Origin of the sequence: Mitsuokella apri (genome assembly GCF_047974105.1) — a bacterium.
In the GTDB taxonomy this organism is placed as follows: domain Bacteria; phylum Bacillota; class Negativicutes; order Selenomonadales; family Selenomonadaceae; genus Mitsuokella.
The window spans coordinates 1-57,257 of the sequence record NZ_JBHYRS010000011.1; the positions used below are offsets into that span (position 1 = coordinate 1).

Sequence of the window (57,257 nt, forward strand, 5' to 3'; positions counted from 1 at the left end):
GGATGGATTCGAACCATCGTAATCCGAAGATGACAGATTTACAGTCTGTTCCCTTTAACCACTCGGGCACCTACCCATGTCTTAACAAGTGCGTTAAGAACAGTATTTATTATATAGGCTATTTACGCACTTGTCAATACTTTATTTGATTTTTATTTTCTGCGCATCCAGACAGGGATATCGATAAAGCTGTCCGTGCCGACAGTGGTGCCAATCGAAGCAGAATTATCCTGCTGGGCAGCCGGCTGTGCCGCATTCTGCTGCGTCTGAGCGGCCTGTGGCTGCGCCGGAGCCTGTGCCTTGGCATCTGGTACCCCTACAGTCTCTTCCGGTGCGTCAAAGCCCGTAGCGATGACCGTTACGCGTACTGTATCCCCCATGGAATCATCAATGGATGCACCCCAGATGATATTCGCCTGCGAATCTGCTGCTTTCTCGATGGCCTCAGAAGCTTCCGTGACTTCAAACATGCTGAGATTCTCCTCAGCACCCGTAACATTGAGCAAAACACCGCGTGCACCGTCAATGCTCGTTTCAAGAAGCGGCGAAGCAATGGCTGCCTTGGCAGCTTCGACGGCTGCATTTTCACCGGAAGCTTCACCAATGCCCATGAGAGCTGAACCAGCGTTGCTCATGATACTCTTGACATCAGCAAAGTCGAGGTTGATGAGGCCTGGCAGGGCAATGAGGTCCGAAATACCCTTGACACCCTGACGCAGGACATCATCGGCGATGCTGAAGGCCTGCGTAATCGGCGTCTTCTTGTCAACCACCTGCATGAGACGGTCATTCGGAATCGTGATAATGGTATCCACGTGTTTTTTGAGATTTTCAATTCCCAGTTCTGCATTGCGGCGGCGCTTCATGCCCTCAAAAGAGAACGGACGCGTCACGACGCCTACCGTCAGCGCGCCAATCTCACGTGCACATTCCGCTACAACAGGAGCAGCACCAGTGCCAGTGCCGCCGCCCATGCCAGCCGTGACAAAGACCATGTCAGCCCCGCGCAGCGTGTCGAGGATGTCATCGCGGCTCTCTTCTGCAGCCTTCTGGCCGATTTCCGGCTGTGCACCGGCACCGAGGCCGCGCGTCAGCTTCTCGCCGATCTGCATGCGCTTCGGAGCCAGGGATTTCAAAAGCGCCTGTGCATCCGTATTGACAGCAATGAACTCCACGCCCTGCAGTCCAAGATTGATCATGCGGTTAACAGCATTGCTGCCGCCGCCGCCTACACCGATTACTTTTATTTTGGCCAATTGATCGAGCCCATTATCATCAAGTTCAAACACTGCCTTAACCCCCATCACGAGAATATATAGTTCGACATCCGAAAAGTCCAATGTCCATTTCTTATACTAAAGATATCTTTGCACAAGATACCTCTATCAGTTTACCATCATTTTATACCGAATACCATAGGTAAAGTGAAAATTTCTTTATCTTGATTTTACAACACTTCGTGCTGCCTGACAATCTTACGCCTCTCATGATTTCGCCGCCTCTTTATCGTCAGCATTCGGATCAAATCCCTTTAATTTGATGAATGGCGCTTCATAGCTGAAATCAACATAATCAATGGCATGCTTGCTCGTCTTCAAAGATTTGACAAAATCAGCCGTGAGCTGTGCTTTTTCATCCAGACGATCAAGTTTTCCCAGACGGATTTGCACAGAGCTGTTCGCATAGGCAGTGACCGCATCCGGATTGGCTATATTGACTTCAGAAATCTGATTCAAGGCCTCCAGGTCAATCTGACTCAGGAAATAAAGAACTTTTTTAATGTTTTCGTCATCCACATCATCACCAAGATAAAGTCCTGAGACCTGTGTGCCTGTAATCAGGGGAATGGGAACGCTGTGCAGTGCACGGTAAGCGGCAAGTACCTTTCCTGTATGATCAAGGTCAAGATAGCCATAATCACAGGCCACAGTGGCTACAGGCTTCCGTTCCGTCACCTCAATTTCCAGTCTGTCCGGCAGCTGCCGTCTTACGACAGCGGATTCAATACGCAGATCATGCATGAGGTTCTGGGCCACAGCATCTGTCTGCAGCTGAAACAATGGCTCTCCTGTATGAATTCGACCGATTTCACAAATCTGGTCCTGTGTCAGATATGTCGTGCCGCTGACATCGACATGCTTGAGTGTAAAAATTGGCGTATAGACGACTACGGCCATGATGAGTCCGCAGGCAGCCAGGAACAGGAACCCCTTGAAAAGCCGCCTGCCGCTGCGATGTTTTTTTTGCTCTTGTTCCTTCAAAGTGCATCCCCCTGTATGGAAAAGCGCCGGACACAGAAAAGTCCGGCGCAAAAAATGAAAATGCTTCTCTCAGCTTGTTCTTACTTCTTGAAACCTGCCATCTCGAGAATGCGTTCGCATAGCTCGGGGAATTCTACCCCCATAGCACGTCCGGCATCCGGTACCAGCGAGAGCTCTGTCATGCCCGGTACAGAATTGACTTCTATGACGTACGGCGTGCCATTCTCGCTGAGCATCATGTCAACGCGTGCGACACCGCGGCAGCCGCAGGCCGTAAATGTCTTGATGGCAAGGTCCTGAATTTCCTTCGTCTTTTCATCCGAAACACGGGCCGGAATGATATGAGTGGAAGCACCTTTTGTGTATTTGCTCTCATAGTCGTAACGGCCGGAAGTCGTCGTGATTTCGATAATAGGAAAAGCTTCCTTCTTTTCTTCATTGCCCCATACTGCAACAGTCAGTTCTTTGCCGCGGATAAATTCTTCCACGAGGACCTCATCATTGTACGAGAAAGCCTCTTTCAAGGCATCCTGAAGGGCATCCTTCGTTTCCACGATGTAAACACCAATGCTCGAGCCCTGTGAAGCAGCTTTGACGACGACTGGCAGCGAAAATCCTTTTTCGATTTCAGCGGCGAGGTCACGTTTCATTTCAAAACGATGATATGTATGGGAACGCGGCGTCGAGATGCCTTCTGCGACAAAGACGCGCTTTGAAGCGGCTTTATCCATCGTGACAGCTGCAGCAAGAACGCCAGAACCCGTATAAGGGATGCCGAGCATATCGAGAGTACCCTGCAGGACACCATCCTCACCAAACTTGCCATGAAGGGCATTGAAGACGATGGCACAGCCGCTCTTCTTAATATCTTCGGCAAAGGTCGGTGGATTGAGCTCCATGCCTTCCGCATTATAGCCTTTCGACTGCAGCGCCTTCAAAATGGCATTGCCCGTCTGACGGGAGATTGCGGCTTCTGTGGAAGGGCCACCCATGACTACGACGATCTTATCCTGATTCATTCTGAAAATTCTCCTTTATGATAGCGAATGAGACTCTGCGATTCTATTTTACTGATTCTGCAGCAGGCTGACAAGTTCTTCACCCGTCTTGTAGATATCTCCTGCCCCCATCGTGATGACGAGGTCCCCTGGCTGTACAAAATCCTTGAGGTACGCTGCCAGTTTTTCACGCTTTGGCTCATAAACGACGTGCTGGCCGGACTGGCGCGTGACTTCATCGACAATCGTCTGGCCGCTGATGCCTGGGATTGGAGCCTCGCCAGCAGCATAAACGTCCGTGAGTACGAGGACATCGGCCGAGACAAATGCCTTGCCAAATTCCTCATGCAGAAGCTGCGTGCGCGAATAGCGGTGCGGCTGGAACACACAGATCAGACGCTTTGGCTTCGTCTCCTTGGCAGCCTTGAGCGTTGCCGCAATTTCTGTCGGATGATGCGCGTAATCATCAACAATCCAGACACCGTTTTCGCGCCCTTTTGTCTGGAAGCGGCGCTTTGCACCGTGGAAGGCTGCAAGGCCCGCAGCCATCTTCTCGAAGCTTACGCCGAGAGAAAGTCCTGTAACAATGCAGGCCATGGCATCGAGCACATTGTGGCGCCCCGGAATGTTGAGGTCGACATGACCGAGTTCAGCGTCTCCATGGAAGACATCAAAGGAAATGCCCGTACCGCTGTGCGTGACATTTTTCGCGCGGTAATCCGCCTCATGGTCGATGGCGTAGGTGATGTATTTGCGGTCAAGATTTTTAGCCATATTGCGCAGGTTCTCATTATCGAAGCAGATGACAGCATACCCTGTCTCCTTATCGACATTCTGGATAAACTGCGTGAAGGCCTTGATGATGTTTTCCATCGTACCGTAATGATCCATATGGTCGTCTTCGACATTGGTCACGACGGCAATATGCGGGTGCAGTTTGAGGAAAGAACCGTCGCTTTCATCGGCTTCCGAAACAAGGTAATCGCTCTTGCCGAGCACGGCATTCGTGCCGAGGTCCGGCACTTCACCGCCGACAACGACGGACGGGGAAACACCGGCATGCGTCAAAGCTACGCCGAGCATCGAAGTCGTCGTCGTCTTGCCATGTGCACCTGCTACCGCGATGCCCTTGTATTCATTGACAAGGGCTGCATTGATATCCGAACGGTGCAGTTTCGTGATGCCGAGATCTTTAGCTGCCAGGACTTCCGGATTGTCAAACGGAATGGCCGTAGAAACGACGATGGCGTCAACGCCGCGCACATTTTCCGCTTTTTGTCCGCCGAGCGTGATTTTTGCGCCCATCTGACGCAGTTTCTCAATGATACCGGAATCCCCGCGGTCCGAGCCGGATACCTCATAGCCGAGCTCGACCATCATCTTGGCCAGCGGGCTCATGCCAGCGCCGCCAATGCCTACGAAATGAATTTTCTTGATGCCTTTCAGCTCTTTGAGCTCTTTATGCACTCCAATCACCTTTCCTATTTTTCCATTTTCATTTTATATTTGTGCCACTCTGTTACCCTTTGGCAATCTCGAGAACAATATCTGCAATGTCGCTGGCAGCCTGCGGCCTTCCCATTTTCCTGCTGGCCTTGGCCATGGCCTGCAGTTTATCCGGTTCGCTCAAAAGCTCTGCCAAAACCGCATTCAAAGATTCTGCTGTCAAATCCCGGTCGAGAATCATGCGGGCTGCACCGGCGTCCTGCAGGGCTTTTGCATTGTGTTCCTGATGATTCTCCGCCGCATATGGATAGGGAATCAGGATAGAAGGAATCCCTCGTGCCGTGAGCTCTGCCAGCCCCGTCGCGCCGGCGCGGAAAATCGCCAAATCGGCCATTGCCATGGCCTGAGGCATATTATAAAGGTACGGTTTTACCAGGATATGCGGACATTTCGAAAGTTCCACGCCCTCTTTTGCTAAGGCTTCCAGGACATTTTGGTAGCCGCGCTTGCCTGTCACGTGCAAAAACTGGACCTCCGGATAGTCCGCTGCGTGCTTCAATACACCGATCATGGCCTGATTGATGGCACGCGCACCGCGGCTGCCGCCCGAAACCAGCACGGTCTTTTTCTTCGGGTCAAAGCCAAAAGCCGCCGCGCCGTCCTCACGCTGCGCCGAAAGCACCTCGCTGCGAATCGGATTGCCCGTGAAGACAACCTTGTCCGCTGGAAAATGCTTCATGGCTTCTTCCGTGCCTGCTGCAATCTTCGTGACAAATTTGGAAAGAATCTTATTCGTGATGCCCGGCACAACATTCTGCTCCTGAATGAGCGTCGGGATGTGCATGAGGCTGGCAGCCAAAAGAATTGGACCGCAGACGTAGCCGCCCGTACCAATGACAACGTCCGGCTGGAATTTATGGACAATGCGCGTCGCCTTCGCTACGCCAACCATCGCGCGTCCCGCACGCAGGATATTATCCGGTGTCAGGTGACGCTCAAATCCCTGAATGTCCACTGTTGTAAAAGGCAGACCTTCCTTCGGGATAATATCGGCTTCCAAGCCGCGTTTCGTACCGACATAAAGGAACTTTGCGTCTGGTACTTTCTGCTGAATGGTCCTTATGATGGTGATGGCCGGATAGATATGCCCGCCCGTGCCACCGCCGGAAACGATGATATTCAAGACTTGACTCCTCCTATCCTTCGTCACTTCTGTTTTTCAAATTCACGCACGAGACGCTTGAAATCGCGGCCGCGCTCTGCCATATTGTGGTACATATCAAAACTTGCGCAGGCCGGAGAAAGCAGCACGACGTCCGGCGCCTGCGCCAAAGCATGTGCCATTTCAACGGCACGCGGCATAGAATACCCTGCAGCGTAAATGTGCTCCTCAGGGAAACCGTTCTGGACCGCCGCTTCATAAAAGCGCTCTGCTGCCCGGCCGATGAGAATAAGCTCCGACACGCGCTCTTTGACCAGCTTCATGAAATCCGTCAAATCCGTCATCTTATCATCGCCGCCCGCCAGCAGGATGATGTGACCATCGAATGTCTCAAGGGCCTTGATGGCAGAATCCGTATTTGTCGCCTTGGAATCGTTGTAATACGGCACGCCGTTGATGGTCGTCACATACTCAATGCGGTGTTCAACACCGCGGAATTCTTTGAGCACCGGTACCATTTTTTCCGGTTCACAGCCAGCGAAAAACGCCGAAGCAATGGCTGCCAGAGCATTTTCAACATTGTGCGGCCCCTTAATGCCGAGTTCATTCGTGCGGCAGACCTCATATTCCTGTCCGGCCCAGCGAATCACGATCATGCCGTCTTTGACGCTGCCGCGGACAAAGACACCTTCTGGGAGTTCTTCGCGGCGGCTGAAATAGCAGACTGTAGAATGCGCACGCTCTTTCATGGAACGCGTGCGTTCATCGTCGTAATTGAGCACGAGATAATCTTCTTTCGTCTGCTCGCGAAAAAGGCGCTCCTTCATGGCCTGATAGACATCCATCGAGCCGTGGCGCACGATATGGTCCGGCGTCACATTGAGTACAGCCGCAACGTGCGGATGAAAATGTTCCGTCGCTTCCATCTGATAACTTGAGATTTCCGCTGCGATGCAGCCGCCTTTGCCAATGCGCAGGGCTTCCTCAGAAAGAGGTACGCCGATATTGCCGCCCACGCCGACTTTTTCGTAATGCGTCTTGAGCAGCAGTCCGAGAAGCGTCGTCGTCGTCGTTTTGCCATTTGTGCCAGTCACTGCGCAAAATGGCGATTCTGCAATATCGTAAGCCAGCTCCACCTCGCTCATGACACGAATTCCCTTTTTATAAGCGGCCTGAATGAGCGGAATGCGCACAGGCACGGCCGGTGAAACAATCACCGTGTCAATGCCATCCAGCATGCTTTCCTGCTGCGGACCGAAGACGAGCGTTACGCCTGCCGCGCGCAGTTTGGAAAAATCATCGCCGAGTTTCTCAAGTTCTTCTTCCGTCTTGGCATCACTCAAGGTGACATCAGCGCCAAAACGTCTTGCCAGTCTCGCAGCTGCAAAACCGCTGATTCCCGCACCTATGACCAAAACGTGTTTCTGTTTCCAATCCAACTCCATGACGAATCCCCCCGGATATAACAAATGACATTATGGCATCATCAAAAGGCCGATAATGGCAGCCAACAGCCCCACCATCCAGAAGACAAAGACAACCTTGGTCTCCTTCCAGCCGCCGAGCTCAAAATGGTGATGAATCGGGCTCATGCGGAAGACGCGTTTGCCCGTCGTCTTGAACGAAATAACCTGAATAATGACAGACAAGGCCTCACAGACAAAGACAAAACCGATGACGGCCAAAAGAATCTCCGTATGCGTCAGAATGCCGACCGCAGCAATGGCGCCGCCGAGTGCCAGGGAACCCGTATCCCCCATGAACACTTTAGCCGGGTGGGCATTGAAGCGCAGAAAAGCCACACAGGCCATCATCATGGCCACGCAGAAAAGCGCGAGGTCAAAATGACCGGTCATATAGCAGACAAGGGCATACGCGCCTGAGGCAATGGCGACCGTGCCCGAAGCAAGACCGTCCAGTCCATCTGTCAGGTTGACCGCATTGCTCGTGCCGACGAGCACAAAAAGCACCAGGAAATAATAGCCAATGCCAATATCGATATTGACATCCGCAATCGGGATCCAGATGCTCGTATCGATGCCGAGCACGCGGGTTCCGACAATCATCGTGACAATCGCGATGATGATCTGACCGAGCATCTTCTGTTTGGCCTTAAGGCCGAGATTGCGCTTTTTGACAACCTTGATGTAATCGTCCAGGAAGCCAAGGACAAAATGACCGAGCGTAATGAACAGAGCCAGCAGGATGGCCGGTGTCAGCGGAGCAGCTGCCACAGTTGCAAGTACAATGGCCAGAATGATCATGATACCGCCCATCGTCGGCGTACCGCTCTTGGCCTGATGGCTTTTCGGCCCTTCTTCACGGATGCTCTGTCCAAATTTGAGCTTGTGCAGCTCCGGAATGAGTATTGGCCCTATGCTGAGCACAAGACCAGCGGCGATGATGGCCGCAAGCAATATTTTATCCAACTTTTAACGTCTCCACTCTCTCTTGATTCAATCGTTTAAAAACGACTGATGCTTAAAGCAGATCGATGATTTTTTCCATCTGCATGCCGCGTGACCCCTTAAACAGGATGGTGTCCCCCGGTTCCAGGATTTTATGCAGGTAAGCGGCTGCTTCTTCATGCGAATCCGCGCGAAAAACATCATGGATGCCGCCTTCTTCGGCACCGTCCGCGATGAACGCTCCCATCTGACCGCGCGTGACTACAGCTGCAAAATTATGCTCCGCAAGTTCGCGTCCGACTTCGCGGTGGGCTTCTTCCGAAACGCTGCCAAGCTCGAGCATATCGCCCATAACTGCGATCTTACGTCCTTTCGTGAGTTCCGAAAGTGTCTCAATGGCCGCTTTCATCGACATTGGGCTGGCATTATAAGCATCGTTGATTACATGGTAATGTTTGACGTCCTGTACTTCAAAGCGCATTTTCGTCGCTTTGAGATTGCGCAGGCCGGAAGCTGCTTCAGCCGGCGTCAGGCCAAGGGCAAAGCCAGCGGCAATGGCAGCCAGTGCATTGTAGACATTATGACGGCCAACCATGGCAAACGTGAATGTCTGCTGGCGTCCCTTCCAGTCCAGCACGAACTTTGTCTCGTGCCCATCAACGGTCTCAATGGCTGAAGCCATGACATCTGCCTCATTTTCGATGCCAAACGTCAGGACGCGCACGCCCTCTTTGGCTTTTTTGCGCATGGCCGCCACATAGGGATTGTCCGCATTGAGGATGACTGCGCCGCCGGCATGAATGGCTTCGACCATTTCCGACTTGGCACGTGCGATATTCTCAATGGATCCCAAAAGCTCCATGTGCGTTTCACCGACATTCGTGACAATGCCGACGGACGGTGCGGCAATGGGCGCCATGGCCTCAATCTGATGCAGGCCGCGCATGCCAATCTCGACGACAGCTGCCGTATGCTCTTTGCGCATGCCCAGGAGCGTCAGCGGCAGGCCGATCTCGTTATTGTAATTGGCCTGTGTCTTGAGTACAGGACCGCGGGCCGAAAGCACCGCCGCCGTAAGATCTTTGGTCGTGGTTTTGCCATTCGAGCCCGTGATGGCAACCACGGGGATATCGAAGCGCATGCGCCACGCATGGGCAAGTTCCTGATAAGCCTTGAGCGTATCCGGAACAATCAGCACCGTGGCCTTGAGGCCGGCGAGCTGCGCCTTTGGGCAGGCTTCGCTGACCATGACTCCGTTCGCGCCCTTTTCGACGGCCTCGCGCACAAAATCCTCACCATTGAAACGTTCGCCTTTAAACGCCAGAAACAGCACCCCCGGCGTGATCTTGCGCGTATCCGTTACGATATCCGTGAATTCCTCATGTTCGATCCGGTAGAGCTGTGCTCCCGTTGCTTCGCGGACCTCATCAAGCGTAAATGCTGGCATCAGTTTGCTCCCTTCTCCAACTCTGCTTGCCTCTGCAAGATTTCCCGTAAATCCCGTCTTATTTCTTGGCGAGCTTGGCAGCCACAGCTGCACGGGCTTCTTCTTTATCATCAAAATGAATGGTCTTATCCTTAAGGATCTGGTAGTTCTCATGGCCTTTGCCGAGAATGACGACGATATCGTCTTTTTCAGCCAGCTCAATGGCGCGGTAAATGGCCTCGCGGCGGTCTGTGATCTTCTCGTGGTGTTTTTTGCCGCCCGACTCTTTGAGTCCTTCCTTGACGCCTTCCTCTACCTGCGAAAGGATGAATTCCGGATCCTCCGTACGCGGATTGTCCGAGGTCGCGATGACGACATCTGCGAGCTCCGCTGCGAGTCTGCCCATAATCGGACGCTTTGTGCGGTCGCGATCGCCGCCGCAGCCAAAGACCGCGATGATGCGCTTCTTGGCAATTTTGCGCGCCGTTTTGAGGACATTCTCGACGCCATCCGGCGTATGAGCGTAATCCACAATGATGGAGAAATCCTGACCGGCCTTGACGAGCTCAAAACGGCCCGGCACAGCCGTGAAATGTTCAAGAGCTTCCTTAATGAACTTGGCATCGATGTGCTCAGCAAGAGCAGCACCGACGGCGCTCATGACATTATAGACATTGAAAATGCCCGTGATATGGAGCTTCAGCGGCATCCTGCCGAAGCTCTTATGATTGAGCACAAACTCTGCACCATTGGCATGAACGAGGATATCCGTGGCGCGCAGATCGGCTTCTTTTTCAATGGCATACGTCAGATGCTGGCATTTCGCATGCTCGAGCATCGTCGTGCTGGCCGCATCGTCGATATTGATGACGGCTGTCTTGCCTTCCTTGACGCCGGCTTCCGAAACATGGTCAAAGAGTTTGGCCTTTGCCAGCTTGTAATTTTCGAGGGTCTTATGATAATCGAGATGGTCCTGCGTGAGATTCGTGAAGACCGCTGTATCGAATTCAATGCCCGCCACGCGGTTCTGGTCGAGTGCGTGGGAAGAAACTTCCATGACCACATAATCCATGCCGGCATCGCGCATCATCGCGAGCGTATGCTGCAGCTCGACGACATCCGGCGTCGTATTATGGATGGGCAGCACCTCATCCTCAATCATGATCTGGATGGTGCCGATAAGGCCGACCTTAAAGCCAGCGCGGCGCAGGATGGCGCGCGTGATATAGCTCGTCGTCGTCTTGCCGTTTGTCCCCGTGATGCCGATCACGCGCATCCTGCGGGCCGGATAATCGTGAAAAAACGGGACAATTGTGTCAAGGGCCGGCTGCAGGTCTTTCACGCGCAGGATGGCAATTCCCTCCGGCACTTCGACATCTTCGCGCGTCGTCACGATAGCGCTGGCACCAGCCTTGACGGCCTGTGGAATGAATTTATGACCATCGACATGAACACCGGGTATGCAGACAAAAAGGGTACCCTGCTGAACCTTGCGGGAATCGTGTTCAATCCCCGTGATGACCGTGTTTTTATCACCGATTACGACAGCATCTTCTAAAAGAGCTGCCAGCTGACCGATTGTTTTCATCTTATTTCCTCCTCAGAGTCCCGCATTTTCTTATTCTAATGACTGCGGGCCGTAATTTATTATAAACCGTATCCATGCGCCGCGCAAACACAAAAGAAGCTGCGCACTTTTCTTTGTGTTTGCAGCCTCTTTCCAAAAGGCCTCACGGCCTGTTTCCTTCATAAATTTATAAACATATCCGCATTATTTGCTTTCATGAGCAAAATACGTTTTCTTCGGCACCTGCATGTTGAGCTGGCTTTCCGCAATGGACTTGATGCGTTCCGGATTCTTGAGTTTGGCAATATCGACGTTGAGACGTTCGTTCTCCTGCTCAATCTGCTGTGCCTCGTTCTGCGTTTCGACCAACGTATAGCCGCGGCTCGCACTGATGCCGCTGCCAATGGTCACAAGCATGGCCAAAAAAGCCGTGACAATAAACAAAATCTGGAAATGGGAACGCAGAGACGTATTGAGCACACGGCGGACGAGCGGCTCTTCTGAGACGGTATGCCTTGTTTTCAGGCCATCGCGTTCCTCTGCAGCATGATATGTTTCTTCCTGTCTTTCCTGTCTGGCCAGCATCAGCGCTCCTCCTTTCCATCTCTAAAATCTCCGCTGTCTGCATCGTCAGTCTGTGCAGCCGGCAGTTTCTCCGCGATGCGCAGCTTCGCGCTCTTGGAACGTGAATTATGTGCAAGCTCAGCGGCTGTCGCCTGTTTTGGTTTGCCGAGCAGCCGGATTTCCGGCTTATGATGGCAGACACAGACAGGCAGTTCCGGCGGGCAGATGCAGCCGCGTGCCATTTCCTTGAGCGTTTTCTTGGCGATGCGGTCCTCAAGCGAATGGAAGGTGATGATTGCAATGCGCCCGCCCGGCTTTAAATGATGTACTGCCGTTTTGAAAGCATTTTCAAGGATGCCTAGCTCATCGTTGACCTCAATGCGGATAGCCTGAAAAATGCGCTTGGCAGGGTGGCCATTGGCCGCCTGACGTACAGCCTTCGGCACAGCCTTGCAGATAATATCGACCAGTTCCCCCGTCGTCTCGATCGGCCCGTTTTCCCGCGCCTTGACAATGAACTGCGCAATGCGTCTGCCCCAGCGTTCCTCTCCATAATCGTGAAAAATCCGGTCAAGCTCTTTTTCGCTGTACGTATTGACGACATCATAAGCCGAAAACCTGGCCTCAGGGTCCATGCGCATATCAAGCGGGGCATCGTGCATGTACGAAAAACCGCGCTCCGCCGTATCAATCTGATGAGACGAGACACCGAGGTCAAAGACTACACCATCCACGAGCGGCGCATGCTCCGCTTTCAGGATCTCTTCGAGATGGGAGAAGTTGCTGTGCACAATATCAACATGGCATTTGACGTCCTTTAGACGCTCCTTGGCAGCCTCGATGGCCTCTTCATCCTGGTCAATGCCGATGATGCGTCCTTCCGGCGATAAAAGTTCTGCAATGCGATGGGAATGGCCAGCGCCGCCTAAGGTGCAGTCAACATAGATCCCTTCTTTATTTGTCACGAGACCCTTGACTGTCTCCTCCAGCATGACGCTGATATGATGAAACTCCACGTTTCCTGCCCCCATCTTACTATCTCAATAATTCATATACTCTCTATGCCTGCTCATGTGTACGTACTTATATGCCAAGCTGGGAAAGCGACGCCGCAATCGCTGCCACGTCAGGTTCCACTTCATTCGTATACGCAAGCCATTGTTCCTTGCTCCAGACCTCGATGCGATTGTCCGCACCGGCTAAGATGACATTCTGCCGCAAGGCGATGTCCGCATAATTCCGGAGATTTGCCGGCACAAGGAACCGCCCCTGCTTATCGCATTCCAGCGTCCGTGCACCTGAGAAGAAAAAGCGCACAAGAGCCCTTGCCTCCGGCCTGGCAAGCGGCAGGGCGCGAAGCTTGGCCGCCAATTCTTCCCATGCCTGCTGTCCATAAAGGAACAAGCATTTATCAAGGCCTTTTGTGATGACGAAAGAGACACCGAGCTCCTGACGAAAATCAGCCGGCAGGATGATGCGCCCTTTCGCATCAATCGCATGGGAATACTCTCCCATAAACATCCTGCTGCACCGCCTTTCCCTAAGAGCCACTTTTCCCCATAATTCACCACTCTATCTATTCTTTTTTATAGCAGATATTTCCTGCTTTGGCAAGCGGAAATTCATTATTCTATAGAAAAAAGCCTTTTCCTGCGTTTTTTTGACAGGAAAAGGCCCTTTTGACGGATATTGCTCAATGTTTTGTCCAGCCAAAATTGGCAAAGACCGGCGTATAATGGATGCGTTCGACAAAATCCTTATTCGTCTGCTCCGTGTGGAAAATCGGCACGCGCTCCAGCGCGTAGATATTGCTCTTGCGGCTGACACCTCCGTACTTGATCGTGAACGCTGCTTTGTAGCCGGCTTCGCGCACGAGCTGGGCAATGTGCAGATTATAGGTACCCGTGGGGTAAGCCATGTACTTGACTTCGTGACCGAGCTCGGCCTCCGCTTTCTTCTTAGATTCCACGAGTTCTGCACGCAGCTGATCGTTCGTAAGGTCTGTCATGGACTTATGGTCAACCGTATGCGAAGCCACGGTCATGCCATTTTTCTCCATTTCGCGGCATTCGTCCCAGGTCAGATAGCCCTTGCGCGTGCCGACAAAACTCGTGACAACAAAGACCGTGCCTTTAAGCCCATATTTCCTGAGAATGGGATACGCATTGTCATAGTTGTCCTGATAGCCATCGTCAAATGTTATGAGCACAGGATTTTCAGGCAGCGTGCCGTTTCCCTCCAGCGCAGAATAAAGCTCATCCGGCGTGATGGCATGATAATTGTGTTCCTTCAAATAGCGCATCTGCCAGTCAAAGTCTGCCGGTGCCACAGCAAGTGACAAAAATTCATCACTGACTTTATGATAATTGAGCACGAGGATCTGCGGACCTGACTCCGTACTGTCTGCGGCAGTGCTGCCTGCCGCCATTTCTGCCTGATGCAGATGAGCAGGCAGAAGGCACAAACCTGTTAAAAACAGTACGATTGTCAAAAAAGCCAGTCCGACGATATGACGTGATCGCTTCATTTCAAAAAAACTCCTTAATATATGGTAGAAATTCACACGACGCTGACTCGATTATAGCACAGAATCCATACCTTGCGAAAATTTTTCTCAGATATTCTCAGCCGGATCTGTGAGCTGACGTATTGTCTTTTTGACTGGAAGTGTGTTATAATTCCTGTGATGGTTCGAAATATACCCCATCCACGTATCTGTGATGCATATCACAGACGTAACAAGCAAATGATTCTTTACTTTTAATTTCCTATAGGAGGATTTTTATCATGGCAATCACGAAAGATATGAGTATTCTCGAAGTTGTTCAGCAGTATCCGGATACGGTTGATGTATTCATCAATGCCGGCATGGGATGCCTCGGCTGTGCTGCCGCTCATTTCGAGAACATCGAGCAGGGCGCTATGGCCCATGGCATCGACGTTGACCAGCTCGTCAAAGACCTCAATACGGTCATCGGTGCTTAATCACATCCCTGAAATAGAAAAACCACGCCTCTTTTGGCGTGGTTTTTTTGTTGACAATTTTGCCCGGATACAGTATGATATTCTTATAAAATAAAACATACTAAACATATATACTTTTAATTAGTATTATAGAATACGATCAGGCTGCTGCAAGCTGGCACTGCCCCTTGTGGCAGCCTCTTTTCTTATTTTAAAATATAGTATTTCACTATGTATACTAATATTATTTTATCCTATTTCAAGAGGTGGTTTGATGAAGCCCGACAAGAAAAAATACCTATTTCTGTGCATGAGCATCCTGATATTTGCCATGCTGCTGACTGCCGGCTGCGGCAAAGACAGCACCGCACCCCGCGCGGCCGATCAAGACGGTATCCGCACCGTCCGCGTCGCCTATCTGCCCATTACGCATGCACTGCCTCTTTTTGAAGCAACCGAGCAGGAACTCGCGGATGGCAGCAAAGTCCGCATTGAACTCGTCAAATACAGTTCGTGGCCGGAACTCATGGATGCCTTGAACACGGGCAAAGTCGATGCCGCTTCTGTGCTCGTCGAACTTGCTATCAAAGCGCGCGAACAGGGCATCAATGTCAAGGCAGCAGCACTTTCCCACCGCGAAGGCAATATCATCGTCGCGGGCAATGACATCCATTCTGTGGAAGATCTGCGCGGCAAGATTTTTGCCATTCCGCATAAGCAGTCCTCCCAGAAGCTCCTGCTCGACCAGATGCTCAAGAATCACGGCATGACCGAAGACGATCTCACGGTCGTTGAGATGACACCGCCGGAAATGCCTTCCGGCCTTGCACAGGGACAGATCTCGGCTTACAGCGTTGCCGAACCCTTTGGCGCAAAATCCGTCGTACTCGGCACCGGCCACATCCTTGAGGACACTCACGAACTCTGGCCTGACAACGTCTGCTGTGCACTCGTCTTCAATGGCGATTTTCTCACCAATAATCACGACCTCGCCAAGAGCGTCGTCGCCGATTACGTCAAAGCCGGCGCTTACCTCGATGCCCATCCGGATGAAGAAAAACCTCTCTCCCTGCGTTATCTTAAGGCCACGGGCAAAGTATTGGACCAGTCCCTGCAGTTCATCTCGTATTCAAATCTCGCCATTACGAAAGACTCCTACGAAGATCTGCTCCAGCGCATGAATGAAGCCAAGCTCATCAAAAAGGCACCTTCTTATGAAGACTTCGTCGATACGACGCTGCTGCCGTAATATTCTATCCATCACAAGCACAAGGGAAAGGTTCTATCGCAATGAAATTGAACTCATTAAACGCATTGAAACAAGGCCAGCACATCATCGGCGCCCTGATTGTCGTACTCATCGTCTGGCAGGGCATGGTCCTCTTTGGCGGCTGGAATCAGGCCTTATTTCCTTCGCCATGGCAGACCATCAAGGGTTTTGAAGAACTTCTCGCCGACGGCACACTGCAGCGCGATATCTTCGACAGCCTGCGCCGTTTCTTCATCGGCTATATCAGCTCCGTCATCATTGCCATGGCGCTTGGCCTCGTACTTGGCTGGTATCAAAAGGTCTGGGCTTACCTGAATCCCATTGCCCAGGTCTTAAGGCCGGTTTCGCCGACAGCCTGGCTGCCGTTTATCGTCCTGTTCTTCGGCATCGGTGAAATGCCGGCTCTCGTCATTATCTTCATTGCCGCTTTTTTTCCTGTGCTCCTGTCCACGGTTTCTGCTGTTGCCACAATTGAGCCGGTTTACTTAAAGGTCGCGCAGAATTTCGGCATTCGGCAGCCGCAGCTTTTGACTAAGATCATCCTGCCCGCTATTTTCCCGCGCATTGCCAACGGCATCCACCTCGCCCTTGGCACGGCCTGGGTCTTCCTTGTCGCCGGTGAGATGGTCGGCGCCCAGTCGGGCCTTGGCTTCCTGATCATGGACGCGCGCAACAATCTGCGCGCCGATATGCTGATGGCTGCCATCATTACAATTGGCGTACTCGGCCTGATTCTTGACACAATCGTAAAGATGCTTGAAAGCCGTATTTATAAAATCTGGGGCATTCACGAAAGGAAGGACTAAAGATGAGCTATATATCGATCCGCGACGTATCTCGCGAATATCCGGACGCCAATGGCACAGGTGTTTTCACTGCCCTGAACCGCGTCAGCCTCGACATTGAAAAAGGGGAATTTATCTGTCTCTTAGGCCCCTCCGGCTGCGGCAAAAGCACGCTTTTATCGATGCTCGCAGGCTTCGATAAGCCAAGCTTCGGCGACATTCTCATCGATGGCAAAAAAGTCAGGGAACCCAGCATCAAGAACATCACGATTTTCCAGAATTACGGTCTGCTGCCCTGGCGTACCGTCGAGAAAAATGTGGAACTTGGCCTCGAGACACTGAAAGTGCCGGAAGCGCAGCGTCAGGAAATCGCCATGAAGTATTTAAAGATCGTCGGCCTCGAAGATTTTGCTGAGCGCCATCCTGCGCAGCTTTCCGGCGGCCAGCAGCAGCGCGTCGCCATCGCCCGCGCACTCGCCGTGGACCCCGATATCATCTTTATGGACGAGCCCTTTGCGGCCCTCGACGCCCTGACGCGCATCAGCCTGCAGGACGAGATCTCTTCCATCTGCCGCGATCAGCATAAGACCATCATCTTCGTCACCCATGATATTGACGAGGCTGTTGTGCTCGCAGACCGCATCGTCGTCATGACGCCGAATCCGGGCAAAATCAAGACCATCATCCCCGTACACCTCTCCATGAATCTGCGCAAAGACCGCACAAGCGATGATTTCCTGCTCGTACGCGACAAAGTCTTCGCTGCCTTCTCACTGAAGCCGGAAGACCATACCGAGTATTATCTTTAATCGCTTTTCCTGCAACTCTATAAGATTACAAAAAAGTCCGCTCCGGCAGCAAACCGAAGCGGACTTTTTATATTTCCTTATGACATCTTAGAGAGACGCAAGCAGCTCTTTGACTTTTTCAAGGTAGTCCGCACGCGTGAAGTTATAGACTTCACCCGTCTTGCGGACCTTGACCTCGATGACGTCTTCGTCAACGGCCTTCGGGCCGATTGTCACGCGGACCGGATAACCGATGAGGTCGCAGTCCTTAAACTTGACGCCGGCGCGTTCTTTGCGGTCGTCGAGCAGAACATCGAGACCTGCTTTGCGGCATTCTTCATAAATGCCCTCAGCATAGGCGAGCTGTTCTTCCTTCTTGGCATTGACCGCAACGATGACGACTTCAAACGGAGCAATGGCACGCGGCCAGACGATGCCCTGTTCGTCATTGTTCTGTTCGATGGCAGCGGCCATCGTGCGGCCGACGCCAATGCCATAGCTGCCCATCATAAGAGGCTGCTCCTTGCCATTTTCATCAAGGAATGTCGCCCCCATGGCCTTGCTGTACTTCGTGCCGAGTGTAAAGACCTGGCCGGCCTCAATGCCGCGCGTCATCTTCATCGGTGCGCCGCAGTGCGGGCACGGGTCGCCCTCTTTGACCATGCGCAGATCCGTGACAACGATGCTTTCCTTATCAAAGTCGCGCTGCGGATTGACATTTTTGTAGTGAACGTCGGTCTCATTGGCACCCGTGACAGCATTGTGCATGTTCATGACCGAAGCATCGACGAGCACATGCGTGCCCTTCTTGATGCCGATGGGGCCCATGAAGCCCGGGCAGCCGCCCGCGGCTCTGATAGCTTCTTCGTCGGCCATGCGCAGGTCAAGAGCATCCTCTATATGATTGATAACCTTGATCTCATTGACATCGTGATCGCCGCGGATGAAGACAAGTACGAGCTCGTCCTTGTCTGTCTGGTAAGCGACGGCCTTGATGGTCTTGTCAGCCGGAACCTTAAGGAAATCGCAAAGGCTTTCAATCGTGCTCGTGCCGGGCGTAGCGATTTTTTCAAGCGGCAGCTCCTCTTCCGGTACCTCGGCAATCGGCTTGAGCTCTGCCTTTTCGTCGCTGGCTGCATAGTCGCATTTCGTGCAGACGGCAATATTCGACTCACCGGCATCGGCAAGCACCGTGAATTCGTGGGAATGGCCGCCGCCGATGGCGCCGTTGTCGGCCTCGACCGGACGGAACTCGAGTCCCATGCGCGTGAAGATTTTCGTATAAGCATCGTACATCTTCTTGTAGGATTCGTTCATGCCCTCGACATCCTTATCAAAGGAGTAAAGATCCTTCATGATGAATTCGCGGCTGCGCATCAGGCCGAAACGCGGACGGCGCTCATCGCGGAATTTATCCTGAATCTGATAGAGCATCAACGGCAGCTGCTTGTAGGAACGGACTTCATCGCGTACGAGAGCCGTCATCATTTCCTCATGCGTCGGACCAAGGCAGAACTCGCGGCCATGACGGTCCTTGATACGCATCATTTCGTCGCCATAGACACTCCAGCGGCCGCTCTCCTGCCAAAATTCTGCCGGCTGCAGAATTGGCATCATGATTTCCTGACCGCCAGCAGCGTCCATTTCCTCACGGATAATCTGCTCGATTTTGCGGATGGTGCGCCAGGCGAGCGGCAGGAACGTATACATGCCGCCGGCCGATTTGCGGATCATGCCGGCACGGTACATGAGCTGGTGGCTGACGATTTCAGCTTCAGCCGGCGTATTTCTAAGGGTTGGTGCATAAAGATTACTTGCTCTCATGAGATTTGCGTTCCTCCAATATTTGATCGATTTCCTTGAATAATTCCTCGACGAGGTCTGCTTCCGGAACCTTGCGGACGATTTCGCCCTTGCGGAAAATCAGCCCCTCGCCATTGCCGCCCGCGATACCGACATCGGCGCCGCGCGCTTCGCCCGGACCATTGACGACGCAGCCCATGACGGCAACTTCGATGGGCTCTGTCAGTCCCGCGAGCTTTTTCTCGACTTTTTCAGCGATGGCCGGCAGGTCGATGCTCGTGCGGCCGCAGGTTGGGCAGGCCACGAGCGTCGGACCGTATTCCTTGAGGCCTAAAGACTTCAAAATCTCGTTGGCCACGCGGACCTCGACGACGGGGTCGCCCGTCAGCGAGATGCGGAATGTATCGCCGATGCCCTCGGCGAGCAATGCCCCGATGCCTACTGCCGACTTGATGATGCCCGTGTTGACCGTGCCGGCCTCCGTAATGCCGAGGTGCAGCGGATAGTCAACGGTCTGGCTCATCAGGCGGTAAGCCGCAATCGTCAAGGGTACATCGTGGGCCTTGAGCGAAATCTTCATGTCATGGAAGTCAATGGCCTCTAAAATACGCACATGCTCCATGGCCGACTCTACAAGAGCCTCCGGCGTGACGCCGCCGTATTTTTTGAGGATTTTCTTGTCGAGCGAACCGGCATTGACGCCGATGCGGATGGGGATATGGGCTTCTTTCGCCGCCTTGACTACGGCTTTGACCTTTTCCTCACCGCCGATATTGCCGGGGTTCAGGCGCAGGGCATCGATGCCCTGACGAATGGCCTCTAAGGCCAGCTTGTAGTCAAAGTGGATATCCGCGACGAGCGGTACCTTGACCTGCGAAATGATGTTGCCGAGATTTTTGGCCGCTGCCATATCGGGCACAGCCAAACGCACGATGTCGCAGCCCGCTGCCTGCAGCGCACGGATCTGAGCGACCGTTGCTTCGGTATCTGTCGTCTTCGTATTCGTCATCGACTGCACGGAAATCGGCGCGCCGCCGCCAATCGCGACCTTGCCGATATGAATCTGGCGCGTCGGACGGCGTCTCTTTAAATCGTACAAATGGGACACTTCCCTTCTATATTATATGGCCTTCCAGTACTCAGCCCTCAGCCTCCGAACAAGACACGGACAATATCATTCTTCGTGGCCAGAATCATCAAAAGCAACAGCAGAACAATGCCGACATTCTGCGTATAGCGAAGGGCAGCAGGACTCAGCGGCTTGCCGCGCACGGCCTCAACGCAGAGCGTCAGGAAATGACCGCCATCAAGTGCCGGAATCGGGAACAGGTTGACAATGCCGAGGTTCAAACTCAGGAAAGCTGCAAAATTCAAAAGCGGTACAAAGCCCATCTGGGCCACCTCGCCTGCCATCTGCGCCACGCCAATCGGCCCGGCAAGTTCTGCCCCCGAAAGCTCGAGAATGATTTTATAGAGGGCATCGACCATCATGTAAAGGATGGCGCCTGTCTTCTGCACAGCAAGAGAAGCCGACTCGACAAGTCCCGGATAACGCGTATTGACAGAGCCCATGACGCCGACCATCGCGCGCTTCGTGCTGCTGTCATAGGTTGGGGTGACCTCTGCATCAAATGTTGCCTCGCCGCGCTGGATTGTAAGGTCGACAGGATTTCCCGTATTGTCCTTGACTCCGTCGACAAATTCCGACCAGCTCGAGATAGGCTGGCCATCGATGGCCAGCACGCGGTCGCCATTTTGCAGCCCCGCTTCTGCTGCCGGCTTGCCGGCCAGCACCGTCCCTAAAATCGGTTCAGGATTCGGCGTGCTGACCCCGGCAAAAAAGAAGATGCCGAAAAACAGGATGAGCGGCAGAATAAAATTCATGATGGAGCCCGCGAGAATCACGATCATGCGCGAGCCAACCGGCTTTTCGCAGTAGCCGCGGCTGCCCGCATCGTTATTTTCTGGGTCCATGCCCGCAATATCATTAAAGCCGCCGAGCGGAATCGCACGAATCGAGTAAACCGTCTCGCCATGCTGAAAGCTCACGAGTTTTGGTCCAAAGCCAATTGCGAATTCATCGACGCGCATGCCCGTCATCTTGGCCGTCACGAAATGGCCAAGTTCATGCACGAGCACAAGCAGGCCAAAGACAAAGATGGCCGCCGCTATTGTCAGTACCATAAGTTCACCGTCCTCATTTCTTTATTCAGGTATTCCGGATATCAGCGCGCAATTTTCGCCAGCAGGGAACCGGCATAGTCACGCGCCCACTGATCTTCGGCAAAAAGTTCTTCCAAGGTCGGAGAAAGCACACATGCGCGCTTCATCATCGTCTCCTCGATGATATCGTAGATATCGAGGAAATGAATCTGCCCTTTGAGGAAGGCACTGACCGCCACTTCATTGGCCGCATTGAACACGCAGGGCATCGAGCCGCCCATCCTGCCTGCCTCATAGGCAAAGCGCAGTCCCTTAAACGTCTCCGTATCCGGTTTTTCAAACGTCAGGTCCTTGAGTTTCCAGAAGTCAAGGCGTTCAAAATTTGACGGCTGGCGCGTCGGATACGTCAGCGCGTACTGGATTGGCAGCTTCATATCAGGACAGCCGAGCTGCGCGATGACGGAACCATCGACAAACTCAACCATCGAATGAATGATGCTCTGCGGATGCACGACAACCTGAATTTGGTCGTAGCTGACGCCGTAAAGCCATTTTGCTTCAATAACTTCCAGCCCCTTATTGACGAGCGAGGCGGAGTCGACCGTGATTTTCTGTCCCATATTCCAAGTCGGATGTGCAAGGACCTGCGCTTTCGTTGCGCCGACGAGTTCCTCGCGCTTCCTGCCGCGGAACGGACCGCCCGAGCAGGTCAGCAGGAGTTTTTCAATCGTCTCGCGCTTCTCACCCTGCAGGCACTGGAAAAAGGCGCAGTGCTCACTGTCGACAGGCAGGATGGATACGCCCTGCTCCTGCGCGCGGCGCATAACAATCTCACCGGCCACGACAAGTGTCTCTTTATTCGCGAGAGCAATGTTCTTTTGGGCATCGAGGGCCTTCATCGTCGGCTCAAGACCGGCAAAGCCCATCATGGAAGTCACGACCGTATCGACATCCCCGTAAGCTGCTGCATCGATAAAGGCCTGGCGGCCGCCGGCGAGCTTCGTTCTGCCTGTATAGCGTTCTTTCAGACGCTTGTAGGCAGCTTCATCGGAGAGTACGGCGAGCTCCGGTTCGAATTCGCGAATCTGTTTTTCCAGGAGTTCATCGCTGGAGTTTGCCGCAAGTACGGAAATGTGAAAAAGCTCCGGATGAGAACGAACCACATCAAGTGTCTGCGTGCCAATGGAGCCGGTCGAGCCTAAGACTGCAATCTTTTTCATAAAAATCTTCCTCAAAACCTTCCTCACTTCAGGCCGATGCCCGAGATCAGCACGAAATAATAGACGAGCGGTGCCGTAAACAGCACACTGTCAAAGCGGTCCCAAACACCGCCGTGTCCCGGGATGATATTGCCGGAATCCTTGATGCCCGTATAGCGCTTGGCCACAGACTCCACGAGGTCGCCCAGTGTTGCCAGAAGAGAAATACAAAAACCGAGAACTGCCATCTCGATAACCGGCAGGGAGAAAAAGACACCGAGAGCTGCGACTGCAATCGTCGTGCCGACGACAGAACCAAGGAACCCCTCAATCGTCTTATTCGGGCTGATGGTCGGGCAGAGTTTATGACGGCCGATAGCCGATCCCGTGAAATACGCAAAGGTGTCACTGGCCCAGGTGCCGATGAACATGATCCAGATCATGGCACAGCCAAATTCAAAGGGGCCGAAGGACGTTGCGAGCTGCTGCTCCGGATAAAGGAAGCGCAGCATGACCATATGTGCAAACGGAAAACCGAGATACAGGATGCCAGCCACGGATGTGCAGGCGTCGACAAAGGAAACGCGGCCGTGCAGAAGGACGCTCTCCAAAAGGACGATCAGGACAATGCCCGTGCTGACTGCCATGGATTCTTCGGCATTGCCAAGCCACGCACAGCCCCAGAGCAGGAACAGCCCGATAATGCCCGTAAGGAACGTGACATTCATGCCTTTTTTATGGAAAGCACGCGCATATTCAAACCACGCAACGAGAGACAGCACCAAGGCAAACCCTGCAAAGAGTGCCCCGCCCATCTGAATGACAAGAGCAGCCAGGGCGATGCCGACTACTCCGGTGATGATTCTGGTAAACAAGAAAAACGCTCCTATCCTTATTTATTGGTGAGTCCGCCAAAGCGGCGGTCACGGCCGGCAAAGTCCACCATAGCATCGACAAAGCACTTTGGCGTGAAATCCGGCCAATTGACATCGGTAAAGTAAAATTCTGCATAAGCAGACTGCCAGAGCAGAAAGTTCGAAAGACGCTGGTCACCGCTCGTGCGAATGACGAGATCCACGGGCGGGTCTCCTGCCGTATCGAGCTCCTGTTCCATGGCCTCAGCATCGATGTCCTCAGCTGCAAATGTTCCGGCAGCGACTTTTTTCGCCAGTGACTGCGCTGCCCGCAGAAGTTCATCCTGACCGCCATAATTCGCTGCAACATTGAAACGGATGCCCGTATTATCTTTCATGAGAGCCTCTGCTTCGTTCATCTGACGCTGCAGGCCTTCCGGCATGCCTTCCCTGCGGCCGATAAAACGAATGCGCACGTTGTAATCGTTCATCTCTTCCAGTTCCTTGAGCAGATAATCGGAAAAGAGCTTCATGAGAAAATCGACTTCCGGGCGCGGCCGTTTCCAATTCTCAGTCGAAAAGGCATAGACCGTCAGGGCCTCGATGCGCAGGTCGATGGCAGCCTTCAGGATATTCTTGAGCGTCTTGACGCCAGCCTTATGACCGGCCGTGCGGATCATACCGCGGCTCTGTGCCCAGCGTCCGTTGCCATCCATGATGATGGCAACATGGCGCGGCAGACGCTGCCAATTGATTCTATCATAGATCGGGTCCATGCCAGTGGGCTTTATGTCCTTTTCCTGTCTGGAACCGCCGAATATCTTTTTCCACATGTGGTAAGTCCTCCATCCTGAGGATATCATATCATGTACAAATAACGAAAAGCCCCTCTCAAAAATTCATAAGAGGGGCCGCTCATCATCCATCAGGGAGCTTCAATTGCGGATACCGGGCAGCCGGCAGCGCAAGCACCGCACTCAACGCATTTATCTGCATCGATTTCGTAGTGCTCTGCACCCTCGCTGATTGCCTCAACCGGGCAGGTAGCAGCGCAGGAACCGCAGGAAATGCAATCGTCTGTAATCTTGTATGCCATATCATTTCGCCTCCTTTCCAAGCTTCCTCTGCTTTGCAGCAAGAGTCAGCAAGATTTTGCCGTTCGGAAGAAACTTTTCCCGTACGACATAGAGACAGGTTGTATCTGTCTTGAAAAAATCACGCGTAGGGCGTGTAATTTCTGTCGTCCACTGGCAGCCAGCTTCCTGCAGCATGTTCTCTGCTTCTGAAAGCGGCCTTGCCAATACGTCTGGAAAGTTCGGATTCATGTGAATCAGACTTCCATGACTTCTTTTTCTTTGACGGCCTTGGCATCATCGGCAAGCTTGACGTATTTGTCGACGAGCTTCTGCATGGATTCCTGACCGCGCTTCGACTCATCTTCCGTGATTTCCTTAGCTTTCTCCATCTTCTTGAAGGCTTCATTGCCATCGCGGCGGATGTTACGCAGAGCGACTTTGGCCTCTTCCGTCTTCTTATTGACCGTCTTGACGAGTTCCTGACGGCGTTCCTGCGTCAAAGCCGGGATAGAAAGGCGGATGACCGTGCCGTCCGAGTTTGGTGAAAGGCCGAGGTCCGACTTCATGATGGCGACTTCGATATCATGAAGAATGGATTTTTCCCACGGCTGAATCGTAATCATACGCGGCTCCGGCACCGTGACCTTGGCAATCTGGTTGACAGGCGTCGGTGCACCGTAATAATCGACCATGACCTTGTCCAAAAGGGACGGCGTAGCACGGCCTGCACGCAGCGAAGCAAATTCATGCTTGAGCGCTTCGATGCTCTTTTTCATGCGGTCCTCATGGGACGCGAGAATATCTTTTACCATTATTCTTTTCCTCCTACCGTCGTGCCGATTTCCTCACCGAGTGCAGCGCGGACGATGTTCTCGTGATCATCGATATTGAAGACGAGAAGCGGAATCTTATTGTCCATGCAAAGGCTTGTAGCCGTCGTATCCATGACCTGCAGGCCCTTGTTGAGGATCTCGATATAAGTCAGCGAATCGAATTTCTTCGCATTGGCATTCTTGTTCGGATCGCTGTCATAGATGCCGTCCGTGCCTTTCTTGGCCATGAGGATGACATCGGCTTCGATTTCAGCAGCACGCAGGGCAGCCGTCGTATCCGTCGAGAAATACGGATTGCCCGTGCCGGCGCCGAAGATGACAACACGGCCTTTTTCCATATGGCGGATGGCCTTGCGGCGGATGTACGGCTCAGCGACCTGACGCATTTCGATGGCGGTCTGTACGCGCGTATCAACATCCTGCTTTTCAAGGGCATCCTGCAGGGCAAGTGCATTCATAACCGTAGCCATCATGCCCATGTAATCTGCCGTAGCACGGTCCATGCCCTTGGCAGAGCCAGCAAGACCGCGCCAGATATTACCGCCGCCAACAACGATGGCAACATCGACACCGCGTTCGCGGATTTTCTTGATCTGCTTGGCGATATCTTCGACAACAGCCGGATTGATACCAAAGCCCTGATCGCCAGCGAGCGATTCACCACTGAGTTTCAGGACAATGCGTTTATATTTTGCTGCTTCCAAAATACTTACCTCCATCTAAATATCACTGCATCTTTCTCTATTATAACCTTTAAAAAAAGAGAACACAATCCATTATGTGTTCTCTTTCTTTCCATTTTTACCCTGCGTTCCGGTAATTATTTCATCTGAGCAGCGACTTCAGCAGCGAAGTTCTCCTGCTTCTTCTCGATGCCTTCACCAAGCTGATAACGCGTGAAAGCCGTTACCTTGACATCGCCGAGGATATCGCTGATCGTCTTGTCGGAATCCTTGACGAAAATCTGTTCATTGAGGCAGACTTCTTTGTAGTACTTCTTGATGCGGCCATCCACGATGCGCTCGATGATCTTAGCCGGTTTGCCTTCTTCTTCAGCCTGCTTGCGGGCAACTTCCTTCTCATGCTCAACGACGTCAGCCGGAACACCCGTCTCATCGATAGCAATCGGATTTGCTGCAGCAATCTGCATAGCAACATCTTTGCCGAGCTCAGCGCTGCCGCCCGTCAGGTCAACGAGGACACCGATCTTGCCGCCCATGTGAATGTAGCTTGCGACACGGCCTTCCGTCTCATAGCAGGCGAAACGGCGCAGCGAAATCTTCTCGCCGATCGTAGCCGTAGCTTCCGTTACGAGGGAAGCTACCGTCTTGCCATCGATTTCGCTGTTATTAAGTGCATCGAGGTCAGCCGGTTTCGTGTCAGCGACGTGTTTTGCAATCTTTTCTGCCAGTGCACGGAACTGCTCATTGCCGGCAGCGAAATCCGTCTCGCAGTTGACTTCGACGAGAGCACCGACTTTTGCATCTTCGCTGATGTAAGCGACAACAGCGCCTTCTGCAGCGATGCGGCCAGCTTTCTTCGCAGCCTTGGCGATGCCCTTTTCACGGAGCCAGTCAATTGCCTTTGCCTTGTCGCCATCCGTAGCCGTCAGAGCTTTTTTGCAGTCCATCATGCCTGCGCCAGTGGTCTCGCGCAGCTCTTTTACCATTGCAGCCGTAATCTTTGCCATTGGTTCTTTTCCTCCTAATAAAAAAGAGGAGCAAGGGATAACTCCCTTACCCCTCCCGGTCTTTTTATCGAATCTTATTCAGCAGCCGGAGCTTCAGCAGCTTCCGCTTCGCTGTCCTCACCCTGACGGCCCTCGAGGACTGCATCAGCCATGCGGCCCGTGAGGAGCTTGACGGCGCGGATAGCGTCATCGTTGCCCGGAATGACATAGTCGATCTCATCCGGATCGCAGTTCGTATCAACGATAGCAACGATAGGAATGTTGAGCTTGCGTGCCTCAGCGACAGCAATGCGCTCCTTGCGCGGATCTACGATGAAGAGTGCGCCCGGCAGCTTGTTCATCTCTTTGATGCCGCCGAGGTACTGCTCGAGCTTCTCCATCTCATGACGGAGACCCTGAACCTCTTTCTTCGTGAGGACTTCGAACGTGCCGTCTGCTTCCATAGCCTCGAGCTCTTTGAGACGGGCAATGCGCTTCTGGATCGTGCGGAAGTTCGTCATCATGCCGCCGAGCCAACGCTCATTGACATAGAACTGGCCAGCACGCGTAGCTTCTTCTTTGATGGCTTCCTGAGCCTGCTTCTTCGTGCCGACGAACAGAACGCTCTTGCCCTCTTCTGCAACGCTGCGCAGGAAAGCATAAGCCTCGTCAACCTTCTTGACCGTCTTCTGCAGGTCAATGATGTAGATGCCGTTGCGCTCCGTGAAGATGTACTTTGCCATCTTCGGGTTCCAGCGGCGCGTCTGATGTCCGAAATGGACACCTGCTTCAAGTAACTGTTTCATGGAAATAACTGCCATGTTGGTGCACCTCCTGTTTTTTTCTTCCGCGTCCTTCATCTCTCTGCACCACCCTCTTTGGGGCACAGGGCAGCGATCAGGCCGCGTGCTATTTTTACACCGCTAAAAATTATATCATAAGTAAGAGTCCTTGACAATCATCTTATCCGAAAATTTTTCGAGGTATTTTTCTATTATTTTTGAAGAAAATATTATTGTTGTAGTGATTATTTACAACAATACACGCAGGAATCGATGTCAGTTTCTGTATATTGTATGTATACGGTATACATATCTTCTATTAATGGACAAAGATGCACATTTTATCTATAATTAAAAATATGATAAGGAAATGGTATCATACATCATCATAATTAAAGGAGTGAGCCTCATGAACTTATCAATCAAGATTTTTATTGCGCTCGTACTGGCCGTCATAGTCGGCCTGATTGCGGGCGAACCTGCACTTCCCTTCATTAACTGGTGGATTGCCCCAATCGGCACGATCTTCATCAACCTCATCAAGATGATGATTGTACCGGTTGTGCTCTGCTCACTGGTCGTCGGCATGACGAGCCTTGGCGATACGACAAAGCTCGGCCGCATCGGCATCAAGACGATTGGCCTCTACCTCGTCACGACGGCTATCGCCATCGTCATCGGCTTTGGTGTTGCAGGTCTTGCACATCCGGGTGTCGGCCTGCAGATGACGTCGGATGCAGTCGTCAAGGTCAAAGAAGCACCTTCCATCATGCAGGTCTTCGTTGCGATGGTTCCGGCTAACCCAGTTCAGTCCATGGCTAAAGCCGAAATTCTGCCGGTCATCGTCTTTGCACTGTTCCTCGGCGTCGGTATTTTGAAGGTCGGCGGCGAACGCGCCGATCTCCTCATCAGATTCTTCGATGCCTGTGCAGAAGTTTCCTATAAGATCATCGGCATCGTCATGAGCTTTGCTCCAATCGGTGTCTTTGCCCTGCTCCTGCCGGTCGTCGCCAAGAACGGTCCGTCCGTCCTGCTGCCGCTGATTTCCGTCATTGCCTGCGTCGCAGTTGGCTGCGTCATCCATGCGGTCTGCGTGTATTCTTCCCTTGCCAAAATCTGGGGCGGCCATACGCCTATGCAGTTCTTCCGCGGCATGAGTGAAGCCATGCTCATTGCCTTCACGACGTGCTCGAGTGCTGCTGCCCTGCCGGTCAACATGAAGAACTCGCAGGAAAAGCTCGGCGTTTCGCGCGATGTTTCCTCGTTCGTCCTGCCGCTTGGTGCCACGATCAACATGGATGGCACGGCTCTTTACATGGGCGTCTGCTCACTGTTCATCGCGAACGTCTTCGGCATTGACCTCACGTACGGCCAGATGGCCATGATCGTCCTCACGGGTACGCTCGCTTCCATCGGTACGGCAGGTGTGCCGGGTGCCGGTCTCATCATGCTCGCCATGGTCCTGCAGAGCGTCAACCTCCCGATGGAAGGTCTCGCCCTCGTCGCCGGCATCGACCGTGTCCTCGATATGTTCCGTACCTGCCTGAACATCACGGGTGACGGTGCTGTAGCCATTGTTATGGATCAGGAAGAAAAGAAATACGCCGCGAAAAAAGCCGCAGCGTAAGCGCTCCTTTTCATAAATGCACATCTGCCCAAAACCTCGCAAGACGAAATACTTGCGAGGTTTTTCTATATCAAAAACGAGATATAATTGCGATGACGAGGCGGGCAGAGGGGAGACAACGTTTCGCAGGGCAGTTTGCTAAAAATATTTTTTGCCCTTTATGGCATCCCGAAAAAAACAAAAACGCGCTTCGCTTGAACGATTGTTCTTTTTCCGGGATTCTAGTTGGCAAAAAATATTTTCTTTACGCAAACTGCCAATGCTCCGCTTTTGTCTCCCCTCTGCCCTCAAGTTTATGCACAGTACGCAGCATCTCATAGTGACAAAAAGGAAGTGCATAAGGTGCGGCGGCAGAGCCCCAATAAGAGGAGCGTTCGAATTTCTGCGTGAAGAACCTATTTTTGTCTTCCTCTATTCCCCGCGAAAAGAGTTACCGTTCAAGCACCAGCGCGTTTTACTCTTTTCGCGGGATAAATTAGGAGACAAAAATAGGTTTAGCAGAAATTTGCCGCGGAACGTTGGGGCCCTGCCGCCGCACCGCCCTCATTGCCGCAGCGTTGTCTCCCCTCGTCCCTGCTCACTTTATACAATATAGACAAAATAGATAAAAAAGCTGCTCTCCCAGCAAAGGAAAGCAGCTTTTGGATTTTATTCAATGAAGTGCGCGTGCGGCGCTTGTGGCGCGACGGCGCTGGCGCAGGCGGTACCATGCCATCGGGACGATGAGCATCGGGATGCCGGCGTAGAGGGCTTCACGCAGTTCCGGCTCGAAGACCATGACGACGAGGCAGAAGACCTGAGCCCAGATGCCAAACAGTGTGACATATGGGAAGAACGGCGTCTTGTAACGCAGTTTTTTGTCCGTGCCGAGAGCAATCATGCGCTTGCGGCTGCGGTACTGGCTCCAGCAGATGGAAATCCACGCGATGGCGCCCGTAAAGCCCGAGACAGCCAAAAGATACGTATAAAGCGCCGAATCCGGGTCAAACGAATAAAGCAGGATGACGGCCCAGCAGGCACAGATCGAAACGAGAATGGAGCGCGACGGCATGCCGTTCTTGTTGATGTAGCCGAGCGTGCGCGGTGCCATATCCATGCGGGCAAGGGCGTGCAGCGCACGGGCTGCGCCGTAAAGGCCGGAGTTCGAACACGAAATGGCGGCCGTCAGGATGACAAATGCAAAGAACGCGCCGAAGCCCGAGAAGCCATACTGTGTGACTGCTGCGGCAAAGACACTTTCGTCGAGGCCGGCTTTATCCCACGGCAGGATGGAAATCAAGAGCGAAATCGGGATGATGTAGAGCGCGATGATGCGCCACGTCACATTGCGCACAGCAATTGGGATGCTCTTTTCCGGATTCTCGCATTCACCGGCGGCAAGGCCGATAATTTCAGTGCCCTGGAAGTTGACCAGGATGATGACCATCGTCAGTACGATGGACCAGTAGCCGTTCGGTGCGAAACCGCCGCTGCCAAGAAGGACCTTTGTGCCGATATAGCCCTGGTCGCCGATGAGGCCGAGGCAGATGAGCGCGGCCACGATACTAAAGGCTGCGAGTGCGATGATCTTAATCAGAGACAACCAGAATTCGCTCTCGCCGAACTTATCGACATGAAACAGATTGAGAATCGTCACCAGCAGTCCAAAGAAAACAGCCCACCAGAGCTGACTGACTGCCGGTATAAAATTATTCATGATGATGCCAGCGGCAATCATCTCGGATGGAACGTATGCAACCCAGGTCGTCCAGTAGGCCCAGCCCACGCCGCAGGCCCAGGTCGGTGAGATATGCTCACGCGCATACGTGACAAAAGAACCTGAAACAGGTTTTTCCACCGCCAGCTCCGCAAGGCAGAGCATGACGCAAAGCACGATGACCCCGCCCAAAAGATAGGCGAGTATCGCGGCCGGGCCCGCTTTTTCGAGAACATACCCGGTGCCGAGGAAATAACCACTGCCGATGACCCCGCCCAGCGAAATCAGCTGCAGATGGCGATTCTTTAACCCTCTGTTCATTTTCGATTCGTTCATTACCTTAATAACACAACCTTCCCAGCGCCGCTTCGATCTGTGATTTGTATAGCATTGCCATCCGCGACACTTCCATTATTTCTACTAAAGGATACTACAAAACGAGCGTAATTACCATACCTTCGTCAATAAAATTTTCTGATGAGGACAAGAGCCGCAAAAATACGGTATAATATTAAGAAGGAAATTTTCAGGGAGGCAGCTATGAACCTTTATCGAACCATTCGCGAAAAAGACGCTTCCGTCGAAACGCTCTATGAAATACAGAAATCAAAATTCATCACCCATATCCGCCATGTTGAAAATGAAGAAGAAGCCCGCGCCTTCATCCAGTCGATGAAGAAAAAATACTTCGATGCCCGCCACAACTGTTCAGCCTACGTGCTCGGCGAACGCGCGGACAAGCAGAAATCCAATGATGACGGCGAACCCGGCGGCACGGCCGGCAATCCAATCCTCGAGGCCATCAAAAAAAACGATTTGACCGATGTCGTCATCGTCGTCACACGCTACTTCGGCGGCATCAAGCTCGGAGCCGGCGGTCTCATCCGCGCTTACGGCCACGCGGCTGTGCTTGGCATCGAAGCAGCCGCCTGCATCGAAATGACACCATTTACGGAGCTTTCCGTGACCATTGGCTATGACCTGCTCGCTGCCATTGAGCACTGGCTGCGCCAGGAAGAGATCCGCACGGAGCCGGCCGATTACGCCGAAAACGTCACCCTGCACCTGCTGCTGCCGCCCGCAGACGTAGAAAAGCGCCTGACCGAGCTGCGCGACCTCACGAGTGCCAATTTTTCCTTTGCCAAGGGGGAAACGCGCCGCTTAGCCCTGCCCTGCTGACCTTTCGCACAGCTCTGCCTCATCCTGCATTGACAAGCGGCAAAGCTGTACTTTATAATACTCTCATATATACATACTGGAACGATATGTCTTTCTTATTTTATACTGCTGATGTTGAGGAGGAATTCCCATGAACGATTACACCCTTGAGGTACACGGCTGTCACCAATACGATGCAACCGGTGCCATCAGTGAGCCGATTTACCTCTCTGCCACGTACCGTCATCCAGGCTATAAGCAGAGCACAGGCTTCGACTACGGCCGCGTAGCCAATCCGACGCGCAAAGAACTCGAAGACGTTCTCGCCAAACTCGAACGCGGCAAGCGCGCCTGGGCACTTTCCTCCGGCATGGCTGCCATCAACATGGCCCTGCACCTCTTAACCCCCGGCGACCACATCCTGCTTTCTGAGGACCTTTACGGCGGCACGGTGCGCCTTGTCAACGACATTTACAAGAAATACGGTGTAAAGCATGATTATGTCAATACGGCAGACCTTGAAAAAACGGCTGCCAGCATCCGTCCGGAAACCAGAATGATTTTCATCGAGACCCCGTCAAATCCCATGATGCGCGTCAGCGATATCCGCGCCCTCGCCAGGCTCGCCCATGAAAACGGCGCCCTGCTCGTCGTCGACAATACCTTCCTTTCGCCGCATTTCCAGAAACCGCTGACGCTCGGCGCCGATATCGTCGTGCACAGCGCCACAAAGTATCTCTGCGGCCACAACGACATCATCGCGGGCGTCATCGCCATCGCTGATGACGAGTCCGACTACGGTAAAAATCTTGACCTTTATATCAAATCCGAAGGGCCGAACCTCACGCCGATTGATTCGTGGCTGCTGCTGCGCAGCATCAAGACCCTCGGCCTGCGCGTCGAGCGTCAGCAGCAGAACGCAGCTGCCATTGCCAAATGGCTCAAAACACAGCCGAATGTCACCGATGTCTACTACGTCGGCCTGCCCGAGCATCCAGGCCACGAACTCCACAAAAGTCAGGCCACGGGCTTTGGCAGCATGATTTCCTTCAAAGTCAAGACGCCGGCACTTGCCACCGCCCTCCTCGGCCGCCTGAAACTCATCGCTTTTGCCGAAAGTCTCGGTGGGGTTGAAAGCCTCCTGACCTTCCCGCTCGCCCAGACTCATGCCGAAATGCCAAAAGAGCTTTTGGCACGCACAGGCCTTGACGACCGCCTGCTGCGCTTCTCTGTCGGCATCGAAGATGTAAATGACTTAATTGCCGACCTCGATCAGGCCCTCAATGCCTGATGCTGCTGAATCTATAAGAAAGTGAGGGATTTTTATGTCCGTCAATTTTGATGAAATCATCGACCGCCGCGGCACCTCGTGCCTCAAATATGACTTTGCCGTCGAACGCGGCTACCCGCAGGGCATCCTGCCCTTCTGGGTTGCCGATATGGACTTCCGCACGCCGCAGCCCGTCATCGACGAACTCACGCGCCGCGTCCAGCACGGCATTTTCGGCTACACGGACCCGAAGGAAAGCTACAAAGAAGTCATCGTCAACTGGATGACGGAACATCACAGCTGGACGCCGTCCACAAAGGCCCTGACCATCACGCCGGGCGTCGTCTTCGCCCTCGCGGTGGCCATCCGCTGCTTTACAAAACCGGGCGAAGCCGTGCTGCTGCAGCAGCCTGTTTACTACCCATTCACGGAAATGATCCGCCAGAACGGCCGCGAGCTCGTCAACAGTCCGCTCATCCTCCAAAATGGCCATTACGAAATTGACTTTGCCGACTTTGAGAAAAAAATTGTCGAGCACGGTGTCAAGCTCTTCCTGCTCTGCAGTCCGCACAATCCGGCTGGCCGCGTCTGGACGCGCGAAGAACTCCTGCGCATCGCTTCCATCTGCCTCAAACACAATGTCCTGATTGTCGCCGACGAAATCCATCACGAATTCGTGCGTCCGGGCTTCCAGCATACAGTGCTCGCGTCCCTCGCGCCGGAAATCGCCGACCGCACGATCACCTGCACGTCTCCATCGAAAACCTTCAACCTCGCCGGCCTGCAGATTTCCAATATCTTCATTGAAAATGCCGAGCTGCGCAAGAAATTCCGTGCTGAAATCTCGGCAGCCGGCTACAGCCAGCCCAACGCCCTTGGTCTCTTTGCTGCACAGGCCGCCTATGAGCACGGTGCAGAATGGCTAAAAGAACTCCTCGCCTATATCGAGGGCAATTACCAGAAAACGAAGGCATTTCTTGCCGAAAAGATGCCCAAAGTCAAACTCATCGAACCAGAAGGCACGTATCTTCTCTGGCTTGACTTTTCCGCCTACGGCCTGACAGATGAGGAACTCGACGATGTCATCGTCAACGATGCCAACCTCCGGCTCGACTCCGGCCATATCTTCGGCAAAGCAGGACGTGGCTTCCAGCGTCTCAACATCGCCTGCCCGTGGAGCACGCTCGAAAACGGCCTGCAGCACCTCGCCAAGGCCTTTGCCGATAAATAATCAATGTATTTCAGATGTATTAAGGAAGGAAATGACGTTTATGCTCTGTATCGGCCTGCAGCCCAATATCGACAAAAACTGCACGGTTCTGATTCTCGGTTCGATGCCAGGCATCAAATCGCTTGAAGAACAGCAGTACTACGCCTATCCGCAGAACCGCTTTTGGCCGATGATGGCCCATCTCCTTCAGGAAGAGCTCCCTTCTGTTTACGAAGAAAAACTCGCCATGCTGCTGCGCCATCACATTGCCCTCTGGGACTCTATCGGCAGCTGCGAGCGCGAAGGCAGCCTTGATTCGGCCATCCATGACGAAAAGGGCAATGACTTTTCCGCCCTGCTTCGGGAGTATCCCAAAATCAGGACCATCTGCTTCAATGGCGGCAAATCCGCCCAGACGTTCAAGCGCTATAATAAAGAGCTCTTAAAACGCGAGGACCTCACCTTTCACGCCATGCCGTCGACGAGTCCCGCCAACGCGCGCTGGCGCCTCCCCATGCTTGAAGAAACATGGGGAAAGGTTTTGACAGAAGCACTTGTCCTCTGATATACTGAAATCAGAAAAACAAATTCGTATTCACCCCGTGCCATAATCGACAGGAGGTACTTATGCCATCTTCTATCTGGCTGATCTTAGCCATCATCGTCACTGCGTTTTTCTTCTACCTTGAGACGCGCGACGTCGAAGATTGACATGACGTGAAAAGCCGCTGTGCTCAAAATGAGCCAGCGGCTTTCTTTTTATATGAATTTAATTGCTTTCTGCCCTCAAATTTAAGACATTTGGGATAAAATACCTTTTGATAAGTATTCTCATATTTTTGATGATGCGAGGCACTAACTAGAAAGAGATGATTTTTTTCATGAATACGCGTAAAACTTGGCAAACGATATCCTTAGCACTACTGGCCGTCAGCAGCTATACACTTTTGATGCCATTTCCTGCCGCACAGGCAGCTGCTGTTTCTAAAGAAACAGCAGCGCCTCACGATATGACAAGAGGATTGGGCAATTTTCTCGACCGCGGTATGATAGAAAATGGAGTCGAAGCGTACGAAGCGAAGGATTATGAACGAGCGCTCTCCTTTTTCCGCGAAGCTGCCAGCAAAAATCATATGAAAGCCTACCGCTATCTTGGCCTCTGCTATGAACACGGCTATGGTGTAAAAAAAGACATCAAACAGGCCTTTGCCTATTATCAAAAAGCAGCCGAACTCGGCGATGTGACGGGCACGGCCCTGCTCGGCCATATGTATGAAGATGGCCTTGGCACAAAAGTCGACTATGACAAGGCCATGGAACTCTACCAAAAAGCATCTGTGCGCAGCGATCATGTTGGCGGCCTTGGCAAAGTCGGCATCGGCCATCTCTACGAATATGGGCACGGCGTCGAGCAGAATGCCGCCGAAGCCCGCGTCTGGTATGAAAAAGCTCTGGCAAGCGGCGACACAGATGCCCAAACGGACATCGACCGCCTCGATGCCGCCCTGGCCGCGCCGGAAAAAGCTCCCACCGAGCCGCGTATCCTTACGAAACGCCTTAATGCCGGCACGAGTGCCGATATCGTCAACGGCGTGACATCTATTGATACGTCAAAAATCTGGCAGCCCGTACAAGCTATTGATTTCTCTGCCAAACACGATGTCATGATACGAAACAGCGATGGCTCGCTCGTTCCCATGGATGAACCGTACTTCGAATCGGAGCAAATTGCCCCGAATACTTGGAAAATCCGCTCAGACGGCGATTACTGCTACCTGCTGGCCGGTGATGAGATCGGCGTGATGATTGACAGCGGCTACGGCGCCGGCAATCTGCGCACTTATGCAGAATCCCTTTGCGGCAAACCGGTCAAATACGTCATCAACACGCATTATCATTTTGACCACACCGCCAATGATGCCTACTTCGATGCCGCTTTTATGACACCAGTCAGCGTAAATTACGCTACGATTCCCTACAACAGTTTTGCCGGCCTTTCCTTCCCGCGCGATTATCCGGTCGTCACCGTGCAGGATGGCTATAAGCTGAACCTTGGCAATCGCGAGCTCACCATCATCGAATTCCCTCATGCTAACCATACCCTCGGCGGACTGGCTGTCCTCGACCCGACAAGACGCATTCTCTTCACGGGCGATGAATTTCTGCTTCCAAACCGTGCCGACCTCATCATCTCACGTGAGGACTTCGCCGATAACATGAAGCGCGTTGAAAAAGTCCACAGTGATTTCGATGTCATGTACTCCGGCACCGGCCTCAAAGACGGCAGTATCTTCGACACCTACTATCAGGCCGCACTTTATGGCATTTCTAAGGATTTCCAGCCGGACAGCACGGTCGCACCGACTATGAAGCAGCAAAAGCCTGCTGCTTCCGATACGGATACTGGCAGCAGTGCGACCATTTATGAGCGCGGCCGCGTACGTCCCGGCGACGCCACGGAAAATGCCCCCGAAAAAATCCCGCAGGGCACGCGTCAGACCTTTACCTATAACGGCTTCCCTGTCAGCTATGTCGAGCAGGATAAACAGAACAGCACCAACCAATAACCTATCCTATAACATAAACGGCAGTGCCTCTTATTGAAGCACTGCCGTTTGTCAATTGCACGGTAAGGTCGAAAAGCTGTATAACATCACAGAAGCATGCCAATGGTATGGACGATAAACGCCACAATCCAGGCGATGATGCACTGGAAAATGACGACCCAGACAGCCCATTTCGTGCCGAGTTCGCGCCGTACGGAAGCGATGGCCGCGACACAGGGCGTGTAGAGCAGGCAGAACGCTAAAAGCGATGCTGCCGCAAGCGGCGTCAGGACGGTCGAAAGAGCGCTTGTGCCAAACAATACGCCCAAAGTCGAGACTACACTCTCTTTTGCCATAAAGCCCGATATAAGCGCGGTCGAGATGCGCCAGTCGCCAAAGCCCAGCGGGGCAAAAATCGGCGCGATGACGCCGGCAATGGACGCGAGCATGCTTGTCGAGGAATCCGTCACCATGTTCAGGCGGAAGTCAAACGTCTGCAGGAACCAGATGACGATGGTCGCCACAAAGATGACCGAAAAGGCACGTTCCAGAAAATCCTTTGACTTTTCCCAGAGCAGCTGCATGACATTGCGGCGCCCCGGCATGCGGTAATTCGGCAGCTCCATGACAAATGGCACGGCCTCGCCCTTGAAAATCGTGTTCTTGCCGAGATAAGCCACGATAATGCCGACTGCCATAGCGCCAAAGTACAGGATAATCATCGGCAGGGCACCGTAATTGCCGAAAAAAGCTGCAATGAAAAGGCCGTAAATCGGCAGTTTGGCCGAACAGCTCATGAACGGCGTCAAAAGAATCGTCATGCGGCGGTCGCGCTCCGATGGCAGCGTGCGCGTCGCCATGATGGCCGGCACGCTGCAGCCAAAACCGATGAGCAGCGGCACGATGCTGCGGCCCGAAAGGCCTATTTTACGCAGCCATTTGTCCATAACAAAAGCAATGCGCGCCATATAGCCCGTGTCCTCGAGCAGGGACAGGAAGAAGAACAAAGTCACGATGATAGGCAGGAACGACAGGACGGTGCCGACGCCCTGAAAAATGCCGTCAATCACCAGAGAATGCATGGCTTCGTTAACATCGGCTGCCGCAAGGGCTGCATCCGTTTCATCCTGCAGCCAGCCAATCCCGGCCGCCATCAAATCCTGCAGTCCCGAGCCAATGACATTGAACGTCAGGTAAAAGACGAGGCTCATGATGGCAACAAAAGCCGGGATGGCCGTGTATTTGCCCGTCAGGACCTTATCGATGCGGCGGCTGCGCTCGTGCTGGCGGCTCTCATGTGCCTTGTGCACCGTGCGGCTGACGAGTTTGCCGATAAACGAGAAACGCATGTCCGCGATGGCCGCTGCACGGTCGAGCCCGCGCTCTTTCTCCATCTGGCAGATGATGTGCTCAATCATATCCATCTCATTTTGGTCGAGCATCAAAGCTTCGATGAGGCGGTGGTCACCCTCGACTACCTTCGTCGCGGCAAAGCGCAGCGGGATGCGGGCAGCCTTGGCATGGTCCTCGATGAGATGCATGATGCCGTGTAGGCAGCGGTGAACGGCGCCGCGGTGGCTTTCGGCATCACAGAAATCCATGCGGCCCGGCTTTTCCTGATAATGCGCGACGTGCAGGGCATGCTGCACGAGTTCTTCAATGCCTTCGCCCTTCGCGGCAGAAATCGGCACAACAGGGATGCCAAGCATGGATTCCATCGCGTTGATGTCAACGGAGCCGCCATTGCCCGTGAGTTCGTCCATCATATTGAGCGCAAGCACCATCGGGCGGTCGAGTTCAATGAGCTGTAAAGTCAAATAGAGATTGCGTTCAATATTCGTCGCATCGACGATGTTGATGATGCCGGTAGGCTGTTCGCGCAAAATAAATTCGCGCGAGACAATCTCTTCATCCGTATACGGAGACATCGAGTAGATGCCCGGCAGGTCCGTAATGCGCGTGTTCTCGTGGCCTCGGATGCTGCCGCTCTTCTGGTCGACCGTGACACCTGGGAAATTGCCGACATGCTGATTTGAACCCGTAAGCTGGTTAAAAAGTGTTGTCTTGCCACAGTTCTGATTGCCGGCAAGCGCAAACGTCAAAAGTTGATTTTCCGGCAGGGGGTGCTCTCCTTTGCGTACATGGTAGCGTCCGCCCTCGCCGAGTCCCGGATGGTCCGTTGGTTCCTGCGGAATCTTGACTTCAGGATGCTGGTCGGACTCCCAGGCTGGCATTTTATCAATGCCGATTTTTTTGGCGTCGTCGACGCGCAGCGTCAGTTCGTATTCCTGAATGCGAAATTCAATCGGGTCGCCCATGGGCGCAAACTTCACGAGCGTGATCTCTGCTCCCGGAATCACGCCCATATCAAGAAAATGCTGGCGCAGAGCCCCCGTGCCGCCCACCTTGCGGATGACAGCACGTTCCCCTGCCTTTAATTCATTTAATTGCATAAACCTCTCCTATTCCTTTAATATCATACACACCTTCATTTTACTCATATGAGAGGCAAATGTAAAATACAGAAAAAGCCATGCCTTCATTTTTATGCCGGCATGGCTTTTTATTTCTGCTTTTATTCTTTTATTTTACAGTCGTTTCCGTCTTCTGCTCAGCCGCAGCCAGCTGTTTCGGCTCTGTCTTTTCATCTTCCGAGACAGCTGATTTGAATTCACGCACGCTCTTGCCCAAAGATTTGCCCACGAGCGGCAGCTTGCCCGGCCCGAAGACGAGCAGGCCGATTCCGAGAATCAGCAAAAGTTTCGGCACAGTAAGACCCATCAGCATATGAAGCACTCCTATCTTGATGTAACGCAGGGAAAATTTCCATTCTTAATTTCTTGTTCCTTCCTATTATATCACGGATGGAATTACAGGAAAAATATGGATTGCCTATTGGGTGTATAGTAAATATCTATACAAGGCAGGAAACAATACGCGAAACGGCCTCCTGCAGAACGCTTTCCTCCATGCCCGAATAATTGAGCACAAAGATATGGGCAGCGTCAGGCGTTTCGCCGTCATAATAATCGCGCAGCGGCCGCATGCGGATGCCTTTGTCTGCAAGTTCCTTCTGCAGCCTGTCGTCCTCCTTCTCCGTATGGAAACGCAGCAGGAAATGAAGGCCGGAGCCGCGCTCGATGATATCTGCATGTGCAAAAAGACCTCCCTCTTTCATCGTCTGCAGCAGCGCCTCGCGGCGTTTGCGGTAGCAATTGCGCATGCGGTTGATGTGCTTCTCAAAATAACCGTCTTTGATGAAACGCGCCAGTGTATACTGCTCAAAATTTGAGACCGTACAGTTGTAAAAGCCGAGTTCTTCTTGAAAGACCGGCACGAGTTTTTCCGGCAGAACCATGTAGCTGATGCGGATGGTCGGGGTCAAGGTCTTGGAGAACGTATTCATATAAATAACGCGGCCGCTGACATCAATGCCCATCATCGTCGGAATGGGCCGGCCCGTCAGGCGGAATTCGCTGTCATAGTCATCTTCGATAATATAGCGTCCTTCTGCCGCACTGGCCCAGCCCAAAAGTTCATAGCGCCGGCTGATGGGCGTGATGCAGCCCGTCGGAAAATGATGGGAAGGACTGATATGCAGGACATCGACCTGTTTTTCCAGCAGTTCAGATGGGCAGATGCCCTGCTCATCCATATTGACCGGCACACAGCGTACGCCGTGTTTTTTATAGACCTTGCGGATTTTATCAAAACCGGGATTCTCAACGCCAAAACATTTTCCACGGCCCAAAAGCTGAACGAGCAGGCCGTAGAGATATTCTGTGCCGGCACCGATGACAATCTGCCCCGGATTAACATCGAGCCCGCGAAAACTCCGCAAATGTCCGGCAATCGTCTCGCGCAGGGCCAAAATTCCCATGCCCGGTGAACGCTCCAGCAAGGCTTCGGCCTGACCGGACATAACCTGGCGCAAAAGGTGGGTCCATGTCTTAAAGGGAAAATCCGCAGGACGCAGGCTGTTCGCCGTAAAATCGGCCAAATACTGGCGCTTGGGCTTTTTTGATGCTGCAGGACGCTTTTCCGATACGGCCGGATGAACGGGCAGGCTCGTGAGCTTCGCGACAAAAAAACCCTTTTTCGGCACCGACTGACAATAGCCTTCTGCGACTAACTGACCATATGCCCCCTCGACCGTGATGACGCTGATGCCGAGCTGACGCGACAGGGCACGTTTGGACGGCAGTTTTTCACCGGCCTGCAGGCGGCCGGCGAGAATATCCGTGCGGATACAGCGGTAAAGATGTTCATATAGGGATTCGTCCCCAAGATTTTCAAATGAATAGGTCAGCATAGCGTCTCCTGTCTGATCTTATTTCTTCGTCGTAATTTGAATATTTTTTTAAGGTCAAAAACAGTATATACTATCTAGCAAAAGGACACAAGTCCAAATTTTTAGGTCAGCCTGAAACAGAAAGAAGGATTCTTATGACATCATCTGTAAATCATTCTACCTCTATGACAACGCGTGACCTCTGCCTCGCCGCTGTCATGACGGCCGTCGTCTTCCTTGCAACCTTCGTACCGCGCATCCCCATCCCGCTCGGCTATGCACATTTAGGCGATGCAGCGATCTTTCTCATGGTTCTGTTCCTCGGACGCCGCGAAACACTGATCGCCGCCTGCTTCGGCTCGGCTCTTTCGGACCTGTTAGGCGGTTTCCCGCTCTGGATTGTGCCGACCATCATCATCAAATTCTTCATGGCCGACATCGCCTGGCGCGTCATCCGCCCGGATATGAAACAATCCGGCGCCGTGCGCCTGCTCGCAGGCTTCCTCATTGCTTCCGTCTGGATGGCCGCAGCTTATACGCTCTTTGGTGCCCTGCTCTATGACAGCCTCGCATCCGGCCTCGCCTCGGCCCCCGGCCTCATCGCCGAAGGTGTCTTAAACAGCATCATCGCCGTGGTCGCAGCCGGCATCCTCAAAAAAACACCGCTCGGACAAAAAAATTAATCCCTCAAATGTCACGAAAAAAGCTCCTCAAATGAGGAGCTTTTGTTTTACTGCCATCCCTGCAGAGTCCAGTAATCTTCAATTCCCTTGACGACAGGAGGGAACATTTCTTCAATATTGGAGATGCGCATGACCTGGAAATGGCCGTCTTCGTGCTGCATGAGCTCAGCCTTGACTGTCATCTCCGGAACGAGCCGGCCGTAATCGGAATCATCCCCCTTGATTGTGAACGTCGCTTCCGCCCAGTCACCCTTCCGTTCCACATTATCGAGCTTGGCCGTATAGTGCTGCGTGAATTTATCGGCTTCTCCGGCCAGCCACTGCGCCTTCTGGTCATTCTCCCCAATCGGGGTCAGTGACGGGTTCAGGAAGAATTCAAGGCTGCGATTGATGAAAACGATATCATCATTGCGCCTTTCAGCAATATACTTCTTCATGAAAGCTGTATCATGGCGGAAGAACCAGTCCTCCGGATATTCCTTCTGCAGTACGCCAATATCGCGTGCCAATATCTCAGTGCTCATATCATAACTCGTCGTCACGATAGAAGAAAGGTCGGCATAGCGCTGCACCTTACTTTCATCATGTTCTTTTACGCCCTCCATCAGCTGGTCGAGAGCATATTCCGGCGTGCGTGCCGACTGGTAGCAGTAACCGCTGACACCAATCGCCACGAGTACAAGTATCAGGATGGCAATAAATCCCTTCCTGCGTTTCATAGAAAAACCTCCCTATAATAAAAAAGGGCACAAATCTCCCACTTTATAAGGGTATTTTAACAGGCTTTTCTGAGGATTGTCTGGATAAGTACAAAAGTCAGCTCACAAAAATCACCATTTTTGCATTCCGTCCTAATTGAATGTGAAAGTGATTCCCGCTATTGACTTATACCCCTAACTGGTATATGAATAAAGATGAAGTTGATTTTCATTGACATTATATAGCGTAGGGGGAATTCTTATGGCAACAGCAATTGTCGGTGTCATCGTTCTGGTCGCTCTTTATTTCGCTTTCAAAGGCGTCATCAAGCATTGGCGAGGAGAAAGCAGCTGCTGCGGCGGCGGTGCTATCACGCCTCCACCAAAAAAGGAACTCAAAGGCACAATTGTTGATACGAAAATCGTCGATATCGAGGACATGACCTGCGGCAACTGCAAAATCCGCGTAGAACAGGCCCTTGACAGCATCGACGGGGCAGCGGCCGAAGTCAATCTGCACCGCAATCACGCCGTCGTCAAGATGACACGAGAAGTCAGCGATGACGAAATCCGTCAGGCTCTCGCCGGCAGCGGTTATACGATTACGGGTATCCATACAAAATAAACACTGTACGAAAAATCCGCATCCAAAATGGACGCGGATTTTTCGTTTATTTCGTTTATAACCTTGTGGAAATCGTCAAATCAATTGCACTGGCATTCATTTAGGAACGCACGGGCTTTTTCATCAGACTCTGCGTTACCCAGGGAAAAGTCGCCTCAAGGTAAGCGCCGATCTTCTCGCCCATGGATTTCTTAGCTAAATAGTCCGGATGCAGACCATCTGTCGTATAGTCCGAACGCAGCCAGCCGCGCTCGTCGGCAAGGGCACTCGCGACATCGACAGAATACGGCTGTTTCTTGACCCAGTCGCAGACATACTGCTGATGTACGAGCCAATCCGGTGTCGGATGTTCAATGCCGGCCCGATGAATCATCAGGCTCGGATTGATGGGCGTCGGCGTCACAAATACGGGGATGATGCCGTAGGCCGCGCACTTCTCCTTGAGGGCCTTGAGATGCTGCACGACCGTCCAGCCGTATGTGCCGGCGCGGTAGTCGTTGACGCCGCCCATGATGACGAGGATGCGCGGCGAGAACGGCAGGACATCGTGCTCGAAGCGGTCGATCATGTCCTGCGTCGTATTGCCGCTGACGCCGAGGTTCTTGATGGGCACAGGGGAATACGTCTCCCAGTTGTAGAGCGGGTCCGAGGGCGGCACGCTCATGACGCCGCCGCCGTGCGTGATGCTGTCGCCGAGCGCGGCGATCGGCGTCGGCGTAGTCACCGTAAAGCCATTCTTCGCCGACCAGTCGCTCAGCGGTGCACCGTCCGCATCCACGGAGCGCACGCGCCAGTAGTAGCGGCCCGGCGTCGTGTAGGCATCCCAGTCGTAGACGTCGTACTCACCGGCCTGCAGCGTCTTGAGGTACATGTCCTGCGAGCCCTCCTCGCGGTAGACCTGCACTTCGTGGTGCTTGGCACCCGGCATCGGGATCCATGCGTAGACGGGGTACTCGGCCGCATAGTCCATCTTGTCGTACGCTGACGTCGCGAGCGGTGCCGTCGGGTTCAGCGTGCCAGAGGCAATCGGCTGCGGCGTGGAGTACGAGTTGACGGGATTGCCGTTGTAGTCAAGTCCGCGTACCTTCCAGTAGAAATTCGCCGCGGCCTTGCCGTAGCGGCTCACATCGATGTCGACGCCGTTGGCGAAGATCTGGTTCTGCGTCATGATGACATTCGTCAGCGTGTCATCGGCCGAGCCGAGCAGCTCGACCTTGTACTTGACGGCTCCCGGCACGTGGTCCCAGACGAGCCGGACACTGCGGATATCGACCGACGGCCCCTTGGCGGCCTCGGCTTTGGCCGCTGCCTCAAGCTGCTGCGCCGCCTGCGTCTCCGTGACGGCCGGCTGCTGTCCTGCCTTCTCCGCGAGCACCGACGTCGCCGTGACATGGCCGTTGTCGCCCGTAGCTGCCTGCGTGGCCGTCGGCAGCGCCAGTCCCGCCGTCAGGCAGCAGAAGCCCAGCAGCTTCGCGATTCTCTTTATCTTCATCGTATCTCTTCCTTTCTGACATTGCCTTTTCATCTTATCACGCCTGACACCGTCAGGCAAATTTTTCGACGTGCCCATGAAAAAAGGATGCACTCAGCCACAGAGTGCATCCCAAGACCAAAAGGATATCAAAGGATATAAGGATTGTATGGGGATAGATGTGAACGGGTATCATCCTCTCGTCTTGCCGCCCGCGACGTTGTAGGTGACACCGTGGATGTAGGAAGCGCGGTCGCTCGCTAGGAAGAGCACGAGGTTGGCGACTTCGGTGAGCTTGCCGCTGCGGCCGAGCGGCGTCGTCTTCGTGTTCTTGTAGCCCTTACGCAGGTCCTCGACGGTGATGCCGCGCGTGTAGGAGAGTGCCTCTTCGTAGGCCAGCGTACGCAAGCCCGTGGCCTCGAGGATACCCGGCGCCACGCCGACGACGCGGACGTTGTAGCGGCCGAGTTCCTTCGACCAGGAGCGCGTGAAGGAGTTGACGGCGTTCTTCGTCGCCGCGTAGATGCTCTGGCCCTCCGAGCCCTCGAGGCCGCTCTCGGAGCTCATGTTGATGATGACGCCCTTGCCGTTCTTGACGAATTCATGGCCGAGGGCCTGCGCCATGAGGTAGACGCCGCGGATGTTGACATTCGTGACCTTGTCGTAGACACGCTCATTGAGCTCATACTTGCCGTACGGGTCCTTGGGGTCGACGAGCAGGCACGGGATGTTGATGCCGGCGTTGTTGACGAGGATGTCGAGCTTGCCGAACTTCGCCTTGGCCTTCTCGACCATCGCGCGGACGCTCGCGGCCTTCGTCACATCCGTTACGACGTAGAGCACGTCGCCGCTGCCCTCGCCGCGCTCGAATTCCGGCTCTTTGGGGTTCATATCGCAGACGACGACATTCGCGCCGTTGTCGAGGAACGACTGGACCACCGTCTTGCCGATGCCCGAAGCACCGCCCGTAACCACTGCTGTTTTACCTTCCAGATTCAACCATGAAGCCATGACTATCTCTCCTATCTTGCTTGTCTTTTGTCTTGCTTTACTTGTTCTAGCCGGACTTTCCCCGGGCACTCAGGGCTTATAGATGGCGATCTCCTCGCCCGGCTCGATGTCGCCGACCTCTTTGTTCTCGAGGTAGAGGCTGCCCTCCAGATTCTCGCCTTCCTCATTGGCATTGAAGCGCAACGTGATGTGGCCGAGGTCGCGCAGGTTCTTCTGGACCTGGCTGCCAACGTAGACGATCTTGTAGTCCGTCTTGCCGAGCCGGAAGATGTCGCCGGGCTCTACCGTGTCCTCGAGCTTGTTGCCGCGATGCAGGACGCAGTACTCGCGGAGTTCCTGCGGCGCGTTCTCATTGAACAGGATGAGCATGCGCGCGCCTTTAAACGCGTGGACCTGTGTGCCGAGTTCCTGCACGATGGTGCTGTAATACTTTTTCATGAGATTACCTCCTGTTTATATGCAATCAAATGGTGTAAGAGTTCGTATATTCGCTCGCGCTCTCAGCCCTCATAGAGTCCAAAACTGGCCAGCCAGGCGAGGATGACGGAAAGCGGGCCCGTGATGAAGCGGGAATAGAGCACGGACGGCACGCCGACTTCGACGGTCTTGGCGTCGGCTTCTGCGAGGCCGAGGCCGACCGGGATGAAGTCGCAGGCGCACTGTGCGTTGATGGCGAAGAGTGCCGGCAGCGCGAGGTGCGGCGGGATGGCCCCCTTGCCGATCTCAACACCGATGAGCACGCCGATGACCTGTGCAATGACAGCGCCCGGTCCGAGAAACGGAGAAAGGAACGGGAAGGAGCAGATCAGAGACAGGATGATGAGGCCGCCGACGTTGCCGGCCAGTGGCACGAGCAGATGCGCGATGATGTCGCCGATACCGGTCGAGAGGATGATGCCGATGAGCATGGAGACAAAGGCCATGAACGGCAGGATCGTCTTGATCATCGTGTCGATGGTCTCGCGGCCGGCCTGATAGAAGACGGCGACGATGCCGCCCATGAACTGCCCGACCTTCGCCATGAAGCCGGCCTGCTGCTCCGAGATCTTCTTCGACGTGTCGTAGTGGCGGCCGCTGACGCCGCCCGGTGCCGCTGTATCTGCTGCCTGCTCTTCTGCCGGTGCATGGTCAATCGGGACTTCCTGCCCCTCGGCAAAAGCCAGGTCCTTCTCGCGCACCGCCGAGACGTAGATGTCCGGCTTGATGTACTGCGCGAGCGGACCGCTCGGGCCAGTCGGGTTGAGGTTGATGGTCTGGATACGCTTCTGCGGGTAGATGCCGCAGCGCAGCGTGCCGCCGCAGTCGATGACGACAGCGAGGATCTCGTCGTCGGGGACGCTCGTCTTGAAACCGTCGACGAGCTCGCAGCCCGTCATCTCGGCCAGCCGTTTGGCGACAGGCGAGATGACGCCGCCCGTGATGTTGACGATCTTGTTCTGCTTTGCGTCAGGGTGCAACTTGAGCGGGCCGCCGAAGCCGCCGGAACCAGCCGTAACGATGACGTCTTTATACTCTGCCATGATGCTCTTCTCCCTTTTCATATGTCACATATGTTCATATAATGTACTATCATTGAAAATTTTTTACGCAGCCGCGCTTCAGTCCTTCGTCGCGACGAGCTCCTTGCTGAGCTTCACGCCCTGCTGCTTCTGCACGTAGGCCGTCATGAAGTCGGTGATCCAGCCGCGCAGGAAGTTGATGACGATGCCGATGAGGAAGTAGCGCAGCGCGAGGTCGACGGTCGGCAGTCCGAGCGCCGAGATGCCGTTGGCAATGCCGAGGAAGACGAAGAGCTCCGCTGGGTCGACGTGCGGGAACAGGCCGTTGAGCGTGTGGCAGGAGGCCGAGGCCGCTGCGTAATACGATGGCTTGTAGTACTCCGGCAGGAATTTGCCGAGCGACAGGGTCATCGGATTGCAGAAGAAGAACGTGCCGACGACCGGCAAGAGGATGTAGCGCGTAACGACGTTGCCACCGCAGATGCGCGCGAATTTCTCGATCTTCTCGTGGCCGACGAAGGCGATGATCGAGTTCATCGCGACGAGCAGGCATACGAGCGTCGGGATGATGCCGCTGACCCAGCCGACGAAGGTCTCACCGCCCTTGTTGAACATGCCGATGAAGCCCTGTGCCAAGAAAACCATTGTGTCCATCAAAATCTCTCCTTTTTCTTTTTCCCTTATTTTTTATCTTCTAGCGGGAGTAAGTTGTTGCTCCCGCTGGAGTTTCTGGTACGAAAGATAATCCTGACGCGCACTCAGGGCCGCCTTGATCTGCTGGCGCGTGAGCCCCTGCTCCTCGCAGAGCGCTTCGCTGAGGTCGAGCAGATTCAGCCCGTTCAATGCGGAGAAGGGGCGGCATTTGGCAAAGACGGTGACGCCCTCCATGATCTCCCCTTTGACGATGCGGCAGTCCGCATCGATGCAGAGCAGCACGATAGCACCTGCAAGGAAGCGGCCCTTCGCCTTGCCGATGGCCACGGGTCCGGATTGACGGAGCTCCTTGAGCCGACGGTTGAAGCGGCGGAACTGCCAGAGCGTCAGTGCCGTCTGCAGCACCCAGATTGCGATGGCCGCGATGAATAAGGTCCACATCATGAATCTCTCTCCTCTCTCGTCATTCATGCAGCAAGATGGTCGCTGTCGACTCATCGGTGATCAGCACATTGATGAGGTGGCCGTGCAGTGCGCCCATGATGGCCGGCACCTTTTCGCGCGAAGCAGCCATGCCGATGCAGTACGGCAGATTCCGCAGGGTATCGAGCGGCACAGCGATCGTGCGGTCTGTGAACGGGGTCTGCACGGGCTCGCCGTCCTTGTCATAGAAGACCGAGCAGATTTCCCCGACGGCGCCGGTCCGGCGCATCGAGTCGATGGCGTCACGGCCGAAGTAGCCAGCCCAGACGAGGTTCGACGATTTGACCGGCGCACCGATGCCGACGATCGCGATGTCGAGCCGCTGCCAGAGCTGCGAGATTTTCTCGTAGTTCGCGTCCTGCAGGATGGCGTCGCGTATCTCCGACGTGCGCGTGATGGCCGGCGCGTAGATGAAGTGGCTGCGGCCGCCGACAGCTTTGGCCATCTCGTAGCAGATCGTGTTGACATGGTGGTCGCTGTCGATGCTCTCCGGGCCGCCGTCGATCGGCACGAAGTCGATGTCGAGCTGCGGCATCTTCTCGCGGTGCGCGCGCTTCGTGAGCTCCTGTATCGTGGAGCCCCAAGCCATGCCGATGATCTGGCCGTCGGCCATGATGCGGCGCAGCAGGTTGAGCCCGGCCTGCGCCATGCTCTGCTTGATGGCGAGCATGTCGTAGCTCTTTGGCACGACGTACGCCTCACGCAGGCCGAAGCGCCGCTCCAGCGCCGCTTCGATTTCCTCGTACGAATCGCTCTCGACCTCGATCTTGACGATGCCGTTGTTCATCGCCTTCTTGAGGTACTTGCTGACCGTCGTGCGATCGACACCCATGCGCCTCGCTATCTCGCTCTGCTTCATGTGATCGAGATAGTACATGCTGGCCGCCTTGATCAGGATGCGTTTCTCCACTGGCATCATGGCAATCTCCCCTCCTCTGTATCCGCCCCACATTGACTTTCACATTCGTGAAGTTTTTTCTCGTTTGCTCTCTTGTTGAGTCTTATACTAGCAGGACAGCGCCAGATTTACAATCATTTTGCCGCTTTTTCCAACGTATTTTCTGCTATTCTCAATGAATTTCTCAATTACTTTCACATATATTTTAACTCTGTCACTTTTGTGCGCAAACAAAAAAGCCCCTTGTGGGGCTTTTATCGATAACGAGGCGATGGGCGGGGGCATCTGTTTCGCCTGCAGAAGTGCAGTAGTCAACACTTTTTGGACACGACTACATAAAATCTAATCACTTATTATTTTGGTTTTATACATCTAGAGCAGCGCCCCGGACATCGCTACTGAAATTGCAGGACAGCAGCTGCCTTAGAATTGGGCATTCATCAACAAATCATGCGGCATGCGCTTCTCTGTACTGTTTTGGAGTAAGATGATTCAGCGAATACGCCGGACGCTCTTCATTGAAAAACACAATGTAGTCGTCAATTTCCTGCTCTACTGGTTTTTCGCCGGTAACATGGAGGTCCATAAACAGCTCAGCTTTAATCCAGCCGTTAATGGACTCCATGGCAGCATTATCCGTAGGCGTTCCAGCGCGCGACATGGAGCGATTCACATACATGGGCAGAAGCTCGTTATACGCCTTCGAGGCGTAAACGGAGCCCTGGTCACTATGAAGAATCATTTTGTATTCAGGATGAGTTTTCTTGAGTTCGAGAAGATTTTCCAATCCGCTTATGTATGTCATCCAGTCTCCACGCTTCGCTGACAGGGCATGGCTGACAATCTCATTGTTCCAGAGGTCCATGTACAAGGTCAGCTCATAGTAGATACCCTTGACACAGAACGCGGTCATGTTGCTGACAATGCACTGAAGTGGCCCGTCAATGCTGAGTTCTGCAGAAAGCAGATTCGGGAATATTCTTCCCGGATCGCCTGGCTTCTTATACTTGTAGTGCTTTGCCTTGCTCTTTATTCCCGCAATCCTGCAGCATTTATGCGCATACGGGTCAGAAAAGGCAACGCCAGTATCCAGATGAATCTTGGCATTCAGCCACCGGTAACCATGAGAAGGATACTTCAGATGGTATTCTGTAAATAGCTGGATGTTGTCAATCAAACGCTTGGTTCTTGGTGCTGGGGCTCCGAGATGCTTTTTCCAATAGTAGAAACTGCTGCGGTTAATGCCCATAGCCCTGCATAGGAGCTTCACTGTAAATTCTCCGGATAGCTCAAGGATTACTTGGTATTCTTGCTGCTGTAGCGAATTACCGAACCATCTCCCTTCACTTCGTACCCTTTTTTTAGTCGGGCCTCCGCTATGCGTGCCTTGATCAGCTCCTGAATCAGTTCGTCTTTTGACATGGATTCATATGCTTCGAGATTATAAGGTTCTGGTTTATTCTTTTGTTGAATCAAATTCTTTTCTCTGAAAGACATAGGCCCTTGTTTAGAAGCCAACTGATTTTCATCGCGGTACATCCGCATATAATCTCGAGCTGTCGAGGGACCAATGCCGTACTGCTTAGCTGCTTCATACTTGGTAATCTCACCGTCATAGATGCGACGGCCTATATCCAAGCGTTGTTCTTTTGTGTACTTCATAGTAAGCCTCCTGGTCTAAACTGGGAGTAGCTGGTGTTTAGAAACTATATATCTTTTGTCTTGATTATACAGTTTCTGTGTCCAAAAGTTACCCCCTCCGTGTCCAAAATAAGCTTACCACTTCAGAAGCGAAGCGACCGCCCGAAGGGCTGAGCGCCAAAGCCGAAATAGATGCCCCCGCCCCGCTACGATGTCACTCAATTCTCGAAGAAATCGCCATGAAGATTCCAGCCGTGATCGACGGGGCCATTGCCCTTGCCGAGGTCCATCTTGGCGAGCAGCGCTCCGAACAGGTACGACTTCGCGCGGCCGATCGACTCGTCGAGGTCGAAGCCCTTCGCGAGGTTGGCGGCAATGGCACTCGACAGCGTGCAGCCCGTGCCATGCGTGTTGGGGTTCGCGACGCGCGTGCCGCGATACCACTTCTCCCCTTCGCCGCCTGCGAGGACGAGCAGGTCGCTCGCGTCGTCCGCGAAGTGACCGCCCTTGGCGAGCATATTGACCTTGGCCTCTGCGGCGATCTTCTTCGCCGCCTGCTCGAAGGCAAACTCATCCGCAATCTCTGCCCCCGTCAGGACGCTGAGTTCGGGAATGTTCGGCGTGATGACCTCGGCGAGCGGGAAGAGCTCCTGCACGAGCACCTCGATGGCCTCGTCCACGAGCAGCTTGGCGCCACTCGTCGCGACCATGACGGGGTCCACGACGACATGCTCGGCCTTATAGGCCTTCAATTTATCCGCGATGACATGGATCAGCGCGGGCGAGGCGACCATGCCGACCTTGACGGCATCGGGCCGTATGTCCTCGAAGACCGCATCGAGCTCTGCCGCCAGGAACTCCGGCGTGGCTTCCTGCACCATGCGGACGCCCTGCGTGTTCTGCGCCGTCAGCGCCGTGATGGCGCTCATGCCGTAGACACCGTTGGCCAGCATCGTCTTGAGATCCGCCTGCACGCCGGCGCCGCCGCTCGAATCGCTGCCCGCGATCGTCAGTACTTTCTTCATATGAATCCCTCCTGCATGTCACGAAAAAATTTAACACATCCATCTTACAACGCAAGTCCCTGCTCTGTAAAGGAAATCCGTCGATTCTCTTCGGTTTCACTCGGTTTCGCCCGACTCATCGATGAGTTCATCCGACTTCGCGAAGGCCTCTTGCATTTTGCCCAAAATCGACTACAATAACAGTAATGCAATCATCTGTCATGACAGTTGATAAAAAGATATTATCTTCATTTTTCGTTCAGGGATTTTTGGGAAAGAGGTTGTTTGCATGATTCTCGAACGCTTGGAAGCACTGCCTGTCGGCTCCTTCCAGTACAAGCTGCTCATGGTCACGGGCCTCGGCTGGCTCTTTGACTCGATGGACACGGGCCTGATTGCCTTTGTTCTGCCTGTCTTGACAAAGGACTGGGGGCTCTCGCCCGCGCAGGCCGGCTGGATTGGCTCAATTGGTCTCATCGGCATGGCGCTCGGCGCTGTGCTCGCCGGCACGGTCGCCGACCGCATCGGCCGCAAGAAGGTCTTCACCATCACGGTGCTGCTCTACAGCATCTCGACAGGGCTCTGCGCCCTTGCTTGGAGCTATGAGTCGCTGCTCGTCTTCCGCTTCCTCGTCGGCTTCGGCCTCGGCGGGGAGCTGCCGGTCGCCGCGACGCTCATGAGCGAGTACGCGCCGAGCCATCTGCGCGGCCGCTTCATCGTCCTGCTCGAGAGCTTCTGGGGCGTCGGCTGGCTCGTCGCGGCCTGCATCGCCTACCTGCTGATCCCGCGCTTCGGCTGGCAGATTGCCTTTGTCATCGGCACGATTCCGGCGCTCTACGTCTTCCTCATTCGCCTGCACATGCCGGAGTCCGTGCGCTACCTGATCTCGCACGGCCGCATCGACGAGGCCAAGGACATCATCCTCGAACTCGAGCGCAGACTCCATGTCGAAAGCCGCCCGTTTGCCAGCCACCTCAGCCCTGCGGAACTCGAGCAGCCCAAAGCCGCTGCCACGAGCTTCACGACGCTCTGGACGAAGCCGTTCCGCACGCGCACGGTCATGCTCTGGCTTGCCTGGTTCGGCATTGTCTTCAGCTACTACGGTATCTTCATGTGGCTGCCGTCCATCGTCTTCGCGCAGGGATTCGCCGTTGTCAAGACATTTGAATACGTCCTCATTATGACGCTTGCCCAGTTGCCGGGCTATTACGCCGCAGCCTGGCTCGTCGATGTCATCGGCCGCAAATACACGCTTTCGCTGTTCCTGCTGATGTCCGGCATCTGCAGTTTCTTCTTCGGCAATGCCGCCACGGCTTCTAGCCTCCTCATGTGGGGCGCGGCCATGAGCTTCTTCAACCTCGGTGCCTGGGGTGTCATTTACACCTATACGCCGGAACAGTATCCGACGACCATCCGTGCACTTGGTTCCGGCTGGGCTGCAGGCTTTGGCCGTATCGGCGGCATGATTGCTCCGATGCTCGTCGGCCTCATGCTTGCCAATACATTTGGCATGAGCACGATCTTCCTGATGTTCGCCTCGGTCTTTGTCATCATCTCTGCCGTCGTCCTCACACTCGGCAAAGAGAGCAAGCAGAAGACACTCGAAGAGCTCGAAGAAGCCTACGAAAACTGATTTCCCAAACTTATCACCTATACTCACACCTATCTATGAAAACAAAAGCGGATCTGCCTGTTTACCGGGCAGACCCGCTTTTGTTTTCATGAGTCAGAAGGATTTTGCCGCTGAAACGCGAAGTAGATTAACATATACGAGCAAACAAGTTTTTATCTGAGGTGACTTAGGATGAGCAAAATTCTTTTGGTGAATGGCAGCCCGCACGAAAAAGGCTGCACGTATACGGCACTCCACGAAATGGCTGAGACCTTTGCCAAACTCGGCGTCGAGACCGAACTTCTATGGCTTGGCAAAAAGCCCCTGCAGGACTGTATCGCCTGCAATCAGTGCATGAAAACAGGGCACTGTGCTTTTTCTGACATCGTCAACGAAACGGCTGACAAACTCAGGGATTTTGACGGCCTCGTAGTGGGTTCCCCTGTTTACTACGGCGGACCTACGGGCATCGTCACGAGCTTCCTCGACCGGCTGACTTTCAGCTGCACGAAAGATGCACGCCTGCAGGGCAAACTCGCTGCCTCCATTGTCTCCTGCCGCCGCGGCGGCGCGACAGCCGCTTTCGACCGTCTCAACAAATATTTCCAGATGAGCAATATGGCCGTCGTCGGCTCTCAGTACTGGAATCAGGTACACGGCTTTACCCCGGACGATGTGCGCAAAGACCTCGAAGGCCTGCAGACCATGCGCACCCTCGCCCGCAACATGGCCTGGCTCGCCAAATGCATCGAAGCGGGCAGACAGGCCGGCATTGATTATCCGCCGCATGAGCCCGTCATCATGACAAATTTCATCGACTGAACGCGGTCTTTCCAGCATAGAAGGGAGCCCTGCTTTATGAGCAGGGCTCCCTTTTTTTCTTTATGCCGTTTGTCCTTTTGGGATGAACTCAGTTCAGCACCACATAGCCAATGACAAAACTGATGATGAACAGGATGAAGTAAATGATGATGGCCTTGTTGCTGAGCCAGTCATTCTCGAGGTCCACATCCGGCATCTCGATTTTGTGCAGGTCGACATGGGGCATATTGACATGCGGGACTTCGACATGAGGCATTTCCACGTGCGGCATGTCAACATGCGGCATCTCCATATGAGGCATCTGCGGCTTCGCTGCCTGCGGCAGCTGCGTCGTGCGAATGCGTGCCCGCAGCTCCGGAATGAGCGGCACGACAAATACCAGTGCCGCGAGAATCACGGCACCGCTGACGCTCACGAGCTTCATGGCAATGACACCAACCAATATCCCGATGGCAATGCCAAAGCACAGGACTTTTTTCTCTCTATCGTTTATCATATATGAACACATCCTTTGCCTGCTAGTATAGCATGATGACTTTGGAAGGACAAGATGACGGCTTGTCAGATTTTCTGCAGTTTGACGCGGAAGGCAATGCTGCGGTTTGTCGCGAGTTCGTCAAAGTGGATGACATACGCTCCCTTCTCACGGTCGAGGGCCACAACCGTGCCGTCGCCGAAAACGCGGTGTGTCACGCGGTCGCCCTCTCGAAAGGCTGCAGGTTCTGCCTGACGCGAAAGACGCCGCTTCGAAGCCATGACAAAATCCTTCGCATCGCGCACGAGCTTTTCAGGAAGCGGCGCCGTAAAGTCGAGAAGCTGCGGGTCAATGTCGAGAATAAAACGCGAAGGATAACGCATGGAGCCGTCGATATTGAGCCCTTCGGCATCCGAAAGATACAGGCCTTTTTCGGCGCGCGTCATGGCGACAAAAGCCAGACGCCGCTCCTCCTCCATCGCTTCGGGCGTGCGCGTCTTGCGCGACGGGAATACACCTTCATTGAGGGCACAGAGAAAAACATAGGGAAACTCCAGTCCCTTGGCCGTATGAACCGTCATGAGCCGGACTTTGTCGCCCGGCTCCCCGACATCCTGATTCGTAAACAGTGCGGCGTGATTGAGATAGTCGGTAAGCCCCGCTTCTTCGCCGCAGCTGACCTCATATTCGTGCACGGACTGCTTGAGCTCCGCGAGATTGTCAAGCCTTGCCTGACTGCCCTCCGTGCGCAGCATGGCCTCATAGCCGCTCAAATCCAGCACTTTCGCAAGGACCTCCGAAACAGCTTCTCCCTGTGCATCTTCTGCCAAATTCTCGACGAGGGCAATAAATTCTCGCGCCTTTGTGCCTTTCCAGACAGGGTCTTCGATACTGGCTTTCATGGCCTCAAAGAGCGTCAATTGATGTTCTTCGGCAAACGATGCGAGGAATTTGCGCCGCCGCTCGCCGATATTGCGCTTCGGCACATTGACGACTCGCAGGAATGACAGATCGTCGCGGTATGCCAAAAGGCGCAGGTAACAGAGGGCATCCTTGATTTCGCGCCGCGCAAAAAACTGCACACCGCTGTAAATCGTATAAGGGATTTCGGCCTTCAGGAGCTGCTCTTCGATACTGCGCGTGATGTAATGGGCACGGTAAAGCACCGCGATATCGCGGTATGCCGCACCGCCCTGATGCAGTTTCGCGATTTCACCGGCCAGCCACGAAGCCTCTTCCTTAGCGGCCGCGGCATGATGGCAGACGACCTTTCGGCCGTGCGGCAGTACGGGCACGAGGTCTTTTTCGACGCGGCTCGTATTTTTGGCGATGAGGGAATTGACGGCCGCGAGAATTTCCGGCGTCGAACGGTAATTCTCAAGCATAAAAATCGTCTTCGTGCCCGGAAAATGCGCTTCAAAGTCAAGAAGATAACGGCCAGAAGCTCCGCGCCAGCTGTAAATCGTCTGGTCAGGGTCCCCGACGACGAAGAGATTCTTATGCCAGCCGCAGAGAACGTTCATCAGGCGGTACTGCGGCTCGTCAATGTCCTGAAATTCATCGATCATGATGTACTCAAGGCGCTGCTGCCATTTTTTGCGGATGTCCTCATGCTCGGCAAAGATATGCAGGGAAAATTTGATCAGGTCATTGTAGTCGAGCCCAAAACATTTCTTTTCTTCATATAAATACCCGTAAAACAGGATGTCCTGTTTTGTCTGGGCCTTATCGTATTTTTCCTTGAGCTCCGCAAGCGGCAGTGCAATGAGTTCCTTATAATAATCGGGCTGCTGCACGAGTTTGCGCATCTCGAACATATCGCGCGCCTGCCCGTAGGTCATATCGCGCAGCGTGAGGCCCCGTTC

General features: G+C 53.6%; 56 protein-coding genes and 1 tRNA gene (1 of these 57 running past the window's edge). 14 read left to right on the top strand and 43 right to left on the bottom strand.

The genetic code is table 11. The features are described from left to right. The 14 genes from ACE419_RS11030 to ACE419_RS11095 form a co-directional block, all read right to left on the bottom strand. A tRNA-Tyr gene (locus tag ACE419_RS11030) sits at positions 1-68 on the bottom strand. An 84-nt stretch (positions 69-152) separates the two neighbouring features. Further along, positions 153-1,304 carry a cell division protein FtsZ gene (ftsZ, locus tag ACE419_RS11035; protein ID WP_439784585.1) on the bottom strand — a complete coding sequence of 384 codons (1,152 nt, stop codon included), beginning with the start codon at positions 1,302-1,304 and terminating at the stop codon, positions 153-155. A gap of 180 nt (positions 1,305-1,484) precedes the next feature. Then, positions 1,485-2,261, bottom strand: coding sequence for a cell division protein FtsQ/DivIB (locus tag ACE419_RS11040; protein ID WP_432647952.1), 777 nt, complete (start codon positions 2,259-2,261; stop codon positions 1,485-1,487). An 80-nt stretch (positions 2,262-2,341) separates the two neighbouring features. Continuing rightward, on the bottom strand, positions 2,342-3,280 hold the full coding sequence (locus tag ACE419_RS11045; RefSeq protein ID WP_432647951.1) for a D-alanine--D-alanine ligase family protein: 939 nt from the start codon (positions 3,278-3,280) through the stop codon (positions 2,342-2,344). A gap of 48 nt (positions 3,281-3,328) precedes the next feature. Continuing rightward, the gene (murC, locus tag ACE419_RS11050) at positions 3,329-4,735 is read right to left on the bottom strand and encodes a UDP-N-acetylmuramate--L-alanine ligase (protein ID WP_435722029.1); all 1,407 of its coding nucleotides are present in this window, start codon (positions 4,733-4,735) and stop codon (positions 3,329-3,331) included. Positions 4,736-4,778: 43 nt separating this feature from the next. Then, positions 4,779-5,888, bottom strand: coding sequence for an undecaprenyldiphospho-muramoylpentapeptide beta-N-acetylglucosaminyltransferase (murG, locus tag ACE419_RS11055; protein WP_435722030.1), 1,110 nt, complete (start codon positions 5,886-5,888; stop codon positions 4,779-4,781). 23 nt (positions 5,889-5,911) lie between these two features. After that, positions 5,912-7,306, bottom strand: a complete 1,395-nt coding sequence (gene murD, locus ACE419_RS11060) for a UDP-N-acetylmuramoyl-L-alanine--D-glutamate ligase (protein ID WP_432646528.1) — start codon at positions 7,304-7,306, stop codon at positions 5,912-5,914. A gap of 36 nt (positions 7,307-7,342) precedes the next feature. Continuing rightward, entirely contained in the window at positions 7,343-8,296 is a 954-nt protein-coding gene (gene mraY, locus ACE419_RS11065) for a phospho-N-acetylmuramoyl-pentapeptide-transferase (RefSeq protein ID WP_432646496.1), read from the bottom strand. Between the two features lie 52 nt (positions 8,297-8,348). Continuing rightward, positions 8,349-9,722, bottom strand: a complete 1,374-nt coding sequence (locus ACE419_RS11070; RefSeq protein ID WP_435722031.1) for a UDP-N-acetylmuramoyl-tripeptide--D-alanyl-D-alanine ligase — start codon at positions 9,720-9,722, stop codon at positions 8,349-8,351. Between the two features lie 58 nt (positions 9,723-9,780). Then, a complete protein-coding gene (locus ACE419_RS11075) occupies positions 9,781-11,289 on the bottom strand; it encodes a UDP-N-acetylmuramoyl-L-alanyl-D-glutamate--2,6-diaminopimelate ligase (protein WP_432646498.1) in 1,509 nt (502 codons plus the stop codon). Positions 11,290-11,472: 183 nt separating this feature from the next. Then, a complete protein-coding gene (locus tag ACE419_RS11080; protein WP_432646499.1) occupies positions 11,473-11,853 on the bottom strand; it encodes a cell division protein FtsL in 381 nt (126 codons plus the stop codon). Beyond that, entirely contained in the window at positions 11,853-12,848 is a 996-nt protein-coding gene (rsmH, locus tag ACE419_RS11085; protein WP_435722032.1) for a 16S rRNA (cytosine(1402)-N(4))-methyltransferase RsmH, read from the bottom strand. The genes ACE419_RS11080 and rsmH overlap by 1 nt, the downstream gene beginning before the upstream one ends. A 67-nt stretch (positions 12,849-12,915) precedes the next feature. After that, complete coding sequence (mraZ, locus tag ACE419_RS11090; RefSeq protein ID WP_432646501.1) at positions 12,916-13,353, bottom strand: division/cell wall cluster transcriptional repressor MraZ; 438 nt, start codon at positions 13,351-13,353, stop codon at positions 12,916-12,918. A gap of 172 nt (positions 13,354-13,525) precedes the next feature. After that, a complete protein-coding gene (locus ACE419_RS11095; protein ID WP_432646502.1) occupies positions 13,526-14,359 on the bottom strand; it encodes a polysaccharide deacetylase family protein in 834 nt (277 codons plus the stop codon). Positions 14,360-14,619: 260 nt separating this feature from the next. Here ACE419_RS11095 and ACE419_RS11100 point away from each other — a divergent pair, with 260 nt between their 5' ends. The 4 genes from ACE419_RS11100 (at position 14,620) to ACE419_RS11115 (ending at position 17,660) form a co-directional block, all read left to right on the top strand. Then, positions 14,620-14,817: a DUF1858 domain-containing protein gene (locus ACE419_RS11100; RefSeq protein WP_432646503.1), complete on the top strand. Its 198-nt coding sequence runs from the start codon at positions 14,620-14,622 to the stop codon at positions 14,815-14,817. A 253-nt stretch (positions 14,818-15,070) separates the two neighbouring features. Continuing rightward, positions 15,071-16,045, top strand: a complete 975-nt coding sequence (locus ACE419_RS11105) for an ABC transporter substrate-binding protein (RefSeq protein ID WP_435722033.1) — start codon at positions 15,071-15,073, stop codon at positions 16,043-16,045. A gap of 41 nt (positions 16,046-16,086) precedes the next feature. Next, positions 16,087-16,872, top strand: coding sequence for an ABC transporter permease (locus ACE419_RS11110; protein WP_435722034.1), 786 nt, complete (start codon positions 16,087-16,089; stop codon positions 16,870-16,872). Between the two features lie 2 nt (positions 16,873-16,874). After that, a complete protein-coding gene (locus ACE419_RS11115) occupies positions 16,875-17,660 on the top strand; it encodes an ABC transporter ATP-binding protein (RefSeq protein ID WP_432646506.1) in 786 nt (261 codons plus the stop codon). 87 nt (positions 17,661-17,747) lie between these two features. Here the strand turns inward: ACE419_RS11115 and ACE419_RS11120 are convergent, their stop codons facing one another. The 12 genes from ACE419_RS11120 to rpsB form a co-directional block, all read right to left on the bottom strand. After that, entirely contained in the window at positions 17,748-19,463 is a 1,716-nt protein-coding gene (locus tag ACE419_RS11120; protein ID WP_435722035.1) for a proline--tRNA ligase, read from the bottom strand. Beyond that, positions 19,450-20,550, bottom strand: a complete 1,101-nt coding sequence (gene ispG, locus ACE419_RS11125) for a flavodoxin-dependent (E)-4-hydroxy-3-methylbut-2-enyl-diphosphate synthase (RefSeq protein WP_432646508.1) — start codon at positions 20,548-20,550, stop codon at positions 19,450-19,452. The genes ACE419_RS11120 and ispG overlap by 14 nt, the downstream gene beginning before the upstream one ends. A gap of 38 nt (positions 20,551-20,588) precedes the next feature. Beyond that, the gene (gene rseP, locus ACE419_RS11130; protein ID WP_435722036.1) at positions 20,589-21,626 is read right to left on the bottom strand and encodes an RIP metalloprotease RseP; all 1,038 of its coding nucleotides are present in this window, start codon (positions 21,624-21,626) and stop codon (positions 20,589-20,591) included. Positions 21,627-21,667: 41 nt separating this feature from the next. Next, entirely contained in the window at positions 21,668-22,825 is a 1,158-nt protein-coding gene (locus ACE419_RS11135) for a 1-deoxy-D-xylulose-5-phosphate reductoisomerase (RefSeq protein WP_435722037.1), read from the bottom strand. Positions 22,826-22,848: 23 nt separating this feature from the next. Continuing rightward, positions 22,849-23,679 (bottom strand): phosphatidate cytidylyltransferase, encoded by an 831-nt coding sequence (locus ACE419_RS11140; RefSeq protein WP_432646511.1) that lies wholly within the window; start codon positions 23,677-23,679, stop codon positions 22,849-22,851. A 17-nt stretch (positions 23,680-23,696) separates the two neighbouring features. Next, positions 23,697-24,491, bottom strand: coding sequence for an undecaprenyl pyrophosphate synthase (gene uppS / locus ACE419_RS11145; protein ID WP_432646512.1), 795 nt, complete (start codon positions 24,489-24,491; stop codon positions 23,697-23,699). A 92-nt stretch (positions 24,492-24,583) separates the two neighbouring features. Next, positions 24,584-24,754 (bottom strand): 4Fe-4S ferredoxin, encoded by a 171-nt coding sequence (fdxA, locus tag ACE419_RS11150; protein ID WP_036378266.1) that lies wholly within the window; start codon positions 24,752-24,754, stop codon positions 24,584-24,586. A 1-nt stretch (position 24,755) separates the two neighbouring features. Further along, the gene (locus ACE419_RS11155) at positions 24,756-24,983 is read right to left on the bottom strand and encodes an RNA-3-phosphate cyclase (protein WP_435722038.1); all 228 of its coding nucleotides are present in this window, start codon (positions 24,981-24,983) and stop codon (positions 24,756-24,758) included. A 5-nt stretch (positions 24,984-24,988) separates the two neighbouring features. Next, positions 24,989-25,546 carry a ribosome recycling factor gene (gene frr, locus ACE419_RS11160; RefSeq protein ID WP_435722039.1) on the bottom strand — a complete coding sequence of 186 codons (558 nt, stop codon included), beginning with the start codon at positions 25,544-25,546 and terminating at the stop codon, positions 24,989-24,991. Beyond that, on the bottom strand, positions 25,546-26,286 hold the full coding sequence (gene pyrH / locus ACE419_RS11165) for a UMP kinase (protein WP_432646514.1): 741 nt from the start codon (positions 26,284-26,286) through the stop codon (positions 25,546-25,548). The genes frr and pyrH overlap by 1 nt, the downstream gene beginning before the upstream one ends. A 101-nt stretch (positions 26,287-26,387) precedes the next feature. Next, a complete protein-coding gene (gene tsf / locus ACE419_RS11170; protein ID WP_432646515.1) occupies positions 26,388-27,257 on the bottom strand; it encodes a translation elongation factor Ts in 870 nt (289 codons plus the stop codon). A 74-nt stretch (positions 27,258-27,331) separates the two neighbouring features. Beyond that, the gene (gene rpsB, locus ACE419_RS11175) at positions 27,332-28,057 is read right to left on the bottom strand and encodes a 30S ribosomal protein S2 (protein WP_036378270.1); all 726 of its coding nucleotides are present in this window, start codon (positions 28,055-28,057) and stop codon (positions 27,332-27,334) included. Positions 28,058-28,427: 370 nt separating this feature from the next. Here rpsB and ACE419_RS11180 point away from each other — a divergent pair, with 370 nt between their 5' ends. After that, a complete protein-coding gene (locus ACE419_RS11180; RefSeq protein WP_432646516.1) occupies positions 28,428-29,645 on the top strand; it encodes a dicarboxylate/amino acid:cation symporter in 1,218 nt (405 codons plus the stop codon). A gap of 652 nt (positions 29,646-30,297) precedes the next feature. Here ACE419_RS11180 and ACE419_RS11185 read toward each other — a convergent pair. Further along, on the bottom strand, positions 30,298-31,677 hold the full coding sequence (locus tag ACE419_RS11185) for an amino acid permease (RefSeq protein ID WP_435722040.1): 1,380 nt from the start codon (positions 31,675-31,677) through the stop codon (positions 30,298-30,300). 204 nt (positions 31,678-31,881) lie between these two features. On the opposite strand from ACE419_RS11185, the gene ACE419_RS11190 reads away from it, so the two are divergent. The 5 genes from ACE419_RS11190 (at position 31,882) to ACE419_RS11210 (ending at position 37,546) form a co-directional block, all read left to right on the top strand. Then, a complete protein-coding gene (locus ACE419_RS11190; RefSeq protein WP_432646518.1) occupies positions 31,882-32,520 on the top strand; it encodes a YigZ family protein in 639 nt (212 codons plus the stop codon). Positions 32,521-32,650: 130 nt separating this feature from the next. Continuing rightward, complete coding sequence (locus ACE419_RS11195) at positions 32,651-33,790, top strand: trans-sulfuration enzyme family protein (RefSeq protein WP_432646519.1); 1,140 nt, start codon at positions 32,651-32,653, stop codon at positions 33,788-33,790. Positions 33,791-33,824: 34 nt separating this feature from the next. Continuing rightward, positions 33,825-35,000, top strand: a complete 1,176-nt coding sequence (locus tag ACE419_RS11200) for a MalY/PatB family protein (protein WP_432646520.1) — start codon at positions 33,825-33,827, stop codon at positions 34,998-35,000. A 40-nt stretch (positions 35,001-35,040) separates the two neighbouring features. After that, the gene (locus tag ACE419_RS11205) at positions 35,041-35,544 is read left to right on the top strand and encodes a DNA-deoxyinosine glycosylase (RefSeq protein ID WP_432646529.1); all 504 of its coding nucleotides are present in this window, start codon (positions 35,041-35,043) and stop codon (positions 35,542-35,544) included. Positions 35,545-35,989: 445 nt separating this feature from the next. After that, positions 35,990-37,546, top strand: a complete 1,557-nt coding sequence (locus tag ACE419_RS11210) for an MBL fold metallo-hydrolase (RefSeq protein ID WP_432646521.1) — start codon at positions 35,990-35,992, stop codon at positions 37,544-37,546. Positions 37,547-37,632: 86 nt separating this feature from the next. On the opposite strand, the gene feoB is transcribed toward ACE419_RS11210, so the two are convergent. From feoB to pdxR, 3 genes are all read right to left on the bottom strand, one after another. After that, positions 37,633-39,978: a ferrous iron transport protein B gene (gene feoB / locus ACE419_RS11215; protein WP_432646522.1), complete on the bottom strand. Its 2,346-nt coding sequence runs from the start codon at positions 39,976-39,978 to the stop codon at positions 37,633-37,635. A gap of 130 nt (positions 39,979-40,108) precedes the next feature. After that, complete coding sequence (locus ACE419_RS11220) at positions 40,109-40,309, bottom strand: Sec-independent protein translocase subunit TatA/TatB (RefSeq protein WP_432646530.1); 201 nt, start codon at positions 40,307-40,309, stop codon at positions 40,109-40,111. Between the two features lie 130 nt (positions 40,310-40,439). Then, positions 40,440-41,837 carry a MocR-like pyridoxine biosynthesis transcription factor PdxR gene (gene pdxR, locus ACE419_RS11225; RefSeq protein ID WP_435722041.1) on the bottom strand — a complete coding sequence of 466 codons (1,398 nt, stop codon included), beginning with the start codon at positions 41,835-41,837 and terminating at the stop codon, positions 40,440-40,442. Between the two features lie 134 nt (positions 41,838-41,971). Here pdxR and ACE419_RS11230 point away from each other — a divergent pair, with 134 nt between their 5' ends. Then, positions 41,972-42,499 (top strand): ECF transporter S component, encoded by a 528-nt coding sequence (locus tag ACE419_RS11230; RefSeq protein ID WP_435722042.1) that lies wholly within the window; start codon positions 41,972-41,974, stop codon positions 42,497-42,499. Positions 42,500-42,546: 47 nt separating this feature from the next. Here the strand turns inward: ACE419_RS11230 and ACE419_RS11235 are convergent, their stop codons facing one another. After that, positions 42,547-43,218 carry a hypothetical protein gene (locus tag ACE419_RS11235; protein ID WP_432646525.1) on the bottom strand — a complete coding sequence of 224 codons (672 nt, stop codon included), beginning with the start codon at positions 43,216-43,218 and terminating at the stop codon, positions 42,547-42,549. A gap of 241 nt (positions 43,219-43,459) precedes the next feature. On the opposite strand from ACE419_RS11235, the gene ACE419_RS11240 reads away from it, so the two are divergent. Further along, entirely contained in the window at positions 43,460-43,822 is a 363-nt protein-coding gene (locus tag ACE419_RS11240; protein ID WP_435722043.1) for a heavy-metal-associated domain-containing protein, read from the top strand. Between the two features lie 100 nt (positions 43,823-43,922). On the opposite strand, the gene ACE419_RS11245 is transcribed toward ACE419_RS11240, so the two are convergent. From ACE419_RS11245 to thiD, 10 genes are all read right to left on the bottom strand, one after another. After that, the gene (locus ACE419_RS11245; RefSeq protein ID WP_435722044.1) at positions 43,923-45,314 is read right to left on the bottom strand and encodes a GDSL-type esterase/lipase family protein; all 1,392 of its coding nucleotides are present in this window, start codon (positions 45,312-45,314) and stop codon (positions 43,923-43,925) included. A 171-nt stretch (positions 45,315-45,485) separates the two neighbouring features. After that, a complete protein-coding gene (locus ACE419_RS11250) occupies positions 45,486-46,304 on the bottom strand; it encodes an SDR family oxidoreductase (RefSeq protein WP_304083290.1) in 819 nt (272 codons plus the stop codon). 69 nt (positions 46,305-46,373) lie between these two features. After that, positions 46,374-46,742 carry a PTS glucitol/sorbitol transporter subunit IIA gene (locus ACE419_RS11255; protein WP_005840454.1) on the bottom strand — a complete coding sequence of 123 codons (369 nt, stop codon included), beginning with the start codon at positions 46,740-46,742 and terminating at the stop codon, positions 46,374-46,376. A 62-nt stretch (positions 46,743-46,804) separates the two neighbouring features. Further along, positions 46,805-47,824 (bottom strand): PTS glucitol/sorbitol transporter subunit IIB, encoded by a 1,020-nt coding sequence (srlE, locus tag ACE419_RS11260; RefSeq protein WP_278962208.1) that lies wholly within the window; start codon positions 47,822-47,824, stop codon positions 46,805-46,807. A 78-nt stretch (positions 47,825-47,902) separates the two neighbouring features. Next, positions 47,903-48,457 (bottom strand): PTS glucitol/sorbitol transporter subunit IIC, encoded by a 555-nt coding sequence (srlA, locus tag ACE419_RS11265; protein ID WP_005840451.1) that lies wholly within the window; start codon positions 48,455-48,457, stop codon positions 47,903-47,905. Between the two features lie 33 nt (positions 48,458-48,490). Beyond that, positions 48,491-48,901, bottom strand: coding sequence for a transcriptional regulator GutM (locus ACE419_RS11270; protein WP_435722045.1), 411 nt, complete (start codon positions 48,899-48,901; stop codon positions 48,491-48,493). 19 nt (positions 48,902-48,920) lie between these two features. After that, complete coding sequence (locus ACE419_RS11275) at positions 48,921-49,859, bottom strand: sugar-binding transcriptional regulator (protein WP_435722046.1); 939 nt, start codon at positions 49,857-49,859, stop codon at positions 48,921-48,923. 427 nt (positions 49,860-50,286) lie between these two features. Further along, a complete protein-coding gene (locus tag ACE419_RS11280) occupies positions 50,287-51,135 on the bottom strand; it encodes an IS3 family transposase (protein WP_435722056.1) in 849 nt (282 codons plus the stop codon). Further along, the gene (locus tag ACE419_RS11285) at positions 51,135-51,500 is read right to left on the bottom strand and encodes a hypothetical protein (protein ID WP_435722047.1); all 366 of its coding nucleotides are present in this window, start codon (positions 51,498-51,500) and stop codon (positions 51,135-51,137) included. The genes ACE419_RS11280 and ACE419_RS11285 overlap by 1 nt, the downstream gene beginning before the upstream one ends. 197 nt (positions 51,501-51,697) lie before the next feature. Next, positions 51,698-52,504 (bottom strand): bifunctional hydroxymethylpyrimidine kinase/phosphomethylpyrimidine kinase, encoded by an 807-nt coding sequence (gene thiD, locus ACE419_RS11290; RefSeq protein WP_435722048.1) that lies wholly within the window; start codon positions 52,502-52,504, stop codon positions 51,698-51,700. Positions 52,505-52,772: 268 nt separating this feature from the next. Between thiD and ACE419_RS11295 the strand changes: the two genes are divergently transcribed. After that, the gene (locus ACE419_RS11295) at positions 52,773-54,116 is read left to right on the top strand and encodes an MFS transporter (protein WP_435722049.1); all 1,344 of its coding nucleotides are present in this window, start codon (positions 52,773-52,775) and stop codon (positions 54,114-54,116) included. Between the two features lie 171 nt (positions 54,117-54,287). After that, positions 54,288-54,917, top strand: coding sequence for a flavodoxin family protein (locus tag ACE419_RS11300; protein ID WP_435722050.1), 630 nt, complete (start codon positions 54,288-54,290; stop codon positions 54,915-54,917). Between the two features lie 88 nt (positions 54,918-55,005). Here the strand turns inward: ACE419_RS11300 and ACE419_RS11305 are convergent, their stop codons facing one another. Together ACE419_RS11305 and ACE419_RS11310 are read right to left on the bottom strand one after the other, a co-directional pair. Then, positions 55,006-55,413, bottom strand: coding sequence for a hypothetical protein (locus ACE419_RS11305; RefSeq protein ID WP_432647567.1), 408 nt, complete (start codon positions 55,411-55,413; stop codon positions 55,006-55,008). A 65-nt stretch (positions 55,414-55,478) separates the two neighbouring features. Next, on the bottom strand, positions 55,479-57,257 hold the 3' portion of the coding sequence (locus tag ACE419_RS11310; RefSeq protein ID WP_435722051.1) for an ATP-dependent helicase. 372 nt of this gene lie beyond the right edge of the window; only the last 1,779 of its 2,151 coding nucleotides appear in the window; its start codon lies beyond the right edge, outside the window; the stop codon is at positions 55,479-55,481.

Excerpts from the sequence above, each read along its gene's own strand:
- ftsZ (WP_439784585.1), bottom strand. The coding sequence starts at position 1,304 with ATGGGGGTTAAGGCAGTGTTTGAACTTGATGATAATGGGCTCGATCAA.
- ACE419_RS11045 (WP_432647951.1), bottom strand. The coding sequence starts at position 3,280 with ATGAATCAGGATAAGATCGTCGTAGTCATGGGTGGCCCTTCCACAGAA.
- ACE419_RS11070 (WP_435722031.1), bottom strand. The coding sequence starts at position 9,722 with ATGCCAGCATTTACGCTTGATGAGGTCCGCGAAGCAACGGGAGCACAG.
- ACE419_RS11075 (WP_432646498.1), bottom strand. The coding sequence starts at position 11,289 with ATGAAAACAATCGGTCAGCTGGCAGCTCTTTTAGAAGATGCTGTCGTA.
- ACE419_RS11080 (WP_432646499.1), bottom strand. The coding sequence starts at position 11,853 with ATGCTGGCCAGACAGGAAAGACAGGAAGAAACATATCATGCTGCAGAG.
- mraZ (WP_432646501.1), bottom strand. The coding sequence starts at position 13,353 with ATGTTTATGGGAGAGTATTCCCATGCGATTGATGCGAAAGGGCGCATC.
- ACE419_RS11095 (WP_432646502.1), bottom strand. The coding sequence starts at position 14,359 with ATGAAGCGATCACGTCATATCGTCGGACTGGCTTTTTTGACAATCGTA.
- ACE419_RS11100 (WP_432646503.1), top strand. The coding sequence starts at position 14,620 with ATGGCAATCACGAAAGATATGAGTATTCTCGAAGTTGTTCAGCAGTAT.
- ACE419_RS11105 (WP_435722033.1), top strand. The coding sequence starts at position 15,071 with ATGAAGCCCGACAAGAAAAAATACCTATTTCTGTGCATGAGCATCCTG.
- ACE419_RS11110 (WP_435722034.1), top strand. The coding sequence starts at position 16,087 with ATGAAATTGAACTCATTAAACGCATTGAAACAAGGCCAGCACATCATC.
- ACE419_RS11115 (WP_432646506.1), top strand. The coding sequence starts at position 16,875 with ATGAGCTATATATCGATCCGCGACGTATCTCGCGAATATCCGGACGCC.
- ACE419_RS11120 (WP_435722035.1), bottom strand. The coding sequence starts at position 19,463 with ATGAGAGCAAGTAATCTTTATGCACCAACCCTTAGAAATACGCCGGCT.
- rseP (WP_435722036.1), bottom strand. The coding sequence starts at position 21,626 with ATGGTACTGACAATAGCGGCGGCCATCTTTGTCTTTGGCCTGCTTGTG.
- ACE419_RS11135 (WP_435722037.1), bottom strand. The coding sequence starts at position 22,825 with ATGAAAAAGATTGCAGTCTTAGGCTCGACCGGCTCCATTGGCACGCAG.
- uppS (WP_432646512.1), bottom strand. The coding sequence starts at position 24,491 with ATGTGGAAAAAGATATTCGGCGGTTCCAGACAGGAAAAGGACATAAAG.
- fdxA (WP_036378266.1), bottom strand. The coding sequence starts at position 24,754 with ATGGCATACAAGATTACAGACGATTGCATTTCCTGCGGTTCCTGCGCT.
- ACE419_RS11155 (WP_435722038.1), bottom strand. The coding sequence starts at position 24,983 with ATGAATCCGAACTTTCCAGACGTATTGGCAAGGCCGCTTTCAGAAGCA.
- frr (WP_435722039.1), bottom strand. The coding sequence starts at position 25,546 with ATGGTAAAAGATATTCTCGCGTCCCATGAGGACCGCATGAAAAAGAGC.
- pyrH (WP_432646514.1), bottom strand. The coding sequence starts at position 26,286 with ATGGAGGTAAGTATTTTGGAAGCAGCAAAATATAAACGCATTGTCCTG.
- tsf (WP_432646515.1), bottom strand. The coding sequence starts at position 27,257 with ATGGCAAAGATTACGGCTGCAATGGTAAAAGAGCTGCGCGAGACCACT.
- rpsB (WP_036378270.1), bottom strand. The coding sequence starts at position 28,057 with ATGGCAGTTATTTCCATGAAACAGTTACTTGAAGCAGGTGTCCATTTC.
- ACE419_RS11180 (WP_432646516.1), top strand. The coding sequence starts at position 28,428 with ATGAACTTATCAATCAAGATTTTTATTGCGCTCGTACTGGCCGTCATA.
- ACE419_RS11185 (WP_435722040.1), bottom strand. The coding sequence starts at position 31,677 with ATGAACGAATCGAAAATGAACAGAGGGTTAAAGAATCGCCATCTGCAG.
- ACE419_RS11190 (WP_432646518.1), top strand. The coding sequence starts at position 31,882 with ATGAACCTTTATCGAACCATTCGCGAAAAAGACGCTTCCGTCGAAACG.
- ACE419_RS11195 (WP_432646519.1), top strand. The coding sequence starts at position 32,651 with ATGAACGATTACACCCTTGAGGTACACGGCTGTCACCAATACGATGCA.
- ACE419_RS11200 (WP_432646520.1), top strand. The coding sequence starts at position 33,825 with ATGTCCGTCAATTTTGATGAAATCATCGACCGCCGCGGCACCTCGTGC.
- ACE419_RS11205 (WP_432646529.1), top strand. The coding sequence starts at position 35,041 with ATGCTCTGTATCGGCCTGCAGCCCAATATCGACAAAAACTGCACGGTT.
- ACE419_RS11210 (WP_432646521.1), top strand. The coding sequence starts at position 35,990 with ATGACAAGAGGATTGGGCAATTTTCTCGACCGCGGTATGATAGAAAAT.
- feoB (WP_432646522.1), bottom strand. The coding sequence starts at position 39,978 with ATGCAATTAAATGAATTAAAGGCAGGGGAACGTGCTGTCATCCGCAAG.
- pdxR (WP_435722041.1), bottom strand. The coding sequence starts at position 41,837 with ATGCTGACCTATTCATTTGAAAATCTTGGGGACGAATCCCTATATGAA.
- ACE419_RS11230 (WP_435722042.1), top strand. The coding sequence starts at position 41,972 with ATGACATCATCTGTAAATCATTCTACCTCTATGACAACGCGTGACCTC.
- ACE419_RS11235 (WP_432646525.1), bottom strand. The coding sequence starts at position 43,218 with ATGAAACGCAGGAAGGGATTTATTGCCATCCTGATACTTGTACTCGTG.
- ACE419_RS11240 (WP_435722043.1), top strand. The coding sequence starts at position 43,460 with ATGGCAACAGCAATTGTCGGTGTCATCGTTCTGGTCGCTCTTTATTTC.
- ACE419_RS11245 (WP_435722044.1), bottom strand. The coding sequence starts at position 45,314 with ATGAAGATAAAGAGAATCGCGAAGCTGCTGGGCTTCTGCTGCCTGACG.
- ACE419_RS11250 (WP_304083290.1), bottom strand. The coding sequence starts at position 46,304 with ATGGCTTCATGGTTGAATCTGGAAGGTAAAACAGCAGTGGTTACGGGC.
- ACE419_RS11255 (WP_005840454.1), bottom strand. The coding sequence starts at position 46,742 with ATGAAAAAGTATTACAGCACCATCGTGCAGGAACTCGGCACACAGGTC.
- srlE (WP_278962208.1), bottom strand. The coding sequence starts at position 47,824 with ATGGCAGAGTATAAAGACGTCATCGTTACGGCTGGTTCCGGCGGCTTC.
- srlA (WP_005840451.1), bottom strand. The coding sequence starts at position 48,457 with ATGGACACAATGGTTTTCTTGGCACAGGGCTTCATCGGCATGTTCAAC.
- ACE419_RS11270 (WP_435722045.1), bottom strand. The coding sequence starts at position 48,901 with ATGATGTGGACCTTATTCATCGCGGCCATCGCAATCTGGGTGCTGCAG.
- ACE419_RS11275 (WP_435722046.1), bottom strand. The coding sequence starts at position 49,859 with ATGATGCCAGTGGAGAAACGCATCCTGATCAAGGCGGCCAGCATGTAC.
- ACE419_RS11285 (WP_435722047.1), bottom strand. The coding sequence starts at position 51,500 with ATGAAGTACACAAAAGAACAACGCTTGGATATAGGCCGTCGCATCTAT.
- thiD (WP_435722048.1), bottom strand. The coding sequence starts at position 52,504 with ATGAAGAAAGTACTGACGATCGCGGGCAGCGATTCGAGCGGCGGCGCC.
- ACE419_RS11295 (WP_435722049.1), top strand. The coding sequence starts at position 52,773 with ATGATTCTCGAACGCTTGGAAGCACTGCCTGTCGGCTCCTTCCAGTAC.
- ACE419_RS11300 (WP_435722050.1), top strand. The coding sequence starts at position 54,288 with ATGAGCAAAATTCTTTTGGTGAATGGCAGCCCGCACGAAAAAGGCTGC.
- ACE419_RS11305 (WP_432647567.1), bottom strand. The coding sequence starts at position 55,413 with ATGATAAACGATAGAGAGAAAAAAGTCCTGTGCTTTGGCATTGCCATC.